At 71.4% G+C, this 57671-nt stretch carries 52 protein-coding genes and 1 pseudogene (1 of these 53 running past the window's edge); 15 read left to right on the forward strand and 38 right to left on the reverse strand.

Annotated elements, in window-relative coordinates; translation table 11 throughout:
* The first annotated feature begins 276 nt into the window (after positions 1–276).
* From ccrA to KBX26_RS22815, 3 genes are all read left to right on the forward strand, one after another.
* The gene (ccrA, locus tag KBX26_RS22805) at positions 277–1632 is read left to right on the forward strand and encodes a crotonyl-CoA carboxylase/reductase (protein ID WP_030333233.1); all 1356 of its coding nucleotides are present in this window, start codon (positions 277–279) and stop codon (positions 1630–1632) included.
* A 277-nt stretch (positions 1633–1909) separates the two neighbouring features.
* Entirely contained in the window at positions 1910–3172 is a 1263-nt protein-coding gene (locus KBX26_RS22810) for a DivIVA domain-containing protein (protein ID WP_210866392.1), read from the forward strand.
* 177 nt (positions 3173–3349) lie between these two features.
* A complete protein-coding gene (locus tag KBX26_RS22815) occupies positions 3350–5455 on the forward strand; it encodes a hypothetical protein (protein WP_210866393.1) in 2106 nt (701 codons plus the stop codon).
* A gap of 67 nt (positions 5456–5522) precedes the next feature.
* Here KBX26_RS22815 and KBX26_RS22820 read toward each other — a convergent pair whose 3' ends face one another.
* Positions 5523–6395, reverse strand: a complete 873-nt coding sequence (locus KBX26_RS22820) for a DUF559 domain-containing protein (protein ID WP_307857885.1) — start codon at positions 6393–6395, stop codon at positions 5523–5525.
* Positions 6338–6511 carry a hypothetical protein gene (locus tag KBX26_RS32500; RefSeq protein ID WP_247680971.1) on the reverse strand — a complete coding sequence of 58 codons (174 nt, stop codon included), beginning with the start codon at positions 6509–6511 and terminating at the stop codon, positions 6338–6340. Before KBX26_RS32500 ends, KBX26_RS22820 begins: the two co-directional genes overlap by 58 nt.
* 185 nt (positions 6512–6696) lie before the next feature.
* Between KBX26_RS32500 and KBX26_RS32820 the strand changes: the two genes are divergently transcribed.
* A complete protein-coding gene (locus tag KBX26_RS32820; protein ID WP_256443421.1) occupies positions 6697–6819 on the forward strand; it encodes a hypothetical protein in 123 nt (40 codons plus the stop codon).
* 290 nt (positions 6820–7109) lie between these two features.
* Positions 7110–8189, forward strand: a complete 1080-nt coding sequence (locus KBX26_RS22830) for an AI-2E family transporter (RefSeq protein ID WP_030333225.1) — start codon at positions 7110–7112, stop codon at positions 8187–8189.
* A 276-nt stretch (positions 8190–8465) separates the two neighbouring features.
* Here the strand turns inward: KBX26_RS22830 and KBX26_RS22835 are convergent, their stop codons facing one another.
* The 7 genes from KBX26_RS22835 to KBX26_RS22865 form a co-directional block, all read right to left on the reverse strand.
* Positions 8466–9275, reverse strand: a complete 810-nt coding sequence (locus tag KBX26_RS22835) for an alpha/beta hydrolase (protein WP_030333223.1) — start codon at positions 9273–9275, stop codon at positions 8466–8468.
* Between the two features lie 102 nt (positions 9276–9377).
* Positions 9378–9701: a hypothetical protein gene (locus KBX26_RS22840; RefSeq protein WP_244236068.1), complete on the reverse strand. Its 324-nt coding sequence runs from the start codon at positions 9699–9701 to the stop codon at positions 9378–9380.
* A gap of 43 nt (positions 9702–9744) precedes the next feature.
* The gene (locus KBX26_RS22845; protein WP_210866394.1) at positions 9745–10794 is read right to left on the reverse strand and encodes a hypothetical protein; all 1050 of its coding nucleotides are present in this window, start codon (positions 10792–10794) and stop codon (positions 9745–9747) included.
* Entirely contained in the window at positions 10791–11285 is a 495-nt protein-coding gene (locus tag KBX26_RS22850; protein WP_030333215.1) for a SigE family RNA polymerase sigma factor, read from the reverse strand. The genes KBX26_RS22845 and KBX26_RS22850 overlap by 4 nt, the downstream gene beginning before the upstream one ends.
* Before the next feature lie 40 nt (positions 11286–11325).
* Positions 11326–13116, reverse strand: a complete 1791-nt coding sequence (locus KBX26_RS22855; RefSeq protein ID WP_210866395.1) for a 3-hydroxyacyl-CoA dehydrogenase family protein — start codon at positions 13114–13116, stop codon at positions 11326–11328.
* A 150-nt stretch (positions 13117–13266) separates the two neighbouring features.
* Positions 13267–14337 carry an alpha/beta hydrolase gene (locus KBX26_RS22860; RefSeq protein ID WP_210866396.1) on the reverse strand — a complete coding sequence of 357 codons (1071 nt, stop codon included), beginning with the start codon at positions 14335–14337 and terminating at the stop codon, positions 13267–13269.
* Between the two features lie 80 nt (positions 14338–14417).
* Complete coding sequence (locus KBX26_RS22865) at positions 14418–14834, reverse strand: FHA domain-containing protein (RefSeq protein ID WP_210861176.1); 417 nt, start codon at positions 14832–14834, stop codon at positions 14418–14420.
* Positions 14835–15091: 257 nt separating this feature from the next.
* Between KBX26_RS22865 and KBX26_RS22870 the strand changes: the two genes are divergently transcribed.
* Together KBX26_RS22870 and KBX26_RS22875 are read left to right on the forward strand one after the other, a co-directional pair.
* Positions 15092–16588 (forward strand): aldehyde dehydrogenase family protein, encoded by a 1497-nt coding sequence (locus tag KBX26_RS22870; protein WP_210861178.1) that lies wholly within the window; start codon positions 15092–15094, stop codon positions 16586–16588.
* An 80-nt stretch (positions 16589–16668) separates the two neighbouring features.
* A complete protein-coding gene (locus KBX26_RS22875; protein ID WP_030333206.1) occupies positions 16669–17325 on the forward strand; it encodes a class I SAM-dependent methyltransferase in 657 nt (218 codons plus the stop codon).
* A 176-nt stretch (positions 17326–17501) separates the two neighbouring features.
* Here the strand turns inward: KBX26_RS22875 and nucS are convergent, their stop codons facing one another.
* Complete coding sequence (gene nucS / locus KBX26_RS22880) at positions 17502–18161, reverse strand: endonuclease NucS (protein WP_030333204.1); 660 nt, start codon at positions 18159–18161, stop codon at positions 17502–17504.
* A 71-nt stretch (positions 18162–18232) separates the two neighbouring features.
* Between nucS and KBX26_RS22885 the strand changes: the two genes are divergently transcribed.
* Both KBX26_RS22885 and KBX26_RS22890 read left to right on the forward strand, forming a co-directional pair.
* Positions 18233–18850, forward strand: coding sequence for a DUF4126 domain-containing protein (locus KBX26_RS22885; protein ID WP_030333202.1), 618 nt, complete (start codon positions 18233–18235; stop codon positions 18848–18850).
* An 80-nt stretch (positions 18851–18930) separates the two neighbouring features.
* A complete protein-coding gene (locus KBX26_RS22890) occupies positions 18931–19227 on the forward strand; it encodes a DUF1540 domain-containing protein (RefSeq protein WP_030333201.1) in 297 nt (98 codons plus the stop codon).
* Between the two features lie 30 nt (positions 19228–19257).
* On the opposite strand, the gene KBX26_RS22895 is transcribed toward KBX26_RS22890, so the two are convergent.
* Complete coding sequence (locus KBX26_RS22895) at positions 19258–21264, reverse strand: protein meaA (protein WP_030333199.1); 2007 nt, start codon at positions 21262–21264, stop codon at positions 19258–19260.
* A gap of 151 nt (positions 21265–21415) precedes the next feature.
* Here KBX26_RS22895 and KBX26_RS22900 point away from each other — a divergent pair, with 151 nt between their 5' ends.
* Both KBX26_RS22900 and KBX26_RS22905 read left to right on the forward strand, forming a co-directional pair.
* Positions 21416–22267 carry an ABC transporter ATP-binding protein gene (locus KBX26_RS22900; protein WP_030333197.1) on the forward strand — a complete coding sequence of 284 codons (852 nt, stop codon included), beginning with the start codon at positions 21416–21418 and terminating at the stop codon, positions 22265–22267.
* Positions 22264–23109: an ABC transporter permease gene (locus KBX26_RS22905; RefSeq protein ID WP_030333195.1), complete on the forward strand. Its 846-nt coding sequence runs from the start codon at positions 22264–22266 to the stop codon at positions 23107–23109. The genes KBX26_RS22900 and KBX26_RS22905 overlap by 4 nt, the downstream gene beginning before the upstream one ends.
* A gap of 40 nt (positions 23110–23149) precedes the next feature.
* Here KBX26_RS22905 and KBX26_RS22910 read toward each other — a convergent pair whose 3' ends face one another.
* Positions 23150–23998: a 3-hydroxyacyl-CoA dehydrogenase family protein gene (locus KBX26_RS22910; protein ID WP_210866397.1), complete on the reverse strand. Its 849-nt coding sequence runs from the start codon at positions 23996–23998 to the stop codon at positions 23150–23152.
* Between the two features lie 100 nt (positions 23999–24098).
* Positions 24099–25541, reverse strand: a complete 1443-nt coding sequence (murA, locus tag KBX26_RS22915; protein WP_030333192.1) for a UDP-N-acetylglucosamine 1-carboxyvinyltransferase — start codon at positions 25539–25541, stop codon at positions 24099–24101.
* On the opposite strand from murA, the gene KBX26_RS22920 reads away from it, so the two are divergent.
* Positions 25540–26112, forward strand: coding sequence for a cob(I)yrinic acid a,c-diamide adenosyltransferase (locus KBX26_RS22920; protein WP_210866398.1), 573 nt, complete (start codon positions 25540–25542; stop codon positions 26110–26112). The genes murA and KBX26_RS22920 overlap by 2 nt on opposite strands.
* 337 nt (positions 26113–26449) lie before the next feature.
* On the opposite strand, the gene KBX26_RS22925 is transcribed toward KBX26_RS22920, so the two are convergent.
* The 13 genes from KBX26_RS22925 to glyA form a co-directional block, all read right to left on the reverse strand.
* Positions 26450–26905: a DUF2550 domain-containing protein gene (locus KBX26_RS22925; protein WP_030333188.1), complete on the reverse strand. Its 456-nt coding sequence runs from the start codon at positions 26903–26905 to the stop codon at positions 26450–26452.
* Between the two features lie 12 nt (positions 26906–26917).
* Positions 26918–27199, reverse strand: a complete 282-nt coding sequence (locus KBX26_RS22930; protein ID WP_030333186.1) for a F0F1 ATP synthase subunit epsilon — start codon at positions 27197–27199, stop codon at positions 26918–26920.
* An 88-nt stretch (positions 27200–27287) separates the two neighbouring features.
* Positions 27288–28430, reverse strand: a complete 1143-nt coding sequence (locus tag KBX26_RS22935) for an LCP family protein (RefSeq protein WP_030333184.1) — start codon at positions 28428–28430, stop codon at positions 27288–27290.
* A 224-nt stretch (positions 28431–28654) separates the two neighbouring features.
* On the reverse strand, positions 28655–30091 hold the full coding sequence (gene atpD / locus KBX26_RS22940) for a F0F1 ATP synthase subunit beta (protein WP_030333183.1): 1437 nt from the start codon (positions 30089–30091) through the stop codon (positions 28655–28657).
* Entirely contained in the window at positions 30091–31020 is a 930-nt protein-coding gene (locus KBX26_RS22945; protein WP_030333181.1) for a F0F1 ATP synthase subunit gamma, read from the reverse strand. Before KBX26_RS22945 ends, atpD begins: the two co-directional genes overlap by 1 nt.
* A 4-nt stretch (positions 31021–31024) precedes the next feature.
* Entirely contained in the window at positions 31025–32677 is a 1653-nt protein-coding gene (gene atpA, locus KBX26_RS22950; RefSeq protein ID WP_030333179.1) for a F0F1 ATP synthase subunit alpha, read from the reverse strand.
* Between the two features lie 141 nt (positions 32678–32818).
* The gene (locus tag KBX26_RS22955) at positions 32819–33640 is read right to left on the reverse strand and encodes a F0F1 ATP synthase subunit delta (protein WP_030333177.1); all 822 of its coding nucleotides are present in this window, start codon (positions 33638–33640) and stop codon (positions 32819–32821) included.
* Positions 33640–34179: a F0F1 ATP synthase subunit B gene (locus KBX26_RS22960; protein ID WP_030333175.1), complete on the reverse strand. Its 540-nt coding sequence runs from the start codon at positions 34177–34179 to the stop codon at positions 33640–33642. The genes KBX26_RS22955 and KBX26_RS22960 overlap by 1 nt, the downstream gene beginning before the upstream one ends.
* 26 nt (positions 34180–34205) lie before the next feature.
* Positions 34206–34448 (reverse strand): ATP synthase subunit C, encoded by a 243-nt coding sequence (locus tag KBX26_RS22965; RefSeq protein ID WP_030333173.1) that lies wholly within the window; start codon positions 34446–34448, stop codon positions 34206–34208.
* 66 nt (positions 34449–34514) lie between these two features.
* Positions 34515–35309, reverse strand: coding sequence for a F0F1 ATP synthase subunit A (gene atpB / locus KBX26_RS22970; RefSeq protein WP_030333171.1), 795 nt, complete (start codon positions 35307–35309; stop codon positions 34515–34517).
* 11 nt (positions 35310–35320) lie between these two features.
* Complete coding sequence (locus KBX26_RS22975) at positions 35321–35557, reverse strand: AtpZ/AtpI family protein (RefSeq protein ID WP_030333169.1); 237 nt, start codon at positions 35555–35557, stop codon at positions 35321–35323.
* A 181-nt stretch (positions 35558–35738) separates the two neighbouring features.
* The gene (locus KBX26_RS22980; RefSeq protein WP_030333167.1) at positions 35739–36164 is read right to left on the reverse strand and encodes a hypothetical protein; all 426 of its coding nucleotides are present in this window, start codon (positions 36162–36164) and stop codon (positions 35739–35741) included.
* Positions 36157–37446, reverse strand: a complete 1290-nt coding sequence (gene glyA / locus KBX26_RS22985; RefSeq protein ID WP_030333165.1) for a serine hydroxymethyltransferase — start codon at positions 37444–37446, stop codon at positions 36157–36159. Before glyA ends, KBX26_RS22980 begins: the two co-directional genes overlap by 8 nt.
* A gap of 35 nt (positions 37447–37481) precedes the next feature.
* Here glyA and KBX26_RS22990 point away from each other — a divergent pair, with 35 nt between their 5' ends.
* Positions 37482–38945 (forward strand): SDR family oxidoreductase, encoded by a 1464-nt coding sequence (locus tag KBX26_RS22990; protein WP_030333163.1) that lies wholly within the window; start codon positions 37482–37484, stop codon positions 38943–38945.
* Between the two features lie 120 nt (positions 38946–39065).
* Here KBX26_RS22990 and KBX26_RS22995 read toward each other — a convergent pair whose 3' ends face one another.
* The 4 genes and pseudogenes from KBX26_RS22995 to prmC form a co-directional block, all read right to left on the reverse strand.
* The gene (locus KBX26_RS22995) at positions 39066–41177 is read right to left on the reverse strand and encodes a transglycosylase domain-containing protein (protein ID WP_210858514.1); all 2112 of its coding nucleotides are present in this window, start codon (positions 41175–41177) and stop codon (positions 39066–39068) included.
* 130 nt (positions 41178–41307) lie between these two features.
* Positions 41308–41919, reverse strand: coding sequence for a phosphotyrosine protein phosphatase (locus tag KBX26_RS23000; RefSeq protein WP_210858512.1), 612 nt, complete (start codon positions 41917–41919; stop codon positions 41308–41310).
* Positions 41920–42580: pseudogene (locus tag KBX26_RS23005) on the reverse strand (L-threonylcarbamoyladenylate synthase).
* A 19-nt stretch (positions 42581–42599) separates the two neighbouring features.
* Positions 42600–43514, reverse strand: coding sequence for a peptide chain release factor N(5)-glutamine methyltransferase (prmC, locus tag KBX26_RS23010; RefSeq protein WP_030333155.1), 915 nt, complete (start codon positions 43512–43514; stop codon positions 42600–42602).
* 73 nt (positions 43515–43587) lie between these two features.
* Here prmC and KBX26_RS23015 point away from each other — a divergent pair, with 73 nt between their 5' ends.
* Entirely contained in the window at positions 43588–45132 is a 1545-nt protein-coding gene (locus tag KBX26_RS23015) for a diguanylate cyclase (protein ID WP_030333154.1), read from the forward strand.
* A gap of 60 nt (positions 45133–45192) precedes the next feature.
* On the opposite strand, the gene prfA is transcribed toward KBX26_RS23015, so the two are convergent.
* Both prfA and rpmE read right to left on the reverse strand, forming a co-directional pair.
* Positions 45193–46281, reverse strand: a complete 1089-nt coding sequence (prfA, locus tag KBX26_RS23020) for a peptide chain release factor 1 (RefSeq protein WP_030333152.1) — start codon at positions 46279–46281, stop codon at positions 45193–45195.
* Positions 46282–46414: 133 nt separating this feature from the next.
* Entirely contained in the window at positions 46415–46639 is a 225-nt protein-coding gene (gene rpmE, locus KBX26_RS23025; RefSeq protein WP_030333150.1) for a 50S ribosomal protein L31, read from the reverse strand.
* Between the two features lie 275 nt (positions 46640–46914).
* Between rpmE and KBX26_RS23030 the strand changes: the two genes are divergently transcribed.
* Positions 46915–47811: an AAA family ATPase gene (locus KBX26_RS23030; protein ID WP_030333148.1), complete on the forward strand. Its 897-nt coding sequence runs from the start codon at positions 46915–46917 to the stop codon at positions 47809–47811.
* 45 nt (positions 47812–47856) lie between these two features.
* On the opposite strand, the gene KBX26_RS23035 is transcribed toward KBX26_RS23030, so the two are convergent.
* From KBX26_RS23035 to KBX26_RS23060, 6 genes are all read right to left on the reverse strand, one after another.
* Positions 47857–51330: a phosphodiester glycosidase family protein gene (locus tag KBX26_RS23035; protein WP_210859543.1), complete on the reverse strand. Its 3474-nt coding sequence runs from the start codon at positions 51328–51330 to the stop codon at positions 47857–47859.
* 158 nt (positions 51331–51488) lie between these two features.
* Positions 51489–53699 (reverse strand): transcription termination factor Rho, encoded by a 2211-nt coding sequence (rho, locus tag KBX26_RS23040; RefSeq protein ID WP_210866399.1) that lies wholly within the window; start codon positions 53697–53699, stop codon positions 51489–51491.
* 296 nt (positions 53700–53995) lie between these two features.
* Entirely contained in the window at positions 53996–54940 is a 945-nt protein-coding gene (gene thrB / locus KBX26_RS23045) for a homoserine kinase (RefSeq protein WP_030333142.1), read from the reverse strand.
* Positions 54941–55004: 64 nt separating this feature from the next.
* A complete protein-coding gene (locus KBX26_RS23050; protein WP_210866400.1) occupies positions 55005–56249 on the reverse strand; it encodes an MFS transporter in 1245 nt (414 codons plus the stop codon).
* A gap of 11 nt (positions 56250–56260) precedes the next feature.
* Positions 56261–57109, reverse strand: a complete 849-nt coding sequence (locus KBX26_RS23055; protein ID WP_247680972.1) for a polysaccharide deacetylase family protein — start codon at positions 57107–57109, stop codon at positions 56261–56263.
* Positions 57110–57235: 126 nt separating this feature from the next.
* Positions 57236–57671 carry the end of an efflux RND transporter permease subunit gene (locus KBX26_RS23060; protein ID WP_210866401.1) on the reverse strand. 2852 nt of this gene lie beyond the right edge of the window, so only the last 436 of its 3288 coding nucleotides appear in the window; the start codon falls outside the window, past its right edge — the gene reads right to left on this strand; its stop codon occupies positions 57236–57238.

The following is a 57671-nucleotide window of genomic DNA, read 5'->3' on the forward strand; positions in this document are numbered from 1 at the left end:
TCGGGGGCGGGCGCGGGTCGGGGGCGGGCTGGGGATCGCGGGGGCTGCGCGCGCACGTCAGTGCGCGGTTGGTGGGGTCGCCGGACACCTTCACGCATCGGTGGATGCAGTTTTTCACAGAGGACTTCCCGGCCTAGCTACCGTTCAGTAACGTCCGGCCCCACAGGAGCGCGACCGGTGCCGGATGTGTCGAATGCCGACATGGCGGTCGTGCCCACCGGCGCCGACGATGGCAGCACCCGGGCCCGTGCGGGTGCGGACGAACCGGAGGTCACCGTGCAGGACATCCTCGAAGCGATCATGGCGGCGGAGGAATCGAACGATCCGGACCGCGAACTCGCCGGCGTCGCCGGACTGCCCGTACCGGAGAGCTACCGGGGCGTGGTCGTCCGCGCCGAGGAAGCCCGGATGTTCGACGGCATGGCCACCCGGGACAAGGACCCGCGCAAGGCACTGCACGTGCAGGAGGTGCCGACACCGCAGCTGGCGCCGGGTGAGGCGCTGATCGCGGTGATGGCCAGCGCGATCAACTACAACACGGTGTGGACAAGCATCTTCGAGCCGGTGTCCACCTTCAGGTTCCTGGAGCGCTACGGCCGGGTCTCCGAGCTGACCCGCCGGCACGACCTGCCGTACCACGTGGTCGGCTCGGACGCGGCCGGCGTGGTGCTGCGCACCGGCCCCGGGGTGACCCGCTGGGCGCCCGGCGACGAGGTGGTCGCGCACTGTCTCTCCGTCGAGCTGGAGGACGCGGCCGGCCACGACGACACCATGCTCGACCCGCAGCAGCGGATCTGGGGCTTCGAGACCAACTTCGGCGGGCTCGCCGAGCTGGCCATCGTCAAGGCCAACCAGCTGATGCCCAAGCCACGGCACCTGAGCTGGGAGGAGGCGGCCAGCCCCGGGCTGGTCAACTCCACCGCGTACCGGCAGCTCGTCTCGCACCACGGCGCCAACATGAAACAGGGCGACGTGGTGCTGATCTGGGGCGCCTCCGGCGGCCTCGGCGGGTACGCCACGCAGATGGCGCTCAACGGCGGCGCGATCCCGGTCTGCGTGGTGTCCTCACCGGAGAAGGCCGAGCTGTGCCGCCGGATGGGCGCGGATCTCGTCATCGACCGGGCCGCTGAGGGCTTCCGCTTCTGGAAGGACGAGGAGACCCAGGACCCGGACGAGTGGCGGCGCTTCGGCGAGCGGATCCGCGAGCTGACCGGCGGCGAGGACCCGGACATCGTGTTCGAGCACCCGGGACGGGAGACGTTCGGCGCCAGCGTCTACGTGGCCCGACGCGGCGGGACCATCGTCACCTGCGCCTCCACGAGCGGCTTCCAGCACCAGTACGACAACCGCTACCTGTGGATGCACCTCAAGCGGATCGTCGGCAGCCACTTCGCCAACTACCACGAGGCGTGGCAGGCCAACCGCCTGGTGGCGCTCGGCAAGGTGCACCCGACGGTGTCCCGCACCTACCCGTTGGAGCAGACCGGCCAGGCCGCGTACGAGGTGCACCGCAACGCCCACCAGGGCAAGGTCGGCGTGCGCTGCCTCGCGCCCGCCGACGGGCTGGGCGTACGCGACGGGGAGCTGCGGGCCCGGCACGAGGACGCGATCAACCGGTTCCGCGGTCACTGACCGGCCGGACGGGGGAACGCGGGATGGCCATTGCGATGATCGCTCATTGTTCTTCCGCCCTCATTAGCGGATAACCCGCCCGGATCGAACAAAGGGCCTCGGGGTAACCCCGGGGCCCTTTTCCGCGTCACGCTGCGTGGCGTCCGACAGGCCGGGACCTGCCAAGATCGCCGATTGGTCCGACCTCGTCGACACCAGGAGTTGACCATGTAAAGAGGGCACGAAAGCTTCCCACCGCTCTTGCGAAGCACCCTGGGGCGTCTGCCAGTATGTCCCAATGCCCCAGCAGCAGTCCTCCCCTCTCGCGTTCTTCGATAACGCGAACTCGCAGCCAGATTTCACCGTTGGCCTGCGCGGATACAACACTCATCAGGTCGACGACTTCCTCGGCCGGATGACCGCCGCGCTGACCCAGTCCGAGCAGGCCCGTGCCGAGGCCGAGCAGCGGATGAACGACGCCCAGCGTCGGCTCCGCCAGGCCGAGCAGCGCATGAGTGCGCTGGAGCAGAAGCTCACCGACACGAACAAGCAGCTCGAAGAGAACAGCCGGCCCACCCTCTCCGGGCTCGGCACCCGCGTCGAGCAGATCCTGCGGCTCGCCGAGGAGCAGGCCAACGACCACCGCAACGAGGCCAAGCGCGAGTCGGAGGGCATCCTCTCCGCCGCCCGCCTCGAGGCCCGCGAGATCACCGACAAGGCCCGCGCCGAGGCCGCTGCCATGAAGGCGAGCGCCGAGCGCGAGGCGGGCAACCTGCGCACGGCCGCCGAGCGTGAGGCCGCCGAGGTCCGGGTGCAGGCCCGCCGGGAGGCTGACACGCTGCGCGCCGACGCCGACCGTGAGACCAAGCAGCTGCGTACCGTCACCGCGCACGAGGTGGCCGAGCTGAAGTCGACTGTCGAGCGGGAGGTCGCGACCCTGCGGGCCACCGCCGAGCGGGAGATCACCCAGCAGCGGGCGAAGGCCGCCCGCGAAGCTGAGGAGAAGCGCGCCGAGGCGACCAAGCTGCTCACCGACGCGCGGGACAAGCGCGACAAGGACCTGCAGGCCCTGGAGCTTCAGCTGGCCGAGCGGCGGGAGAAGGCCGAGCGCGAGGAGTCCGAGCGCCACGCCGCCCAGGTCGCGCAGACCCAGAAGTTGGTCAGCGAGGCCGAGCAGCGGGCCCGGGCCGCGCAGGAGCGGGCCAAGGAGATCGAGCAGCGCGCCGAGGCGCGGCGGATCGAGTCGGAGCGCAACGCCGCCGAGACGATCGACAAGGCCAAGGCCCACTCGGAGAAGACCCTCAACGAGGCGAAGGCCGAGTCGCAGCGCCTGCTCACCGAGGCTCGCACCGAGGCGGAGCTCACCACGCAGGCCGCCCGCCGCGAGGTCGAGGACCTCACCCGCCAGAAGGACGCTGTCACCTCTCAGCTGGGTCAGATGCTCTCCGGGCTCGCCGGCATCGTTCCGGGAATGCCGGCGCAGGCCGCTCCGGCTGCCAAGCCGGACGCCAAGAAGAACGACGGCGGTCAGGAGCGGGTGCCCGCGGAGACCGCCGGCTGACGCGAGGCGTCAGGTCGGGGCATCGACGGCGCGAGGTGACACCGGGTGACCGGTGCCACCTCGCGCCGTATGCGTTTCCCTACCCGTGGTATCCGTCGGCCGCGACGGAGTGAAGTAGCTCCCACAAGGCCCGTCCGTATCGCCCCAGCAGGGCCCGTTGCGTGTGAGGATGGGGGCATGTCGCACGGCGAGGAACTGTTCGCCCTTGGCGGGGACGTGACGACGGAGCCCAGCTTCGAGTCCGCTCTGCGGGGGTACGAGAAGAAACAGGTCGACCGTTATGTCGCGCGTGCTGAGCACGAGATAGCGACCCTCGCCTCCGAACGGGAACAGGCGTACACACAGATCCACAAGCTCGCCGGCCAGGTCGAGGTTCTGCAGCGTGACCTGACCCAGGTGCGCAAGCAGATGAACGTGGTCGACCGGGCGTCGTTCCGCCATCTCGGCCCGCGGGTCGAGTCGATCCTCACTCTCGCCGAGGAGCAGGCCGAGCAGATCCTCGCCGACGCCAACGGGGAGCTCGATGCCCGCCGCGCCGCCGCCGAGCACATCATCGAGGAGGCCCGCGAGCAGGCCGCGCGGGCGCTGAAGGACTTCGAGATCGCTCTCGCCGCCCGGCGCGCGGAGGAGGAGCGGCACAGCGCCGCCCGGCGGGCCGAGGCGGAGGAAACCCTGCGGTCGGCCAAGGACGAGTCGGCGCAGTTGCGCAAGGCGGCGCAGGACGCGCTGGCGAAGGCCCAGCAGGAGGCCACCCAGCTGCGGGATTCCGCCAAGGAGATCCACACCCGGGCCCAGCAGGAAGCCACCAAGCTGCGCGAGACGGCCCGCGAGACGCTGGCCAACGCCCGGCAGGAGGCCAGCGATCTGCGCGATGCGGCCAAGGAGGTGCATGCCAAGGCCCTCCAGGAGGCCAAACGGCTCACCGACACCGCGACCGAGGCCGGGCGGGCCACCCACGCCAAGGCGCAGCAGGAGGCCAAGCAGATCATCGACGACGCGTCGATGGCCGGGCGGGCCACCCGCGCCAAGGCGCAGCAGGAGGCCGAGCGGCTGACGACGCAGGCCACCGAGTCGGCGAAGCGCAGCCGCGCCGAGACCGAGGCGTACGTGCAGCGGATGCGCACCGAGACCGAGGCGTACGTGCAGCAGACCCGGGCGCAGACCCAGCAGGAACTGGGCGCGTGGCGGGCCGGGGTGGAACAGGAGGTCAACTCCCGTCGGGAGGCGGCCGACCGGGAGCTGGCGCAGCGACGGTCCGCGGCCGAGCAGGAGTTCGCCAAGCGCCGCGACGAGTTGGACAAGCAGCACGCGGCACGCCAGCAGGAGCTGGAAGCCGCGTTCACCAGCCGTCAGCAGGAGCTGGAGAGCGGCCTCACCACCCGCCGCGACGAGTTGGAGACGGAGTACTCCACCCGCAAGAACGAGCTGGAGACCGCGTACACCGCCCGCAAGAACGAGATCGAACAGGGTGCGGCCGGCATCCGTCAGGCGGCCGAGCAGGACGCGGCGGCGCTGCGCCAGCGGTCCGAGGCGGAGGCCACCGAGCTGCTGAGCCGGGCCGAGACCGAGGCCGGCGACAAGCGCCGCAAGGCCGACGAGCATGTCGCGGCGTCCCGGCGGCAGTTCGAGGAGTACGCGGCCACCACGCAGCAGCACCTGGCCACCACCCAGCAGCACCTGGCGGCGACGCAGCAGGAGGCGGCGGCGGGCCGGCAGCAGTTGGCCCAGGTGATGCTGGAGATCGCCCAGGCCCAGCAGCAGCTCGCGGATCTGCGGCAGGAGACCTGGAAGGCCCGGCAGGAGTCCGACGAGCTCCAGCGTCAGATGTCCGAGCTGCGGTTGCAGAGTGTCGCCGGCCCGATCGACGGCCCGACCGCACCGGACGCGGCGTCCGACGCGAGCGCGGACCTGTCCGGTGGTGGGGACGACGGCGTGAGCGTTTCCGCCGGCACCGGCGCCCGGTCGGGTCCGGGCGAGTCGGGTACGGGCACCGGGCTGAAGGCGGAGCCCGCCGACACCCGGCAGCCGGTGAACGCGAGTGCGGACGAGTCGGGGCAGCCCACGACGCGGCCGGTGGCCGAGCCGGTGACCACCGTGGACGGTGGGACGGCGAGCGCCGGGGTGGACGGGGAGCCGACAGTGGCCGCCGTTCCGGGCGAGGGTGGCCGGGGCGCCAAGCCCACCAAGATCACTAGCACCGGCGAGAACGGCAAGCGACCCAGTAAGCCGACCACCGACGAGCGCAGCGCCAAGCCCAGCAAGGTCACCCTCGACAAGGACTGACCGCCCCATCCAGGCTTCGAGATCTTGGACACTTTCCGTCAGGTGTTGGACGGAAAGTGTCCAAGATTCACTTTGCCGTTGGGTGGCGCAGCGGTGGGGTGGTGGTCCAGCCGGCCGCTACGAGAGCGCGGCGGACGGTGTCGGCGACCTCGTCCGGGCGGGCACGGACCAGCCAGGCCGGGAAGCGCAGGATCCGGTCGCCGCTGGTCCAGACGTCGTTCTGCCGACGCATGTCCGCCGCCCACTGCCTGGCGTCCATGTGGTGCGCCCCGTCGACCTCCACCTGCACCCGCCACTTCCGCCAGTACGCGTCCAGCCAGCGGTTGCGGCCGGCCGCGTCAACCCGGTGTTCCTGGAGATCGGGTGCGGGCAGCCGGTGCCGGCGGCACAGCCGCAGAAAATCGATCTCGGAGAGCGCCTGTGCGCCGCCCGCGATGTCGCCGACCGTCTGCCCGATCAGGTGCCGGCGCGGCGCCCGGGGCAGCACGTCGAGCACCGCCCGCAACTCCTCGGGCATCACCCGGCGTTGCTGGCAACCGGCGGCCAGCACCGCCTGCGCCTCGTCCACGCCGGCCGCCCAGCCTGCCGCGTCCACCAGGGCCCGCGCCGTCGTGGTACGCGGCGGGCGGGCGAGTTGACGGTGTGATTCGGGCAGCACCGTCGTGCGATGCACCAGCACCGCTGGCATGTCGATCGGCAGGCGACGCAGTGTGGTCCGCGCCGCACGGCGAGCGGCCGGCACCAGCACGTGCAGTGGTTCGCGGCGCAGCCCCCGTACCCCGGCCTCGGCGGCTGCGGTCACCCCGGCCAGCATCGCGCCCGGTCCGGCGGCCAGCACCGCAACCCACAGTTGCTGGTCGCGGGTCAGGCGGCCGTTGCCGGTCAGCAGGATCCCCCGGCAGATCGACCGCCACCGGCCGGTGCGGATCCGGCCCCGCACCGCCCCTCGCTGAGCAGCCCGGCGACCTGCGCGGTGGTCAGCACGCCCGCCTGCTCGAAGGCGAGCCAGTCGAGGGCGTCGGCGTCGTCGGCGGGCAGCATCTGAACAGCCTTCACCGCCGGGACGCCGCCTCACCACCAGATCTTGGACAGTTTCCGTCAGGACGTGACGGAAACTGTCCAAGATCTACGAGCCTGGTCGACGTCCGGGGTGTCGTCGGCCTTTCCGGACCGTTCAATCCGGCCGGGGGCGCTGACGGTGGTTGGGTGGGGCACATGGGGCACACCGGATTGACGGTCGCGTGGTCGATGGCGACCATGAGGTGGCTACGCTGCTGGCGCGTGGCGAGATGATCAGAAACGGTGCGTTGTCCCGCCGCCAGTCGATCGAACTGATGAAGGAAGTCGTGACCTCATGGACCTGACCGGCCCGGTGCTGGTGTTCGCGCCTGCCGCGTGGCGGGCGTTCGTGGTCGTCGCCCGTCGTCCGACGGCCTGAGCCGGGAGGTCCCTGGTGCCACAGCACGACCCGGCTGGCGACGACCCGGACGTGACCGCCGGTCCCCCGCCAGCGCAAACACCGCAGCCGGCGCAAACACCCGAGCCGGCGGAAACACCGCACCCAGCGGAAACTCCGCAGGCAGCGCAAGCACAGCGGACAGCAGGTCCCCAGCCGGTGCAGACGCCACCGCCGGTGCCGGTTCCCGCCCCGGGGATCGACCCGGACGAGCCGCCCGCGGTCCCGTCCGGAAAGTTCGGCACGCCGGGGCGGCCACTGCGCCGCAGCAGTTTCCTGATCGGTTTCACCGGCGCGCTGGGCGTGCTGCTGGCGTACACCCTCTATCTGGGGATTCGCAATGCCGGCGGCATCCTGGTGCTGGTGGTGATCGCGCTCTTCCTCGCTGTCGGTCTCAACCCGGCGGTGGTCCGGCTGGGCCGCTGGGGTGTGCCGCACGGCCTGGCGGTGGCCGCGGTGGCGTTGACAGTGGTGTTGCTGCTCTGCGGCGGCGTGGTGGCGCTGGTCCCGCCGATCGTCACCCAGTCGGGGCAGTTCATCGATCAGATCCCGAGCCTGCTCGACGAGCTGCGCCGCAACCCGACGGTCAATGACCTGGTGGAGCGGTACGACGTGGTGGAGCGGGTGCAGAACGCCGCCAACGCCCAGACGGTCGGGCGGGCGCTCGGCGGGGTGCTGGGCGGCGCGCAACTGATCTTCGGCACGGTGTTCCGGACGCTGACCGTGCTGGTGCTGACGATCTACTTCCTGGCCTATTTCGACCGGCTGCGCTCGCTGGGCTACTCGTTGGTGCCCCGGTCGCGCCGGGAACGGGTGCAGCTGATCGGTGACGAAATTTTGGCAAAGGTCGGCTCCTACATGGTCGGCGCGCTGAGCATCGCGGTGCTGGCCGGCGCGACCACCTTCGTCTTCGCGCTGATCGTCGACCTGCCGTACCCGTTCGCGCTGGCCGTGGTCGTCGCGGTGACCGACCTGATCCCGCAGATCGGCGCCACCCTCGGCGCGGTGATCGTGAGCCTGGTCGGCTTCGCCGCCGACCTGCCCACCGGCATCGCCTGCGCGGTCTTCTTCCTCATCTACCAGCAGGTGGAGAACTACCTCATCTACCCGAAGGTGATGCGGCGCTCGGTGGAGGTCAACGAGGTGGCCGCCCTGCTGGCCGCGCTGCTCGGGGTGTCACTGCTGGGCGTGGTGGGCGCGCTGATCGCCATCCCCACGGTGGCCGCCCTGCAACTGATCCTGCGCGAGGTGGTGCTGCCCCGCCAGCAACGCCGCTGAGGTCGCACCCCGCGCCAGCCCGCCGCGCCCCGCGCTGCCCGCACCGCCCCGTCCCGCGCCGCACAGGTCCCACGCCGCCAGGTCCCGCGCCGGCCCGCGCCGCCCCGCCAAGATCGTGCTCGATCCCGGAAGTAGTGGCCTCGCCATCTTCTGATGCCACTACTTCCGGGATCGAGCACGATCTTGGTGCGGGCACGCGAGGATGCGCGGGACCGGGACCGGGACCGGGGCTGAGACCGGGACCGGGACCGGGAGCGGGAGCGGGAGACGTCCGGGTCAGTCGGCCTGACCGGCGGCCGGGCCGGGGACGGGCGTGTCGGCGAAGGCAGCCACCGTACGGTCGGCGTACGCGCTGACGTCGCCGGCCTCCATCGGGCCGTCCCAGGTGGTCGGCAGCGGCACCTCGACGGCCGGGTTGACCCGCCGGACGATCTCATCGAGGACCGTCTCCGCGTCGCCCACCCAGAGGTGCTTGGCACCCGGCACCCCGACCACCTCGGCCTGCGGCACGGCGGCGAACCGCTCCCCCGCCTCGGTGGGGCGCAGGTAGTCGTCGAACTCCGGCACCAACGCCACCAGCGGCCGACCCGAACTGGCCCAGGTGGCCAGGTCCTCCGGGGCGGAGAAGCGCAGCGGCGGGGAGAGCAGGATCGCCCCGGCGATCGCCGGGTCGCAGCCGTACTTCAGCGCCAGGTCGGTGCCGAACGACCAGCCGACGAGCCAGATGTTTGGCAGTTCGGCGAACTCCGCGTACTCGATGGCGGCGGCCACGTCGTACCGCTCGCCCACCGCGCCGTCGAAGGCTCCCTCGCTGGTGCCGCGCACGCTGCTGGTGCCCCGGGTGTTGAACCGCAGCACCGCCAGGTCGGCCAGCGCGGGCAGCCGCCAGGCCGCCTTGCGGAACACATGGCTGTCCATCATTCCGCCGTGGGTGGGCAGCGGGTGCAGGCAGACCAGGGTGGCCACCGGCGGCCGGTCGGCCGGCAGGGCCAGCTCACCGACCAGCCGCAGACCGTCGGCGGTGTGCAGCTCGATGTCCTCCCGGCGGCCGGGCAGGATCGACGACGCGCGGATCGCTGTGCTCACCGCCCAAGTCTGTCGCGAAGTCGCCGCCGCCGCCCGCCCAGGCGGGAAGAGGGTGACCCAGGTCGCTCGGGCCGCACGCGCGAGGCGTCCCGGTGGGCCAGCTCAGTAGCGCGGGGTGCCCCGGCCGCGCTGCACCGCCGGGCCGCGCCGGTCCCGGGCCCGCCAGCAGCCGCTGTGCCAGTGCCGCCGGTCGGTCAGGTCACCCAGGCCGTCCGCCGGCCAGGCCACCAGGTGCGCCACCCCGGGTCGGATCTCCTGGTCACAACCGGGGCAACGGTACGTCTTGACCGACGCGCCGGCGCCGATGCCGCGTACCTGCCAGGCGCCGTCGGTCCATTGCTGCACCGAGGCGACGCCCTGCCGGACCCGGTCGGCGTCCAGGTTGGCGTTCTCGTCCCGGCGAGGGCGATTGCGACGGGGGCTCACAGTCACCAAGCGTACGTCCGGCGGGTGCGGCCGCCCGGGGCGGTCACCAGGTCGTGGGTCGGTCCAGGTGCTCGGCGACCTGCACCCCGCCCAGCACCGTCGCCGCGTCCTCCTCGGTGAAACCCTCGTTCGGCCGGCCCCAACCGGCGGTGACTTGGGCCTTCGGGATGTCGAGCAACTCCATCGTCTCGCCCTGCGGGTCGACGTAGACCGGCCGCCCGGCCGCCGTCGCGTTGGGTTCCGGGCGGTCACCGACGATGCTGTGCGGGGATCGGAGCCGCACCTCCATCGAGCGGAACCCGCTCCCGTTGACGACCAGCGAGACGTCCAGCGCGGCCGGGAGGTTGGCCACGGTGACCTCGCATCCGGCACTCCACGCCCCGGCCGGCATCGCGGCGAGCCGCATCGGGGCGCTGCACCGGTGCGCCACATCCAGCCGCAGCGCGCTCCTGGCCGCCTGCAGCGCCGCGTCGGTGGGCGCCACCGTGCGCAGGCGGGCGAAGAGGCCGGGCACCGGCTGCCACCGCAGCACCCAGATCGGGTCACTGTCGGCCACGTCCAGGGAGAACCGATTCAACTGACCGTCGTAGGGCGGGTCCGCCGGTTGCGGGACGTACCTGTCGCCCTCCAGGTGGACCTCCTCGGCGACGGCGGCGCTGCGGGCGAGGGAGAAACTGACCGGCGCCGCACCGCCGAGATCCAGTTGGGCGCTCTCCAGGCCGGCCGCCGACCGCCAGCTCAGGTAGCGGGCGTGAGCCGGGTCGACGCCGAAGTGCAGCAGACCGGGGTCCTTTCCGACCAGATCAGGCCGGGTGAGTGCCCCCGGCACCCCGGGGGCCGCCGCCGGCGTGGCCGCCTGGTCTGCCGGTTTCGCCCCCGTCCACGGCACCCGCACGGGCAGCCCACCGCCGCCCGCCACGCCGAGGCCGAGCACGGTCACCACGCCGAGCGCCGTCCCGCCCACCGCGGCCCGTCGCCGCATCCGCCGGGCCCGGCCCCGGGCAACCGCCCCGCTGGTCAACCGGCTGATGTCCACCTGACCCTCGGCGTGCTTCCGCAGGGTGGAGATGATCCGCTCGTCGAGGTCTGTCACGGTCGGCTCCCGTTGCTGGCCGGGGCACCGCAGCGCTCCCGGAGGTTGGCGAGCGCCCGCATCGCGTGGGTACGGACGGTGACCGGCGAGCAGTTCAGGATCTGCGCGATCGTCGCGTCGTCGAGGTCCTCGTAGTAGCGCAGCACCAGGACCGCCCGCTGACGGTCGGGCAGGCCCAGGATCAGCCGCCACATCTCGTCCCGGTCGGCCGCTTCGCCGCCCAGGTCGCCCCGGTGCGCCCGCTCGGCGAAGGTGTCGACGACCAGTTCCCGGCTGGACCGTCGCCTCCACCAGGAGATGTTGGCGTTGACCAGCATCCGGCGCACGTACACGTCCGGACGGTCGGCACGGGCGATCCGGCGCCACTGCACGTACGCCTGGGACAGCACGTCCTGGGCAAGGTCCTCGGCCCGGTGCTCGTCACCGGTCAGCAGCCGGGCGAGCCGGACCAGCGCCGGACCCCGGCTGCTGACGTACTCCTCGAAGGTCACACCCTGCAGACGCGCCCAGCGCCCACGGGCGTTGACCCGGTCAGCGGTGTGAGTGGTCGCGGAAGCCGCGGCGGGTCTTGCGGCCCAGATAGCCGGCGGTGACCAGGTGCTCCAGCAGCGGCGCGGGCGCGAAGCCCGGCTCGCGCAGCTCCAGGTACAGCTCGCGTTGGATGGCCAGGGAGACGTCCAGCCCCACCACGTCCAGCAGCTCGAACGGGCCCATCGGGTAGCCGCAGCCCAGCTTCATGGCGTGGTCGATGTCGTCGGCCGTGGAGTAGCTGGCCTCCAGCATCTTCACCGCGTCGTTCAGGTACGGGAAGAGCAGCGCGTTGACGATGAACCCGGACCGGTCGCCGCAGACCACGCCGGTCTTGCCGAGGGCGGCGCAGACGGCGCGGGCGGTGGCGGTGGCCTCCGGGGAGGTGCGGATGGTGCGGACGACCTCGACCAGCGGCATGACCGGCGCCGGGTTGAAGAAGTGCAGCCCCACCACGTCGGCCGGCCGCTGGGTGGCCATCGCCACGTCGATCACCGGCAGCGACGAGGTGGTGGTGGCCAGCACGACGCCCGGCTTGCAGATCTCGTCGAGGCTGGCGAAGAGGGCCTTCTTGACGCTCAACTCCTCGACGACCGCCTCGACCACCAGGTCGACGTCGGCGAGGTGGTCGAGCGTGGCGGACCAGCTGATCCGGCCCAGCGCGGCGTCCCGGTCGGCCTCGGCGAGCTTGCCGCGCACCACGCCCTTGTTCAGCGAGGTCTTCACCGCCTCGCAGACCTTCGCGGACTTCTCCGCGCCGCGGGTGACCGAGACGACCTCGTAGCCGGCCTTCGCGAACACCTCGATGATCCCGGTGGCCATCGTCCCGGAACCCACCACGCCCACCTTCGCGATGGCGCGAGCCCCGTCGGCGAGCGCCGACTCCGTGGCCAGCGGCGTCGCCTCATCCGGTACGACCACCGGGGAGCCGGGCCGCTCGTAGGTGTAGAAGCCCCGGCCGGACTTCCGGCCGAGCAGTCCCGCCGTCACCATCTGCTTGAGCAGCGGCACCGGGGCGTGCCGGCGGTCCCGCCCGCCGCGCCGGTACATGGTGTCGAGGATCTCGTACGCGGTGTCCAGACCGATGAGGTCCATCAGCGCCAGCGGGCCCATCGGCAGGCCGCAGCCGAGCTTCATCGCGGCGTCGATGTCCTCCCGGGTCGCGTAGTGCGACTCGAACATGCCGACGGCGTGGTTGAGGTAGCCGAAGAGCAGCGCGTTGGCGATGAAGCCGGCCCGGTCGTTGATGGTGACGTCGACCTTGCCGAGCCGGGCGCAGAGCGCCTCCACGTCGGCGACCACCTCGGGCGCGGTGACGACGGTGCGGACCACCTCGACCAGCTTCATCACCGGGGCCGGGTTGAAGAAGTGGATGCCGATGACCTGGTTGGGTCGGCTGGTGGCCACCGAGATCTCGGTGACGCTCAGCGACGAGGTGTTGGTGGCGAGGATCGTGTCGGGGCGGCAGACCCGGTCCAGCTCCGCGAAGATCCGCTGCTTGAGGTCCAGGTGCTCGGGCACCGCCTCGATGACCAGGTCGACGGAGTGCAGCGCGTCCAGCCCGACCGCGAAGTGCACCCGCTCGTGCAGGGCGTCGCGGTCCGCCTCGGCGAGCTTGCCCTTGGCGACCGCCCGGTCGGTGGAGCCCTTCAGGGTGGCCCGGCCGCGTTCCAGGGCGGGTGCGGAGATCTCCACGGCCACCACGTCGATGCCGTTGCGGGCGAAGACCTCGACGATGCCGGCACCCATGGTGCCCAGCCCGACCACGCCTACGGTGCTGAACTCGCGCGCCACGACCGGCCTCCCCAGAGACTCCGCACGACCACTGAACGGCCGCTAAGGTTATGCGCGCGAGTCTGCCACGTGACGGTGAGTTGTCGAGACGCCGTGGCATATTTCACCCACGGCACGGCGCTGCTTTCCGGCCGACCGTCGGGCCGTCGGTCAGGCGGTCGACCCGCTGGTCAGGGCCAACAACTCGGCGACGAACTCCGCCGGGCGCTCCAGGTGCGGGCTGTGTCCGCAGGCGGGCAGCACCACCTCGTGGTACGCCCCGCCGGCCGCCGCGTACCGGTCGAGCACCGCCCGGGTCTGGCCGACCATCGGCTGCGGCGGGCAGGCGTCCGCGCCGGGCCAGCCGGGCACCAGGTCCAGCGACCCGAGGTACGCCAGGTCGAACAGCGAGGTGTCCGAGACGATGACGTCGGCGTCGCCGCGTACCCAGGTGACCGGCGGTTTCTCGGCGACGGCCACCAGGTCGTCGGCGAGCCGGAACCAGGTCGGCGCGAGCGCGTTGAGCACGCCGCGCTCCCCCGGCGCGGTGCCCGGCCAGTTCTCCGACGACACTGCCGTGCCCGGGTAGTTGTCGTCCCCGGTCGCTGTGGAGAGCACGGTGTCCAGCAGCAGTTCCTCGTCCGCGCCGAGCGAGGCGGGATCGGCCACATAGGTGCTTCGCAGGACGGCGCGCGGGCTGGCCGGCGCGTCGGCGCTCCGGTCACCGGCGGCGAGTCGGGCCACGAAGTCCCGGTTCGCGGTGCCCGCGCCGGTGCCGGCGAAGTCGGGGGTGGTCGGCGTGCCGGTCAGGTCGCGGGTGCCGCCGAAGCCGTACGGGGAGACCGGCGCGGCGAGCAGCAACGCCCCCACCCGGTGCGGGTGGTCGACCAGCAGGCTCATCGCCACCCCGCCGCCGAGGGAGTGCCCGACCACCACCGGGCGCGCGTCGGCGGCGAAGAGCGTGGGGTCGGCCAGCAGGGCGGCGACGTCGTCGGCGAAGTCCCGCAGGCCCCGGGTGGCGTCCACCGGAGCGGTCGCGGAGTCGCCGTACCCCCGCAGGTCGGGGGCGACCACCCGTAGCGTCGATGGCAGCCGGCGGACCAGCGGCTCCCAGAACAGCGCGGACGAGCAGTTGCCGTGGATCAGCAGCACCGGCGCGCCGTCCGGTGGACCGGCCACCTGTACCGCCTGGGTGATGCCGTTCGCCGTCACGATCCGCTGCTCGGTTTCCATCCGCGGCATGCTGCCACGGGTGTTCCCGCCGGTCCAGGTGTCGGACCGCCATCCAGCGCGGCAGCCCGGTGTGGCTGACCGCCAGGCGGTCAGCGGCGGGTGCCCGGCGGTGTGGCCAGGGGCAGCGGCACTGTCGGCCGGACGTCGCGCCGGGACGGGCCGAAGCTGAGCCCCACCGGGTCGGTGAGCGCCACCCCGGGGTCGAACAGGCGCAGTTCGGTACGGCCCAGCCGGATCACGTCACCGTCGGAGAGTCGTTCCACCTCGGTGATCCGCCGGTCGTTGAGCCAGGTGCCGTTTGTCGAGCCGAGGTCCCGCAGGGACGGCCCTTCCGGCGCCAGCCACACCTCGGCGTGGCGACGGCTCAGGTGCGGGTCGTTGATGACCACCTGGCCGGTCGGCGCTCGGCCGATCACCTGTATCTCGGCTCGCATACGAAAACTCGCGCCGCGCATCGGCCCACCCGCGACCGTCAACAGCGGCATCAGTTCCGGATGTTCCTCCATGGACAGTCAGCCCTCCACCCCACACCGTCACTCCGCGCGTCAGCTTGCCATCAGACGGTAGTCGTCAATACCGACCGGCCGGTCAGCCTCTCGTCACCTCCCGGCCACCTGCCGTTCGACGATTCGGGCGGGCCGCGTTCGCCACCACCACGCTGACCTGCACTGATCAACGATCGGCCGGGTTGGTGCGACGCCGGCCCCCCGGCCCCGAATCGGCGACCCTACCGGTGAGTAATCCTCGGGTCTAGACTTCCGCCATGACGGCAGTGCATATCCCGGGCGTTCCGGTCATCGAAGCGGGTCAGTTGGTCTCCACCAGCCCGGCGACCGGCGTCGAGGCCGGTCGCTTCCCGGTCGCCACCGACGCCGACGTACGGCAGGCCGTCGCCCGCACCCGCGCCGCCGGCGAGTGGTGGGCCAGCCTGGGTTTCACCGGCCGCCGTCAGCGGATGCTGCGCTGGCGCGCCCTGCTCGCCACGCGCATCGAGCAGTTGGCCGAGTTGGTGCACGTCGAGGGCGGAAAGCCGGTCGCCGACGCCATCGTCGAGATCGTCACCGCGATCGAGCACATCGACTGGGCCGCCCGTAACGCCGGGCGCGTGCTCGGCCCACGCCGGGTGCGGTCCCGGCTCATCCTCGCCGAGTTCTCCGGGCACCTCGAATACCAGCCGTACGGGGTGGTCGGCGTCATCGGGCCGTGGAACTATCCGGTCTTCACGCCCATCGGCTCCGCCGCGTACGCCCTCGCCGCCGGTAACGGCGTGGTGCTCAAGCCGAGCGAGTACACCCCGGCCGTCGGCCAGTGGCTGGTGGACAGCTTCGCCGAGGTGGTGCCCGAGCAGCCGGTGTTCACCGCCGTGCACGGGCAGGGCGACGTGGGCGCCGCGTTGTGCCGCTCCGGCGTCGACAAGCTGGCCTTCACCGGCTCCACCGCCACCGCCCGCAAGGTGATGGCCGCCTGCGCCGAGTCGCTGACCCCGGTGCTCATCGAGGGCGGCGGCAAGGACGCCATGATCGTCGACAGCGACGCCGACCTGGACGCCGCCGCCGAGGCGTGCGTCTGGGGCGGCATGACCAACGCGGGGCAGACCTGCATCGGCATCGAGCGGGTGTACGCGGTCGACGCCGTCTTCGACACCTTCGTCGACAAGGTGGTGGCCCGCGCCGGTCGGCTGACGGTCGGGCCGCAGGGCACCGACATCGGCCCGATCACCATGCCCCAGCAGATCGACGTGATCCGTCGGCACATCGACGCCGCGATCACGTCCGGTGGGCGCGCCGTGCTCGGCGGCCCGAGCGCCGTGCAGCCGCCGTACGTCCACCCCACAGTGCTGGTGGACGTCCCGGAGGACTCGGCCGCGGTCCGCGAGGAGACCTTCGGCCCCACGCTGACCATCAGCCGGGTCCGCGACGCCGACGAGGCCGTCACCCGCGCCAACGCCCTGTCGTACGGCCTCGGTGGTTCGGTCTTCGGCCGGCGGCGCGCGGTGTCCATCGCCCGGCGGCTGCGCTCCGGGATGGCGTCGATCAACTCCACGCTGACCTTCGCCGGCATGTCCACCCTGCCGTTCGGCGGTGTCGGTGACTCCGGTTTCGGCCGGATCCACGGGGAGGACGGCCTGCGTGAGTTCGGTCGGACCAAGGCGATCACCCGACGCCGCGCCCGGTCGCTGCTGCCGTCGATGACCTTCGACCGCACCCCCACCGACGTGGCCCGGCTCGTCAAGGCCATCAAGGTCATGTACGGGAGGTAAGTGTCGGATAACCGATCATCAAGAAGGATCGGCGTATCCACATGTTTATACGCCGTGGTCGCGGCGGTACATTGCGTTAAATGGGCCCCAATCGATTGCGCTACCGCCTTGTCGACAGTGACCAGTCGTGGAGCGCCCGACGGCGTCGGCACCGCTCGGACTGGCTGGCGCGCACCTTCCCGGACATCGGCGACATGCACGTCGTCGATCTCGGTGGCCGGCTCGGCACCTGGCACCGTGCCACCGTCCGGCCGGCCCGCGTGACAGTCGTCAACCTGGAGTCGCCGCCCACCGTCGTCCCGGACTGGGCCCACGTCGAGCAGGCCGACGCCTGCGACCTGCCCCCGCACCTCGTCAAGGGCAGCTACGACCTGGTCTTCTCGAACTCCGTGCTGGAGCACGTGGGCGGGCACGAACGCCGGATCCGCTTCGCCGCCGCCGCCCGCTCCCTTGCCGACCGGCACTGGGTGCAGACGCCCTACCGCTACTTCCCCATCGAGCCACACTGGATCGCGCCGGGCATGCAGTTCCTGCCGGTCCGGCTGCGCACCGCGTTCGCCCGCCGCTGGCCGTTGGGGCACAAGCCCACCCGCAGCCACGACGCCGCCATCCACCAGGTGCTCTGGACCGAGTTGTTGGACCGCTCGCAGATGCGGCACTACTTCCCCGACTCCACCATGCTGGTGGAGCGGGTGTTCGGCCTGCCAAAGTCGCTGATCGCGGTGCGCAACGGGTAGGGCCTGTTTCGTAGGGGCGGTCGAGCCGAGGCGGAGTCCGGGCGGCGATCCGGCAAGGCGGGGTTTCGTCCGGATACCGGTGTTGTACCCGGACGAAACCGCAACGCCGCCGGTCGTCGTCCGGGCCCGCCGCAGGCCGGCCAGTTCCTACGAAACAGGCCCTAAGGCGCCGAGGGTCAGAAGAGGGTCAGCTCGTCCTTCACGATGCCGCGCAGCTTGTCGTAGTCCACCACCACACAGCGGATGCCCCGGTCGGTGGCGAGCACCCGGGCCTGCGGCTTGATCTCCTGAGCGGCGAAGACCCCGACGACCGGGCTGAGCAGCGGGTCGCGGTTCATCAACTCCAGATAGCGGGTCAGCTGCTCCACCCCGTCGATGTCGCCACGCCGCTTGACCTCGACGGCCACCGAACCGGAGTTGGCGTCCCGGCAGAGCAGGTCCACCGGGCCGATCGCCGTCATGTACTCGCGGCGGACCAGGGTGAACCCCTCACCCAGGGCACTCGGGTTGGCGGCCAGCAACTCCTGCAGGTGCGCCTCCACCCCGTCCTTGCGCAGACCCGGATCCACCCCCAACTCGTACGAGGTGTCCTGGAAGATCTCCTCCAGGGTGATCCGCAGCTCCTCGCCGGCCTTGTTGACGACCCGCCACACCCCGGGGGCCTCCTCCAGCCGGCAGGGTGGGCTCATCCAGTTCAACGGCTTGTACGCCCGGTCGTCGGCGTGAATGGACACCGACCCGTCCGCCTTCACCATCAGCAACCGGGTGGCCAGCGGCAGGTGAGCCGAGAGCCGTCCGACGTAGTCCACCGAGCACTTCGCAATGACCAACCGCACCCGACGAGGGTAGCCGAGCACCCACCGGTCGCCAGCGAGCGGCACTGGCGCGTCGATGCGATGCTGAGATCGTGTTCGAAGTCCTCACCGGCACCGGTCTCGCCGCCTCGGCGGGGCTGAACGCCTACATACCCCTGCTCATCCTCGGTCTGCTCGGCCGCTACACCGACCTGATCGACCTGCCCAGCGGCTGGACCTGGCTCGGCAACGGCTGGGTCATCGTCATCATGGCCGTACTGCTCGCCGTGGAGGTGGTGGCGGACAAGGTGCCAGTGGTCGACCACATCAACGACGTGGTGCAGACAGTGGTCCGACCCACCGCCGGTGGCCTGGCCTTCGGTGCCGGCTCCTCGTCGGAGACGGTGACGGTCAGCGACCCGGGCAGCTTCTTCTCGTCCCACCAGTGGGTGCCGGTCGTCACGGGCGTACTGCTGGCGCTGGGCGTGCACCTGCTCAAGTCGGCGGCCCGGCCCGTCGTCAACGCGGCCACCGCCGGTTTCGGCGCCCCGGTGGCCAGCACCGCCGAGGACGCCACCAGCGTGGTGGTCTCCCTGGTGGCGATCATCCTGCCGGTGCTGGTGCTCGTCTTCCTGGTCGGCCTGGCCTTCTTCATCTTCTGGTTCATCCGCCGACGTGGCGAACGACGTCGTGAACGGGAGGCTGCCCGCGCCGCCGGCTTCCGCGTCTGACGGCGGGCGGGCTCGCCGTACCGGGGTTCGTCAGGCCGACAAAAGCCTAGTATCGGGGCAGGAGCCTAGAGGAGGTCGGCATGACCGCAGCGTTGGAGATGCCCCGAGTCCAGGAATGCGTGGTCGCCGCCTGCGCGTACAACAGGTCAGGTGACTGCCACGCCTTCGCGATCACGATCGGCAGCATGGATCACGCGCACTGCCACACCTTCGTCGAGTCGCCGGTGCAGGGCGGTGTGGAGAGCCTGATCGCGCAGGTCGGCGCCTGCCAGCGCGCCGACTGCCGGCACAACGAGCAGTTGGAGTGCCACGCGTCGTCGATCAGGGTCGGCCCGGACAACGACATGGCCGACTGCATGACGTACGCCGGCCGCTGACCCGCGCCGGCCCGCCGGGGTGACGAGTGATCAGGGCAGGTCGTTGGCGCGACGGATGACCGTCACCAGGTCGTCGATGATGCCGGTGAGGGCGAAGTCCTTCGGCGTGAAGACCCGGGCGACCCCGGCCGCCCGCAGGGTGTCCGCGTCACCGGCCGGGATGATGCCGCCCACCACCACCGGCAGGTCCGCCCGTCCGGCGGCGCGCAGCCCGTCGAGCACCGCGGGCACGGCGGCCAGGTGCGACCCGGAGAGCACGGAGAGCCCGACCAGGTCGACGTCCTCCTCCACCGCGGCGGCCACGATCTGCCCCGCGGTCAACCGGATGCCCTGGTAGACCACCTCGAAGCCGGCGTCGCGTGCACGTACCGCGATCTGTTCCGCACCGTTGGAGTGCCCGTCCAGGCCGGGCTTGCCGACCAGCAGCCGCAGCCGGCCGCTGCCCAGCTCCCGAGCGGTGGCGGTGACCCGCTCACGGACCGCCGCGAGACCCGGCTCCCCGCCGCCACCGGTCGCACCGGCCAGGCCGGTCGGTGCCCGGTACTCGCCGAAGACCTGGCGCAGCGCGCCGGCCCACTCGCCGGTGGTCACCCCGGCCCGCACGCACTCCACTGTCGCCGGCATCAGGTTGGCGGTGGTCGCGGCGTCCGCGCGGAGCCGGGTCAGCGCCGCGTCGACCACTGCCGCCTCCCGGTCGGCCCGCCACCGGCGTACGCCATCCACGGCGGCCGCCTCGACGGCGGGATCGACCTGTTCGACGGCGCCCGCACCGGCGGCGGTCAGCGGCGAGGGTTCGGTCTCGGTGTACCTGTTGACCCCGACCACCACATCGGCACCGGACTCCATCCGGCGACGACGGTCGGCCAGCGAGGCGACCAGCGCGCTCTTGAGGTAGCCGGTCTCCACGGCGGCGACGACACCGCCCAGTTCCAGCACCTTGTCCAGCTCGGTCCGCGCCCCGGTGACGATGTCGTCGACCAGCGCGGTCATCACGTGCGAGCCGGCGAAGAGGTCGGGATATTCGAGCAGATCCGACTCGTACGCCAGGACCTGCTGCATCCGCAGCGACCACTGCTGGTCCCAGGGGCGGGGCAGGCCGAGCGCCTCGTTCCAGGCGGGCAGTTGGACCGCCCGGGCCCGGGCGTCACGGGACATCGTCACGCCGAGCATCTCCAGCACGATGCGCTGGATGTTGTTCTCCGGCTGCGCCTCGGTGAGGCCGAGCGAGTTGACCTGCACGCCGTAGCGGAACCGCCGCTGTCGGGCGTCGGTGACCCCGTACCGGTCCCGGGTGATCTCGTCCCAGAGCACGCCGAACGCGCGCATCTTGGCGATCTCCTCGACGAAGCGCACCCCGGCGTTGACGAAGAACGAGATCCGCTGGACCACGTCGCCCATCCGTTCGGCGGGCACCTGGCCGGAGTCGCGAACCGCGTCGAGCACGGCGACCGCGGTGGCCAGCGCGAAGCCGACCTCCTGCACGGGCGTGGCGCCGGCCTCCTGCAGGTGGTACGAGCAGATGTTGACCGGGTTCCACCGGGGCATCTCGCGCAGCGTGTACGCCACCACGTCGGCGGTGAGCCGCAGCGACGCCGCCGGCGGAAAGATGTAGGTGCCCCGGGACAGGTACTCCTTGATGATGTCGTTCTGGGTGGTGCCGGCGCAGCGGGTCAGGTCGGCGCCCTGCTCCAGCCCGACGGTGCCGTACAGGGCGAGCAGCCACATCGCCGGGGCGTTGATGGTCATCGAGGTGTTCGTGTCGGCGAGCGGGAGACCGTCGAAGAGCGCCCGCATGTCGCCGAGGTGGGCCACCGGCACACCGACCCGTCCGACCTCACCGGCGGCGAGTTCGTGGTCCGGGTCGTACCCGGTCTGGGTGGGCAGGTCGAAGGCGACCGAGAGCCCGGTCTGCCCCTTCGCCAGGTTGCGGCGGAAGAGGGCGTTGGTCGCCGCTGCCGACGAGTGGCCGGCGTAGGTGCGCATCACCCACGGGCGGTCCCGCTCGGGCAGCCGCCCCGGGAATGCCGTCTCATCCATGGCCGGAGTCTAAGTTACCGTTCAGTAAAAAGGGCTGTGCAAAACCACACAGGTCCATGTCGGGGACGTCCGGGTGTCAAGTTCCCGCAGTGGCGCGGACCGCCACACCCCGGGCACCATGCGGGCCGGGTCAGGACGCACACTGGACGGCATGGATGACGAGCTGGCCATCTCCGTACGTGGGCTGCGCAAGGCGTACGGCGACAACGTAGCGGTGGCGGGCGTGGATCTCGACGTGCACCGCGGCGAGGTGTTCGCGTTGCTCGGCCCGAACGGCGCCGGCAAGACCACCACCGTGGAGATCCTGGAGGGTTACCGGCACCGGGATGCCGGCGAGGTCTCCGTGCTCGGCGCGGACCCGGCCCACCCGGACATCGACTGGCGCTCCCGGGTCGGCATCGTGCTCCAGGGCACCGGCGAGTTCGACGAGCTGACAGTGGCCGAGGTGATTCGGCACTTCTCCGGCTTCTATGCCGACGCCGACGACCCGGCGAAGGTGATCGAGCGGGTCGGGTTGGCCGGCAAGGCGAAGGCCCGGACGCACACCCTCTCCGGCGGGCAGAAGCGCCGCCTGGACGTGGCGCTGGGCATCATCGGCCGACCGGAGCTGCTCTTCCTCGACGAGCCGACCACCGGCTTCGACCCGGAGGCCCGCCGCGAGTTCTGGGAGCTGATCCGCGACCTCGCCGCCGCCGGCACCACCATCGTGCTCACCACCCACTACCTGGACGAGGCCGAGGCCCTCGCCGACCGGGTCGGCGTGATCGCCGGCGGTCGACTGGTGGAGGTGGCCGCTCCCAACCGGCTGGGCAATCGACAGGAGGCCCTCGCCACGGTCTCCTGGCGTACCCCAGAAGGGACAGTGGAGAGCGCGCAGACCGCGACGCCGACGGCCTTCGTGGCCGACCTCGCCGCGCGCCACGGCGGTGAGGTCCCCGGTCTCACGGTGACCCGGCCGACCCTGGAGGACGTCTACCTCACGATGATCGGACACTCGCGATGACGACCACGACGAAGCCGGCGACGCCGGTCACCGCGACCCGCGGCCGGCGGCCGGGCGCCGGCGCGCTCGCCCTGCGCCAGGGCCGACTGGAGATCACCCAGTTCCTGCGCAGCCGGGAGTCCGTCGTCTTCACGATGGGGTTCCCGGTCATCATGATCCTGATCTTCGCGTCGATCTTCGACGGGACGATCGGCGGCGGAGTGAAGTTCACCCAGTACTTCATCACCGGCATGATCGCGACCGGCCTGATGACGGTGAGCTTCCAGAACCTCGGTATCTGGATCCCCGTCGAACGGGATCGGGGCGTGCTCAAGCGCTACCGGGGCACGCCGATGCCGAAGTGGGTCTGGTTCGCCGGCAAGGTGATCATGGTGATCGTGATCGGCATCGCCGAGACGGCGCTGCTGCTGGCCTTCGCGGTGGCGCTGTTCGACCTCGACCTGCCGGGCACCGCCGGGAAGTGGCTTACCTTCGGCTGGGTCGCCGTGCTCGGGGTGACCGCGTGCACCCTGTCCGGCATCGCCATCTCGTCGCTGGCCCGCACCGCCCGCAGCGGCTCGGCGGTGGTCACCCCGGTCTCGCTGATCCTTCAGTTCATCTCCGGGGTGTTCTTCGTCTTCACCGACCTGCCCACCTGGATGCAGCAGGTGGCGGCGCTCTTCCCGCTCAAGTGGATGTGCCAGGGGCTGCGGGCGGTCTTCCTGCCGGAAAGCTTCGGCGCCCAGGAGCCGGGCGGGTCGTTCGAGCTGGGCCGGGTGGCGCTGGTGCTCGCCCTGTGGTGCGTGATCGGCCTGGTGGTCTGCCTGACCACCTTCCGCTGGACCACCAAGCGCGACGGCTGAGCGGCCGGCCGGGGCGGTTGACCGCCCCGGCCGCCACACCTCAGTACGTGTAGAAGCCCTTGCCGGTCTTGCGGCCCAGGTCACCGGCGGTGACCATCCGCTGGAGCAGCTCCGGCGGGAAGAACTTCTCGTCGGCCGTGTCGGTGTAGATGTTCTTCGAGGCGTGCAGCAGCACGTCCACGCCGGTCAGGTCGGTGGTGGCCAGCGGACCCATGGCGTGCCCGAAGCCCAGCCGGCAGGCGGTGTCCAGGTCCTCCGCCGACACCACGCCGGACTCGACCAGCTTGACCGCCTCCATCACCAGGGCGGAGATCAGCCGGGTGGTGACGAAACCGGCGATGTCCCGGTTGACCACCACGACCGTCTTGCCGATCTCCTCGGCGAAGGCCCGCGCGGTGTCCAGGGTGGCGTCGGTGGTCTTGTAGCCGCGAACCAGCTCGCAGAGCTGCATCATCGGCACCGGGGAGAAGAAGTGGGTGCCGACGACCGCCTCGGGCCGCTCGGTCACCGCGGCGATCTGGGTGACCGGAATGGCCGACGTGTTGGTGGCGAGCACCGCGTCCGACTTGCAGATCTTGTCCAGGGCGCGGAACACCTCATGCTTGATCTCCAGGCGCTCGAAGACCGCCTCGACCACGATGTCCGCGTCCGCCGCCGCCTCCAGGTCGGTGGTCGGGGTGATCCGCGCCAGCGTCGCCTCGACCTCGGACGCCTCGATCTTGCCCTTCTCGGCGAACTTCTCCAGTGACTTCCGAATGCCGCCCAGACCCCGGGTGGTGGCCGCGGCGTCCAGGTCGCGCAGCGTCACCTGCCAGCCCGCCTGCGCCGCCACCTGGGCGATGCCGGAACCCATCAACCCGGCCCCGACGACCGCGAGTCGACCCGCCATCTGTTTCTCCCTCGCTGCGATTGAGTGCCTGCCTGCACCCTAGTCGGCGAGCCTGAACGATGGCTAAGTGGCGGTCGGGACGGGTCGCTGAGAGCCGACCTCAAATCTCCAGCGCCGGCTCCTCCGGCGTGGTGCCCCGCTCGACAGCCACCCCGAGCGCCCGCAGGTCGGCCACGAAGTCCGGGTAGCCCCGGTCGACGTGATGCACGTGGGAGACCTCGGTGACCCCGTCCGCGCAGAGCCCGGCGATGATCAGCCCCGCGCCGGCACGGATGTCGGTGGCCCGCACCGGGGCGCCGGAGAGCCGGTCCCGTCCCCGGACCACGGCGTGATGCCCGTCGGTCTTGATGTCCGCGCCGAGCCGCATCATCTCGTTGGCGAACATGAAACGGCCGTCGAAGATGTTCTCGGTGATCAGCGACGCGCCGTCACTGACCGCCGCCAGCCCGATCGCCATCGGCAGCAGGTCGGTGGCGAAGCCGGGGTACGGCAGCGTCACCACGTCCACCGCCCGGGGCCGCTCGTCCATCCGCACCCGGAAGCCGTCCCCCCGCGTCTCCACCAGCCCCCCGGCGGCGACCACCTTGTCCAGCGCGACCTCCAGGAAGGCCGGGTCCAGCCCGGTCACCGTCACGTCGCCCCGGGTCATCGCCGCGCCGAACGCCCAGGTGCCGGCAACGATCCGGTCCCCCACCGTGGCGTGGCGCACCGGGCGCAGACCGGGCACACCGGTGATCCGCAACGTGGACGTGCCCGCGCCGGCGATGCGCGCGCCCATCTGGTTGAGCATCGTGCAGATGTCGACGATCTCCGGCTCCCGCGCCGCGTTGTCGATCATCGTGGTGCCCTGGGCCAGCACCGCCGCCATCACCAGGTTCTCGGTGGCGCCGACGCTGGGAAAGTCCAGCATGATGTCCGCGCCACGCAGCCCGTGCGGGGCGGACGCGATGACGAACCCGTGCTCACCGGAGATCTCGGCGCCCATCCGGGTCAGCCCGGAGATGTGCATGTCCAACCCCCGCGACCCGATCGCGTCGCCGCCGGGATGGGCCACCCGCACGTACCCCCGGCGCGCCAGCAGCGGGCCGAGCACGCAGATCGACGCGCGCAACCGGCGGACCAGGTCGTAGTCGGCCTCCGCGCCCGGCTGCTCGGGTACGTCGATCGTCACCGACCGGGACCGGGCCACGCCACCACGAGCGACCATCGGGTCGACCGGGTCGTCCGCGTCGAACTGGACGTCGCAGCCCAGTCGGCGCAGCACCTCCCCCATGATCGCGATGTCGGTGATCCGGGGCACGTTGGTGATCACGCTGCGGCCGGGGGCGAGCAGCGCCGCCGCCATCAGCTTCAACGCCGAGTTCTTGGCACCGACCACGTGCACGGTGCCGGCCAGTCGGGCGTCACCGCGGACCCGGATGACGTCGACGTCGTTGACCGCCGGATCGCCGGCGTCGCCGGGGCCCACCACCACCGGCCAGCCGGCGGTGCTGTCCGGCCGCGCCGGGATCGTCAGGTCGGGTATCCGTAGGCTGTGCGTCATGGCCGTCCACCTCACGCGCATCTACACCAAGGCCGGCGATGCCGGCATGACCAGGCTGAGCAACAACGAGCAGGTGCCGAAGACCGATCCGCGGATCGCCGCGTACGCGGATGTCGACGAGTGCAACGCGGCGATCGGCGTCGCGCTCGCGCTGGGAAACCTCGACGATGAGCTTCGCGGCGTGCTGGGGTCGGTGCAGAACGACCTGTTCGACGTCGGCGCCGACCTGTCCACCCCGGTCGAGCCGGAGCCGAAGTACCCGCCGCTGCGGGTGACCGAGGAGTACGTCGAGCGCCTGGAGGGCTGGTGCGACGAGTACAACGCGCGCCTGAGCAAGCTCGACTCCTTCATCCTCCCCGGCGGCACCGCAGGCGCGGCGCTGCTGCACGTGGCGCGGACCGTCGCCCGGCGTGCCGAACGGGCGGCGTGGGCGCTGGTCGCCCACGATCCGGACCGAACCAGCACGCTCCCGGCAAAGTATCTCAACCGGCTCTCCGATCTGCTCTTTATCCTGTCAAGAACGGCAAATCCGGCAGGAGATGTGCTATGGGTGCCGGGCGGCAAGCGCTGAACGTCGGCACTCCGCACCACGTCAAGAGGGGGATTCCCGATCTGACCGCTGCCACGCGTCGCCAAGGCCGACTCGTCCTCCGGCGCCCCGCCACGCCAGGGCTGACCTCCTGACGGTTCAGTGTCTAGATCGACTCGGGTTCCATGAAGTCGGGCCATCCTGGCCACCAGGACACCACGGTTTCAAGAAACCCGAGTCGATCACCGCGCCCGGCCACTGAACAGGCGAGACTCAGCCGCACCGGTAACGGCAGGTGATCAATAACCGCGCCGGAACGACGCACGGCGCGGCGGACGGATTTCCGGGGCACCCGAAAGAGCAACCATCGAAGAGCAGATCAGGCAGCAGGCCAGTCCTGGGAGGCCATACGCGGCGAGACCGCCCCCGGAGGGGCGGCCTCGAGCCAAGAGAGAAAACCGGTAACTGTCGATCGCGCCATGGCAATCTCCACCGGTGCGTGGTGACTGGTACAGCGGAGAATCACCCAGTCGGCCGGCATGGAGAACCGTTCCTGACCTTCGGGCAACCGGCGGCGCTCCACGGCCAGCCCTTTACGGGAGAGCACCCGCTTGGGCCGGATGGCGAAGCTGAACATGCGGTACCAGCGCAGCTCGTCACCGACGAACCGACCGAAGCCGGGCGACCATCCACGGCCGTCGAGCATGGTGGAGACCCGGACGCTGAGCCGGATGATGCCACCGCTGCGGGTGACCAGAGCTCGCCGGACGAAGAGGATCAGAAGCGCGCCGAGGATGACGACAACGCCGATTCCGAAACCTTCGACGATCTCCATCCCCGGTGTGGCTCAGCGGCTCTGCGCGGAGACCGGGGTTGCGCTCTCGGCCAGCACGGTGACACCGTCGGCGCTCACCGAGAGGAAGCCACCGGCCACCTCGTAGGCGACCTGCTCACCGCCGGCGAGCTTGATGCGCACCTGGCCGGGCTCGGCGAGCTGGCCGAGAAGCGGCGCGTGCCCCGGCAGGACACCGAGCTCGCCCTCGGTCGTCCGGGCGACGACCATCTCGGCGTCACCGGACCAGACCTTCTCCTCGACGGCGACGAGCTCGACGTGAAGCTGCTGTGCCACGCTGTCTCCTTGCTGCGGCTACGGATTGCCGAAAGTCTAGCCTGACGGCGCGGCGCGCCCAACGCGGGTGGGGACAACGACGCCGGGACTACTTGGCCTTGTTGACGAATTCCGGGTGCTCGAGCAGGAACGGGTCGAGTTGCTCGTTGTGCAGGGCGGTGAAGAAGTCCGGGACCCCTTCCTTGAACTGCTCACCCAGGTACTTCTTACCGTCGAAGACGCCACCACCGGGCAGCTTGATCATCTCGATGGTGTTCGGGCGGATGTCCTTCAGGGCGATCCCGAAGTCGACCACGCTGTTTCCCCGACCGTTGAAGATCAGCGACTGCCCGGCGGCGCGGAGCACCTTGTCCAGCTTGATGGGATTGGACACCACGTCGGCGCTGAACGCCTGGCCGACCATGGCCTTGACGAACTGCTGCTGGTGGCGCTGCCGCCCGTAGTCGGAGTCCGGAACGCCGTTCTTCGGGTAGCGCTGCCGGACGTAGTCCAACGCCTGCCACCCACTCAGGTGCTGGTTGCCCTTCTTGTAGACCGCCTGCGGGCCGACGTAGCCCTCACCACGGGTGTTGCCCGGACGCGGCGTGCCGTCCGGCTTCTTGTGCTCGGACCTCACGTCGCGCTCGATGTACATGTCGACGCCACCCATGGCGTCGACGATCTTTTGGAAGCCGGTGAAGTTGATGATCGCGCCAGCGTCGAAGCGCTTGATGCCGGTCACCTTCTGCACTGTGGTGGCCAGCAGCTCGAAACCCCGTGCCGCGTCGGGGTTGGCCCCCGGCACCCTGCTGCCGAACGACATGGCAGCGTTGATCTTCGTGGTCTCGCCCGGGAACTCGGCCTTCTTGAACGCTGGGATCTGCACGTAGAGGTCGCGCGGCAGCGAGAACAGGTAGGCCCGGTCCATCGACGCCGGCACGTGCAGCACCATGATCGAGTCGGCCAGTGGCGCGGCCGTCGGCGTACGCGGGTCGATGCCGACGAGCAGGATGTTGAGCGGACCCTTGATCTCGCTCTTCTTCGCCTGGGCACCCGCCGCCTGGTCGCCGAACAGGTCAGCCTTGCCGACGGCCCCCTCGTAGCGGGCCATGAGCACCTCGGTGCCAACCAGCACCGCACCGCTGAGCACTGTCAGCACGGCGCCGAACACCGTGCAGATCCTGGCCCACCGTGGCACACCTCGCCAGATGGACGGCTTGCGGCCACGCTTGCCGGCCTTACCCACGAGCATCTCCGTTCGTTACGCCCACGACGAGAAAGACGGGCGCACGTCCTCGAAAGGTTGCAAAGATCAACGCTCGTTCAGGTGAGCGCGCGGAACGAACCGTAGCTCGGCAGTCGCGGAAGTGCCGACCACGAGTAACGGACCGCGACGATGGTAGGACGCGAACATGAACAAAAGACTGCCCCGGCATTGCCGGGGCAGTCTTTTTGTTGCGGATCAGATGGGGCTGGTCAGCCCTTCATCAGCTCCTCAGCCTTCTTCTCCAGGTCGTCGAGACCGCCGCACATGAAGAACGCCTGCTCGGGGAAGTGATCGTACTCACCCTCGCTGATCTTGCGGAACGCCTCGATGGTCTCCTTGATCGGGACCGTCGAGCCCGGCACGCCGGTGAACTGCTCCGCCGCGTACGTGTTCTGCGACAGGAAGCGCTCGATCCGCCGGGCCCGGGCCACGGTGATCTTGTCTTCCTCGGAGAGCTCCTCGATACCGAGGATGGCGATGATGTCCTGCAGGTCCTTGTAGCGCTGCAGGATCCGCTTCACCTCGGTGGCGACCTGGAAGTGCTCCTGGCCGACGAACTCCGGGGCGAGGATCCGGGACGAGGACGCCAGCGGGTCCACTGCCGGGTAGATGCCCTTGTCGGAGATCGACCGCTCCAGGTTGGTGGTCGCGTCCAGGTGGGCGAACGTGGTGGCCGGGGCGGGGTCGGTGTAGTCGTCCGCCGGCACGTAGATCGCCTGCATCGAGGTGATGGCCTGGCCCCGGACGGAGGTGATCCGCTCCTGGAGCTCGCCCATCTCGTCGGCCAGGGTCGGCTGGTAACCGACGGCGCTCGGCATCCGGCCGAGCAGGGTGGACACCTCCGAACCGGCCTGGGTGAAGCGGAAGATGTTGTCGATGAAGAGCAGCACCTCCTGCTTCTTCACGTCCCGGAAGTACTCCGCCATGGTCAGCGCGGAGAGCGCCACCCGCAGACGGGTGCCCGGCGGCTCGTCCATCTGGCCGTAGACCAGCGCGGTCTTGTCGATGACGCCGGACTCGGTCATCTCGGCGATGAGGTCGTTGCCCTCACGGGTGCGCTCACCCACGCCGGCGAAGACCGAGGTACCACCGAAGTTACGGGCAACACGGGTGATCATCTCCTGGATGAGCACCGTCTTGCCCACGCCCGCGCCGCCGAACAGGCCGATCTTGCCGCCCTTGACGTACGGGGCGAGCAGGTCGATGACCTTGATGCCGGTCTCCAGCATCTCGGTCTTCGGCTCCAGGTCCGCGAAGGCCGGGGCCTTGCGGTGGATACCCCAGCGGTCGTCCGGGGTGAGGGTCTCGCCCTCCTTGAGGTTGAGCACCTCGCCGATCGCGTTGAACACGTGGCCCTTGACCGCGTCGCCCACCGGAACGGTGATCGGCTCGCCGCGGTCACGAACCTCCGCGCCGCGGACCAGGCCGTCCGTCGGCTGCATCGAGATGGCGCGGACCAGGTTGTCACCCAGGTGCTGGGCGACCTCCAGGGTCAGCGTCTTCTCACCGCCGGACAGGTCCACGGTGACGTTCAGGGCGTTGAACAGGGCAGGCATGGCGTCGCGCGGGAACTCGGCGTCGACGACCGGGCCGATGACCCGGACCACGCGACCCGTGGCCGTCTTGGTCTCTACTGGGGCAGTCATCACACTTCACTTCCCGACGCGGCCAGCGCGTTGGCGCCGCCGACGATCTCGCTGATCTCCTGGGTGATCCCGGCCTGGCGAGCCGAGTTCATCTCACGCGTGTACTTCTCGATCATGTCTTCGGCGTTGTCGGTGGCGCTCTTCATCGCCCGCCGCCGTGCCGCCGACTCACTCGCCGCCGACTCGATCAACGCCGCGTAGATCCGCGTGTTGATGTACCTCGGCAGGAGCGCGTCGAGCAGCGCCTCCGCCTCCGGCTCGAACTCGTACGCCGGCAGCAGCCCCTCGGAGCGCGGCCGGTCCTCCACCTGCATCGGACCAATGATCTTGGTAACCGGGTTCTGCGTCATGAGCGAGTGGAACTCGGTGTAGACGATGTGCAACTCGTCGACGCCGAGCACCCCGTCCGCACCGGCACCGCCGTCGACGTCGTCCGCACCGGCGGTGAACGCCTTGATCAGCGTCTCACCCACGGCGCGGGCGTCCTCGAACGACGGCTGCTCGCTGAACCCGGTCCAGTTCGCCTCGATCGGCCGGTCGCGGAACCGGTAGAACCCGACACCCTTACGCCCGATGACGTAGAGCACGGGCTCCTTGCCGTCCGCCTTGAGGCGTGCGATCAGCGACTCGGCCATCCTGATCGCGTTGGAGCTGTAACCACCGGCCAGGCCACGGTCGCTGGTGACCAACAGGACGCCGGCCCGCCGCACCCGCTCGCGCGGGGTGAGCAGCGGGTGGTCGATCCGCGCGTTGGACGCCAGCGCCGTGAGCACACCGGTGATGGCCTGGGCGTACGGCAGGGACGCCTGCACCCGGGCCTGAGCCTTGGCGATCCGGCTCGTCGCCACGAGCTCCATCGCCTTGGTGATCTTCTTCATCGACTTCGCCGAGCGGATCCGTTGACGAAGAACGCGTACCTGGGCCGCCATCAGATCAGCTCTCGGCCGGGCGGTCGGTCGCGCCGTCGCGGAAGCGGGTCACCGTCTCGCGGTTCTCGTCGCCCTCAAGCGGGGCGGCCGGCGCGTCGTTGACCCGACGCTCCTCGTCCTTGTTGAGGAAGACCTGCTTGAACTCGGTGATCGCCGTGTCCAGCGAGCTGACGATGTCGTCGCCCCACTGGTTGTCGGCGATCCCGGCCAGCACACCCTCGTGCTTGTGCCGCAGGTACTGGAGGAACTCGGCCTCGAAGCGCCGGATGTCACCCACCGGGATGTCGTCCAGCTTGCCCTCGGTGCCGGCCCAGACCGAGACGACCTCTTCCTGCACCGGGTACGGCGAGTAGTTCGGCTGCTTGAGCAGCTCGACCAGCCGGACACCGCGGTCCAGCTGGGCCCGGGAGGCCCGGTCCAGGTCGGAGGCGAAGGCGGCGAACGCCTCCAGCTCGCGGTACTGGGCCAGGTTGAGCCGCAGCGAGCCGGCGACCTTGCGCATCGGCTTCACCTGGGCGGCGCCGCCGACCCGGGAGACCGAGGTGCCGACGTTGATCGCCGGACGAACGCCCTGGTTGAACAGGTCGGTCTCCAGGAAGATCTGGCCGTCGGTGATCGAGATGACGTTGGTCGGGATGAAGGCCGAGATGTCGTTGGCCTTCGTCTCGATGATCGGCAGACCGGTCATCGAGCCGCCACCCAGCTCGTCGGAGAGCTTCGCGCAGCGCTCCAGCAGGCGGGAGTGCAGGTAGAAGACGTCACCCGGGTACGCCTCACGGCCCGGCGGGCGACGCAGCAGCAGCGACACGGCCCGGTACGCCTCGGCCTGCTTGCTCAGGTCGTCGAAGACGATCAGGACGTGCTTGCCGCCGTACATCCAGTGCTGTCCGATGGACGAGCCGGTGTACGGGGCGAGGTACTTGAAGCCGGCCGGGTCGGACGCCGGCGAGGCGACGATGGTGGTGTATTCCAGCGCGCCCGCCTCCTCCAGCTGCCCCTTGATCGAGGCGATGGTGGAGGCCTTCTGGCCGATGGCGACGTAGATGCAGCGAACCTGCTTCTTCGGGTCGCCGGTGCGCCAGTTGTCGCGCTGGTTGAGGATGGCGTCCAGGGCGACGGTGGTCTTGCCCGTCTTCCGGTCACCGATGATCAGCTGCCGCTGGCCCCGACCGATCGGGGTCATCGCGTCGATCGCCTTGATGCCGGTCTGCAGCGGCTCGAACACCGACTGCCGGGACATCACGTTCGGAGCCTGCAGCTCCAGCTCGCGGTAGCCCTCGTCGGCGATGTCGCCGAGCCCGTCGATCGGCTGGCCGAGCGCGTTGACCACGCGGCCGAGGAAGGCGTCACCGACCGGAACCGAGAGCACCCGGTTGGTGCGCTTGACCCGCTGCCCCTCCTCCAGCTTGGCGGAGTCACCGAGGACGACGACGCCGATCTCCCGCACGTCGAGGTTCAACGCCACGCCGAGCGTGCCGTCCTCGAACTCCAGGAGCTCGTTGGTCTTGGTCGAGGGCAGGCCCTCGACGTGGGCGATGCCGTCACCGGTGTCGGCGACGGTGCCGACCTCCTCGCGGGAGACGTCGGACGTGTAGGAGGAGACGTAGCGCTCCAGGGCGCCGCGGATCTCCTCCGTCGAGATGGTCAGCTCGGCCATCCTCTGCTTCCTTAAAATTCAGGGGCCCGGGATACCTAGTACCAACCGGTCCGAATGGCGTCTGTCAATCCGGGCGCTGGGCGGCGAAGCCGCTCAGTCGCTGGGCGGCTGAGCCGCTCAGCCGCGGGGCGGCGAAGCCGTTCAGCGCTTCGCGAGCGCGTTGCGGGTCTCGTTGAGGCGGCGCAGGATGGTGCCGTCGTACAGGTCGGAGCCGACCCGGACGCTCACGCCACCGAGGACGGCGGGGTCGACCGTCTGCTTGACGGACACCTCTCGACCGTATATCGCGGTGAGGCTCGCACCCAGCCGACGCTCGTCCTCGTCACTCAACGGGGCCGCGACGGTCACGTACGCCACCTGCCGGTCACGCCGGTCGGCGGCCAGCTCGACCAGCCGGGTGAGCGCTCCGCTGAAGGAGCGTCCCCCGAACCCGCCGAGCGCCGCCTCGACGAGGCGGACGGTGACCGGACGGGCCTTGTCGGCGAGCAGCTCGCGGGCCAGGGTGGCCCGCTGCTCGATCGGGGCGACCGGGTCGGCGAGCGCGTTGCTCAGCGCCGGCTGACCGGCCACGACCTGGCCGAAGCGGAACAGCTCGTCCTCGACCTCGCCCAGCTCGCCGGCCTTGTCGGCGCTGGCGAGCAGCGCCTCCACGCCGAGGCGCTCGGTGCCGTCGAGCAACTCCGACGGTGCCGACCAACGGCCGGAGACCAGCGAGACGAGCAGGTCGAGCGCGTCGGCGCCGATCCGCCCACCCAGCATGTCGCCGAGCAGCGCGCCGCGGTCCGCACCGGAACGGGCCGGCTCGGACAGCGCCCGACGCAGCCGCGGCTCCCGCCGCAGCAGGGACGCCACGGAGAGGATGGCGTCGGCGGTGGAGGCCACCGCCGACGGCTCCGCGCCGCGGACGTACTCGTCGAGGCGCTCGGCCGCGATCTTGTACGACTCCCGGCTGGCGGCCTGCATCAGCGGGCCCCCGTGCTCTCGAGACCGCTCAGGAACCGGTCGACGGTGCCCTTGCGCCGTGCCTCGTCAGCGAGCGACTCGCCGACGATCTTGCTGGCCAGGTCCACCGCGATGGTGCCGACCTCCGCGCGCAGCTCGCGCACGATGGTGGCCCGCTCGGCGGCGAGCGCGTCCTTGCCGGCCTGGATGACCCGGTCGGACTCCTCCCGCGCCTTGGCGAGGATGTCCTGCCGGATGCCCTCGGCGTCGGCCCGCGCGTCGTCACGGATCTTGGCGGCGTCGGTCCGGGCCTCAGCGAGCTGGGCACGGTACTGCTCGAGCAGCTGGTTCGCCTCGGCCTGGGCGGCCTCGGCGCGCTTGATGCCGCCCTCGATCGCGTCGACCCGAGCCTGGAACGTCTGCTCCATGCGCGGGAAGACGAACTTCATCAACACGAAGCAGAGCACGGCGAAGGCCACCGAACCGACCACGACCTCCTGCCAGAGCGGGATGATCGGGTTGTGGGCGGACTCACCACCCTCAGCGGCGAGGAAGTACATGATTGCCTCCCGGTCTAGGGGCGGGATCAGGAAGCCGAACCGGCCCAGATGAAGCCGAAGGCGATGCCCAGCAGCGCCAGCGCCTCGATGACGGCGAAGCCGATCCAGACGTACGGCAGGGTCATCCGGGACGACTCCGGCTGGCGGGCGGTCGACTGGATGTAGGCGGCGAAGACCAGGCCGACGCCGATGCCGGGGCCGATGGCGGCGAGGCCGTAGCCGATGGCAGCGGTGCTACCGGTGACCTCGGCGAGAACGCTAGCGTCCATTGGTGTGGTTCCTCCTGGTTATCACGCGTGACTCTCACGCGGGACGACAACGGTTGGTGCGGTGGATCAGTGCTCGTCGGCGAGCGCGCCCTGCACGTAGCTGGCGGTGAGGACGGTGAAGACGTATGCCTGCAGGCAGATCACCAGGAACTCGAGGAAGGTGAGCGCGATGGTCATCACCCAGGAGAGCACCGAGACCGGAGCCAGCCAGGCGTTGGCGCTCAGCATCGCGAAACCGCCGAGCGTGAAGACCAGCAGGAGCATGTGACCGGCGAACATGTTCGCGAAGAGACGAACCGCGAGCGAGAACGGCCGGACGATGAAGGTCGAGAAGAGCTCGATCGGGATCAGCAGCGGCAGGATGTACCACGGTGCCGGCGGGATCAGCGAGTTCTTGAAGTATTTGACGAAGCCGTGCTTCTTGATGCCGATGTAGTTGAACAGCACGTAGCTGATGATCGCGAGGATCGCCGGGAAGGCGATGTGCGAGTTCGGCGAGATCTGGAAGAACGGGATGATCGCGAACGCGTTCGTCAGCAGCACGAAGCAGAACAGGGTCGTGAAGTACGGGGCGAACCGCACCCCCTGGTGACCGATCATGTCGACGGCGATGTTGTTGCGCACGAAGCCGTAGATCGACTCGGCGAACCACTGCTTCTTCGTCGGTACCAGTTGCGGGTTCCGGTAGGTCGCCAGGAAGAAGATGATCAGGACGCCGACCGCGATCCAGACCATCGCCGTGATCTTGGTGAACCAGATTGAGTCCTGACCCCAGGGCAGGATGCTGGGCAGGTAGAAGTCGTCCACCGTGGGTGGGAATCCCGCCTGGCCCGCTGCCAGAACGTTCGCCTGTCCGAACACCGCGTCCCTTCCTAAGTTGGCGTGCCGAGCCGGCGAACGACCAGGATGATCCCCCCGGCCATACCGAGCACGACTCCGATGCCGGTGGCGACGCCACCGGTGTCGAGCCACTGGTCAACCAACCAGCCGATGAAACCCCACACGAGCATGCCTCCGACGAGGTAGCTGAGCGCGGTCCAACCCTGACCGGCGCCGGACGGATAATCGTCCGGTTCACCGGCGGGACGGGGGGTTTGGTCACCAGCCATGACGGGGCGAACGATATCAGCCGGGAAGACGAGGCTGTGCCTCACCCCCCGCACAACCGTCGTTGTGTGGGCTTCTCGTGGGCGCCGTCGTCTGTGGGCACGCTACTCCCCTCCCGCCCGTCGGAAAATGACCGGAGGCCGACACATTGCGGCGCGTCCGAAAAGTGGGACGACCGTCAGGTCAGCTGTGCGCCCGACGAGCGTGCACCGTGGTCAGCCACCAGATGTGTACCGCCGTCCACACTGCCACCCCGGCGACGATGCCGAGGCAAAGCGGGATCAACCCGGACCAGCCGGTCGACGCCACCGCCACCAGCACCCCACCCAGCAGGCTGAACTTCAGCACGTACAGCCCCACGCCGAGCGGCAGCAGCAACTGCGGGTTGATCTGGTCGGCCCGGGCCAGCACCACAGTGGTCAGGGTGTAGCTGAACACCGTGACACCCACGCCGGCCGCCGCGCCGAGCGCCCCGGTCAGACCGCCGGTCACCCCGCCCACCAGCGCGGCGACCGCGGCCAGCACCGCCGACGCGGCCAGCAGCACCGGCAGGTGCCGCAGCCGCCACCGCCGGTCGGTGTCCGGCTCGACCACCCCGGGCTCAGCCACGGGGGTACGCCGGGAACGTCGCGACCAGCTCGGCCACCTCGGCGCCGAGCCGGGTCAGCTGGTCAGCCCCGCCCGGAGTGCCGGGATCGGTGCGCACCGCGCGGGCGATCATCGTCGCCACCTGGCGCAGCTCCCCCTCGCGCATCCCCTGCGTGGTCACGCTCGGTGTGCCGACCCGGATGCCGGAGGCCACCATCGGCGGCTGCGGGTCGTACGGGATCGCGTTCTTGTTCAGGGTGATCGAGGCGGCGTCGCAGCGACGCTCGGCCTCGGTGCCGGTCACCCCCAGCTCCCGCAGGTCGATCAGGGCGAGGTGGGTGTCGGTGCCACCGGACACCGGGCGCATCCCCTCGTCGGCCAGCCCGGCGGCGAGCGCCTGGGCGTTGCTGACCACCTGCCGGGCGTACGTCTGGAACTCGGGCTGGGCGGCCTCGCGCAGCGCGACCGCCTTGGCCGCGACCGCGTGCATCAGCGGGCCGCCCTGGGTGAACGGGAAGACCGCCTTGTCGATCCGCTGCGCCAACGACTCGCGGCACAGGATCATGCCGCCGCGCGGGCCACGCAGCACCTTGTGGGTGGTGGCGCAGACGACGTCGGCGTACGGCACCGGCGACGGGATCGCCCGGCCGGCGACCAGGCCGATGAAGTGCGCCGCGTCCACCATCAGGTACGCGCCGACCTCGTCGGCGATCTCCCGGAACCGGGCGAAGTCGATCAGGCGCGGGTAGGCGGTGGCCCCACAGATGATCAACTTCGGTCGGTGCGCCCGTGCCAGGTCCCGTACCTCGTCGTAGTCGATCAGCTCGGTGTCCGGCCGGACCGGATAGCCGACCGGGTGGAACCACTTGCCGGAGAAGTTCACCCGGCTGCCGTGGGTGAGGTGCCCGCCGTGCGGCAGGTCCATCGCCAGCACCGTGTCCCCCGGCTGCACCAGCGCGGCGTACGCGGCCAGGTTGGCGCTCGCCCCGGAGTGCGGCTGGAGGTTGGCGTGCTCGGCCCCGAAGAGCTCCTTGGCCCGGGCGATGCCGATCTCCTCCGCCCGGTCCACCTCGGCGCAGCCGCCGTAGTAGCGCCGGCCCGGGTAGCCCTCGGCGTACTTGTTGGTCAGCGTCGAACCGAGCGCCGCCAGCACCGCGGGCGAGGTCAGATTCTCGCTGGCGATCAGCTGCAGGCCGCCCCGCAACCGGTCCAACTCGCCGAGGACCACCCCGGCGATCTCCGGATCGGTGGCCCTGAGCTGGGCGAAATCCGGCCCCCAGAAGGTGCTCGTCTCGGTCTCCACAGCAAACGAGTCTAGGGGGCAGCAGACTGGGACCCGTGAGATGCCTCGTCACCGGAGCGACCGGCTACATCGGCGGGCGGCTGACGCCGCTGCTGCTCGCCAACGGGCACACCGTGCGCTGCCTCGCCCGTAAGGCGGTGCGGCTGCGCGACGTCCCCTGGGCCTCGGCGGCCGAGATCGTCGAGGGCGACCTGAGCCGACCGGAGACGCTGGCCGCCGCGTTCGCCGACGTGGACGTCGCGTACTTCCTGGTGCACTCGCTGGGCCGGTCCGACTTCGAGGCGGCCGACCGGGCGGCGGCGACCAACTTCGCGGCGGCGGCGCGGGCGGCCGGCGTCCGGCGGATCGTCTACCTGGGCGGCCCGGAACCGGCCTCCGATGCTGAGGTGCCGTCCCCGCACCTGCGTTCCCGCGCCGAGGTGGGCCGGATCCTGCTGGCCAGCGGAGTGCCCACGGCGGTGCTCCGGGCCGCGGTGATCATCGGGTCCGGCTCGGCGTCGTTCGAGATGCTGCGCTACCTGACCGAGCGACTGCCCGTCATGGTCACTCCGCGTTGGGTGCACAACCGGATCCAACCGATAGCGGTCCGCGACGTGCTGCGCTACCTGGCCGGCTGCGCCGATCTGCCGGCCGAGGTCAACCGGGGCTTCGACGTCGGCGGGCCGGACGTGCTGACCTTCCGCGAGATGATGCAGCGCTACGCGCGGGTGGCCGAGCTGCGCCGACGCGTCATCGTGCCGGTCCGTCCGCTCACCCCGTCGCTCTCGTCGCACTGGGTCGGTCTGGTCACCCCGGTGCCGAACAAGATCGCCCGCCCGCTGGTGGAGAGCCTGATCCACGAGGCGGTCGCCCACGAACACGACATCGCCCGCTACGTCCCGGACCCGCCCGACGGCCTGACCGGGTTCGACCAGGCGGTGGCGCTTGCGCTGGCCAAGGTACGCGACGCCCAGGTGGAGACCCGCTGGTCCACCGCGAGCGGCCCGGACGCGCCCGCCGAGCCGCTGCCCAGCGACCCGGACTGGTCCGGCGGCACCGCCTACACCGACGTCCGGGAGCGGGTGGTGGACGCCCCACCGGCGGCGCTCTGGCGGGTCGTCGAGGGCGTCGGCGGCGAACACGGCTGGTACTCCTTCCCCCTCGCCTGGTCGATCCGGGGCTGGCTGGACCGGCTGGTCGGTGGGGTCGGGCTGCGGCGGGGTCGACGCGACCCGCACCGCCTCCAGGTCGGTGAGGCGCTGGACTTCTGGCGGGTCGAGGAGATCGTCCCGGGCGAGTTGCTGCGACTGCGTGCCGAGATGCGGCTGCCCGGCCGGGCCTGGCTGGAGATGCGCGTGCTACCCACCGACGACGGCCGCAGCCGCTACCAGCAACGCGCTGTCTTCCTGCCACGCGGCCTCGCCGGGCACGCCTACTGGGGGTCGGTGGCCCCGTTCCACGCTGTGGTCTTCGGCGGGATGGCCCGCAACATCGCCCGCAACGCCGAACAACCCCGCTGACGTCGCCCGCCCCGCCCCCCTACCCGGCGATCTTGCACTTCCTGTCGTCGAATCACGAACTTTCGCGCCTTTTGTCTGGGCAGAAAGTGCAAGATCGCGGGGGTGACAGGTGCGGGGGGGTTAGTTGCCGGCTTGGGGTTGGGTTTGGAAGGCCGTTCGCTCGCTCGGCGGGACGAAGTCGCGGACCGGTTCGTCGCGCAGGGCGTAGGACAGCACCGCACCGACCGCGTTCACCATCTGGGCCTGCACCGCCTGACCGACCGCGTCGCGGGGATCGTCCGGGTTGGCGGCCATCGAGGCGACCGCGAGCTGCGGCGTGAACGCCACCACCGTCTCCGTCTCGTACCGTTCCGAGCTGCCGGTCTTGCCGGCCACCGGGCGGCCGAGCTTCGCCCGCAGCCCCGGTGCGGTGGCACCGTCGCAGCGCCCGTACATCGACTGGTCCCCGACCGGGCAGCGAGCCGCGTCGGTGGCCGCCCGCGCCACATCGGCGTCGAGCACCTGCCGGCAGTCCGGCTTGGCGGCGTCGACCGGCCGGCCGTTCGAGTCGGCGATCGAGACCACCGGCAGCGGCGCACACGAGGTCCCCTCGGCCGCCACCGTGGCGTACGCGCTGGCCAGGTCCAGCGGGGTGGTCGCGGCCACGCCCAGGGTGAACGGACCCCAGTCCTTCGCGCCGTAGCGGGCCAGCTCGGCGTCAGACTTGGCCCGCAGCACGATGCCGAGCCGCTCGGCCATCTCCACCACCCGGTCGGCACCAACCTTCTCGGTGAGCCAGGCGAAGTACGTGTTCACCGAGCGGCCGAACGCGCTCCACATGGTGCGGGGGCCGTCCATCGACGACGGGCTGGCGTTCGCCGGGCACCAGTGGCCGTCGCAACTCGCCGCCCCGGTCACCGGGAAGCGGGTGAGCAGCTGGGTCGGCGCCACGAACTCGGTCGACAGCGGCAGGCCGGACTCCAACGCCGCCAGCAGGGTGAAGAGCTTGAACGTCGAACCGCCCTGGTATCCCTCGATCGCGCCACCGCCGGCGATCAACTGGTTGACGGTGTTCGGGTGGTTCTTCTGCCCGACCGGGTTGTCCGCCACGCTGTACGCGCGGTTCACCGACATCGCCAGCACCCGCCCGGTGCCCGGTTGCACGACGGCGGTGGGCACCGCCTCGGCCCGGCTCATGGGATAGATCTTCAACACCTGCTCGGTGGTGGCCCGCTGCACTCCCGGGTCCAGCGACGACACGATGGAGAACCCGCCCCGGCGCAGCGCGCGCTGCCGCTCGTCGGCGGTCGCCCCGAACGCGGACTGGCTGCTCCACCAGCGGGTGAACCAGTCGCAGAAGAAGCCCCAGTCGTTGTGCGCGTCGGGCACCCCGGTGCAGTCGTTCGGGGTCTCGCTGGGTCGCAGCTGCAGGGGTTCGGCGCGCGCTGCCGCTGCCGCGTCCGCCGGCACCTGCCCCGACTCCACCAGCCGTTCCAGGACGTACGACCGCCGGGCCACCGCGCTGTCGGCGTCGCCGTTGATCGGGTCGTCGCTGTCCGGCGAGCGCACCAGGCCGGCGAGCAGCGCCGCCTGGGCCAGGGTCAACTCGGCCGGGGACCGGGAGAAGTACCGCTTGCTGGCCGCCGCGATGCCGTACGCCCCGGCGCCGAAGTAGGCGATGTTGAGGTAGCGGGTCAGGATCTCGTCCTTGTCGAGCTCCCGTTCCAGGGCGAGCGCGTACCGCATCTCCTGGAGCTTGCGGACGGTGGTGAGTTCGGTGGCGGCTTCCCGTTGGGCCTCGGTGAGTCGGGGGTCGTTGCTGAGCACGTTGCGCACGTACTGCATGGTCAGCGTGGAGGCGCCCTGCCGGGTCTGGCCGTCGCGTTTGTTGACTGTGAACGCGCGCACCACGCCCCGCAGGTCGACCCCGCTGTGCTGGTAGAACCGGACGTCCTCGGCGGCCACTATCGCCTGGCGCATCACCGGGGCCACCTCGTGCAGTGGCACGTCCACCCGGTCCTCCTGGTAGAAGGAGGTGATCAGGGTGGTGCCGTCGTTGGCGTAGAGGTTGGACCGCTGCGCGGTGGGCGGCGTACGGAGTGTGTTCGGCAGCTCCGAGTACGGCGTCGACAGGGCGCTGAAGCCGATCCCGAAGACCAGGGCGACGGGCAGGGCGGCGGCGGCCAGCACCAGCCCGGCCAGCACGCCGGCGATCACCACGGTCAGCAGTTTGTCGAGTTGGGCCCGGATCATCAGCTCTCCCCGCAGGAGCCGGTCACGCTAGGACCCGTTCAGAATGACCCGGAACGCCCCTTTAGCCCCGGGTTTTCCCCAAACCCGGAGGAAACTCGCACCACGCCCGGGGCGGCAGCGCGCACCACGCTCAGGGCAGCAGTACGCCGGCCAGCGGGTGGACCGTCTCCTCGATCTCGTCGGCGACCCGGCTGAAGCACTGGTCGCCACGACCCCACGGGTCGTCCAGGTCATCGGTGGGCAGCGCCGAAGTGCCCAGCCGCGCGTCGTGGGCCGCCGCCACCACTGCCACGCCCCGGGCGTAGACGGCCTCCGGGGTGGCGTCGCCCGGCGGCAGCGCGGCGGCGTCCACCGCCGCCAGCAGCCGACCGAACTCGCCGAGCACGAACGTGCGGGCCGCCGCGTCCGGGCGGAGCGCCACCACGTACTCCTGCTGGTCGGCGGTGGCGGTCAGGACCAGGTCGGCGGCGTCGATGTGGTCCGAGCGCAGCTTGCGCGCCGCGAACCCGGCCACGTCCCCGCCACGGCCGGTGACCTGCCGTGCCGCCGGCGGGTTCATCTCCTCGCCCGCGTGCCAGCCACCCGTGCCGGCGCTGTGGCTGTGCACCAGTTCCTCGGCCTGGGCCGGGTCCTGCGCACGCCGGGTCAGGCGCTCCCGCACCGCCAGCGCGAGCAGCCGCTCCGCCATCGGCGAGCGGCAGATGTTGCCCATGCACACGTGCAGAACCGTGAACGGGGGCACTCAGACCGCCCGACCGTCGACGAGATCCGGAACCACGTCGCGCAGCTTCTCCAGAGGGATCGCCCCGGCCCGCAACAGCTGCGGCACCTCACCGGTCAGATCCACGATCGTGGAGGGCACCGGGTCCGGGCACGGCCCGGCCTCCAGATAGGCCCGCACCGAGTAGCTGAGCTGATCACGCGCCTCGTTGGCGGTGACAGCGGCCGGCTGGCCGGTCTTGTTCGCCGACGACACCGCCATCGGGCCGGTCTCGCGCAGCACCTCCAACGCCACCGGGTGCAGCGGCATCCGCACCGCCACCGTGCCGGTCTTGTCGCCCAGGTCCCACTGCAGGCTCGGCGAGTGCTCGACCACGATCGTCAACGCACCGGGCCAGAACGCCTCCACCAGGTCCCGGGCGGCGGTGGGCAGCGAGAAGACCAACCCGTCGAGGGTGTGCCGCGAGCCGATCAGCACCGGCGGCGGCATCTGCCGACCCCGGCCCTTGGCATCCAGCAGCGCCTTCACCGCGTACGGGGTGAACGCGTCCGCGCCGATCCCGTACACCGTGTCGGTCGGAAGAACAACCAGCTCGCCGTTCTTGACCGCCTCGATCGCCGCAGCGATGCCGCGGTCCCGATCGGCGGGCGACCGGCAGTCGTAGAGCATCACGAGGAGTCAGTCTGCCACGCCGCCCCGATCTAGGCCCGCTGGCCGTCCGCCCGTCGGGACGCGGTCGCGAAGCGGGGACGCCCGGTGAGGTCCGGATGCTCCGCCACGGCGGTGAAGCCGCCGTCCTCGGCGAGCAGCCCGGGCACCGCCACCCCGTGGGTGTCGTCGTGCTCGACGCCGAGCACGCCTCCAGGGCGCAACAGCACCGCCGCCCGGGCGACGACCGGCCGGATCACCACCAGACCGTCCGCGCCACCGAAGACCGCCTCCGCCGGGTCGTGCCCGGCCACCTCGGGCGGGACCACCACGTCGTCCGGCACGTACGGCGGGTTGCACAGCAGCACGTCCACCCGGCCCACCAGCTCGGCCAGCAGGTCCGGCGCGGTCACGTCGGCCTCGACCACCTCGATCGGCCGGTCCCCCGCCGCCGCCCGCTCCGCCGCGTTGCGCCGCAGCCAGGTCAGCGCCGCCGGGGACCGTTCCACAGCGATCACCCGCGCCGCCGGCAACTCCTGGGCCACCGCCAGGGCGATCGCGCCCGAGCCGCTGCACAGGTCCACCACCAGCGGCTCCGGCCGACCCTGGGCCTGCTCGATGCCCCAGCCGGCCAGCAGCTCGGTCTCCGGCCGGGGCACGAAGACACCCGGGCCGACCGACAGCTCCAGGTGCCGGAACCCGGCCCGACCGGTCAGGTGCTGCAACGGCTCACGCGCCGCGCGGCGGCGGGTCAGCTCGTCGAGCCGCACCAACTGGTCGCCGCTGAGGTCGTCGGCGAGCGCCAGCCGGCCCCGGGGAACCCCCAGCACGTACGCCGCCAACAACTCGGCCTCCACCCGGGCGGAGCCGACCCCGGCGGCGGCGAGCGAGCGGGCCGCCCGGGCCACCGCGGCGGACGGCCGGACCGGGCCTGTCCCTTCGGGGGGGTGTTGCGGCAAAGTACTCACGACATAATCATGAAGCGTCGCGGGCGACGTGACGAACAGGTGCGCCCTGGCGCGCACGACAGGAGGTTGGCGGGTGGGCTGGCTCGACCGGGTCGAGGACCAGGTTGACGCCCTCACGCACGCCCGGGCGTTGCAGGAGGCCAGCCGCTCCGCGGAGTCGTACGTCCTGCTGGAGCGGGTGATCCGCACCACCAACGACCCGGCGGCGCGAGCGGACGCCATGGTGCAGCGCCTCTCCGCGCTGATCAATCTCGGTCGAACCGCGGAGTTCACCAGGGCCATCGAGGAGGCGTCGGCGGCCGTCCGCGACCTCGCCGAGCCGTACCTGCACGGTCACCTCAACGCGCTGGCCGCGCTCGCCGCGCACCACCAGGGAGCGCTGGACCGCTGCGTCATGCACCTCGTCCGAGCGGCCCGCGCGCTGGGCGCCGTCGCCGACCCGGACCGGGACACCGCCTGGGGCTGGCACGACCTGGCCATGGCCTACAGCTACCTGAGCTTCCACGGGTACGCGCTGGGCGCCATCGAGCGGGCCCGGCAGCTCGGGCTGACCGCCGGGATCCCGGAGGAGACGTTCGCCGCACCGGGCATCCGGCTGCGCAACGCCGTGGCCCTGGACCACAACGGCGACAGCGACGGTTGTCTGCGGGTGCTGCGGGACGTGGCGGCCGACCTGGCCCGCTTCGTTCGCGCCGGGCGTGCCGGGCAGCTGCGCCCGAGCAGCCTCGCCGCGTACGGCTACGCGGCCGCCCGACAGGCCGCGCTCGGCGACCAGGTGGCGACCGAGGGCACCGAGCCAGCCCGGTTGATCAGCCACGGTGGGGACAGCGCCCGGGCCCGCGACCTGCGTCAACTGGGGCAGGTGTGCCTCGCGGTCGCCGACGGTCGACCGATCGAAGCGGTCACCCGACTGGACACCGTCCAGGTGTCCAACGAGACGCTCGGGGCGGCCGAGCCGGCCCGACTGCGCAGCATCGCGCTGACCCGCGCCGGGGACCACCTGGCCGCGCACCGGGCCGACCGGCTGGCGTTCCGGCTCGCCGCGCAGCGCAACGACCGGCTGCGCGACGTGTACATCGACGGCATCGCCGCCCGCATCGACCACGAGGAGATGCGCCGCGAGGCGGCGCGCTTCGAGGGCGAGGCGTTGACCGACCCGCTCACCGGGCTGCCCAACCGCCGCCGGCTGGAGCGCTACATCACCGCTGTGGTCACCCGCGGCGACCGGGTGGTGATCGGCGTCTGCGACCTGGACGGCTTCAAGGCGGTCAACACCCGGCACGGGCACCACTCCGGCGACCTGGTGCTCCAACGCATCGCCGGCGTGATCAACCGGGTGATGCGCCGGGGCGATTTCGTGGCCCGCTACGGCGGTGACGAATTCGTGGTGGTGCTGCCGGACACCGGCATGGCCGAGGCCGCCGAGGTGGCCCGCCGGATCGAGGCAGCGGTCCGACTGGAGGACTGGGAATCGTTGGTGCCGGGCACCCCGGTCGGGGTGAGCATCGGCTTCGCCGAGGTCTCCGGTGGCAGCGGGCTGCGCGACGCGCTCAGCGTCGCGTTCGAGCAGGCCGACCGCGAGATGCTCCGCGCCAAGACCCGCCCCCGCGCGAGCTGACCGCCCGGCCCGCCCCGATCAGCGGCGGGTCGAGCGCCGCGACCAGGTCGAGCGCCGTGGTCAGCGGCGGGTCAGCTCGGTGTCGCCGGCGAGCCGGGCGGCACGGTCGGCCTCGGTGAGGGCGTCCAGCACCCCGTCCAGCTCGCCGCCGAGCGCCAGGTCCAGGTTGTACGCGGTGTAGCCGATCCGGTGATCGGTGATCCGGTTCTGCGGGAAGTTGTAGGTGCGGATCCGCTCCGAGCGGTCCACAGTGCGTACCTGCGCCTTGCGCGCGTCCGAGGCGGCGGCGTCGGCCTGCTCCTGCGCGGCGGCGAGCAGCCGGGCCCGCAGGATCCGCATCGCCTGTTCCCGGTTCTGCAACTGGGACTTCTCGTTCTGGCAGGAGACGACGATGCCGGTCGGCAGGTGGGTGATCCGCACCGCCGAGTCGGTGGTGTTGACCGACTGGCCGCCCGGGCCGGACGAGCGGAACACGTCGATGCGCAGGTCGTTCTGGTCGATGGTGACGTCGACGTCCTCGGCCTCCGGCAGCACCAGCACCCCGGCGGCGCTGGTGTGGATCCGGCCCTGCGACTCGGTCACCGGGACGCGCTGCACCCGGTGTACGCCGCCCTCCCACTTGAGCCGCGACCAGACGCCGTTGCCGCCCTCCGGCACACCCTTGGTCTTGATCGACAGGGAGACGTCCTTGACCCCGCCCAGGTCGGAATCCTGCGCGTCGATCACCTCGGTGACCCAACCGTGCCGCTCGGCGTAGCGGGTGTACATCCGCAGCAGATCACCGGCGAACAGCGCCGACTCCTCGCCACCCTCACCGGCCTTGATCTCGACGATCACGTCCTTGGCGTCGTGCGGGTCGCGCGGAATGAGCAGCTCGGCGAGGCGCTCCTCCAGCACCGGCAGGGACTCGGCGATGGACTCCGCCTCACCCGCGAAGGACGGGTCCTCGGCGGCCAGCTCGCGAGCCGCGGCCAGATCGGCGCGGGCCTGCTCCAACTCGTCGGCGGCCTTGTGCAGCGGCACCAGCTCGGCGTACCGGCGGCCGACCCTGCGCGCGGTGGCCTGGTCGGCGTGGATGGCCGGGTCGGCCAACCGCTTCTCCAGCTGCGCGTACTCGTCGAGAAGGCCGGCCAGACGCTCGCTGCTCATGCTGCGGATGCTCCTTCGACGGTGCGCGACGACCGGGCCGGGCCGGGGGGCCAGCGGCCGGGCGGAAAACTGAGGGAAATGCGGACGGCGCCCGCGTCCGGCGGAAAACCGGACGCGGGCGCCGAACGAGGAGCTACTTGGCCTTCTTGGCCTGAACCTTGGCGTACTTCTGCTGGAACTTCGCGACCCGGCCGGCGGTGTCGAGAACGCGCTGCTTACCGGTGTAGAACGGGTGGCAGGCGCTGCAGGTCTCGGCGTGGATCGCCCCGCCCTTGGCGGTGCTGCGGGTCGTGAACGTGTTGCCACAGGAGCAGCTGACCTCGGTGGTCACGTACTCCGGGTGGATGTTTGCCTTCATCTCGCCTCGGTCCTCTCGTTGGTGGTCGCCGGGTCGCCGTCATCGCTCGTCGCGCCGTACGCGACGGGCTCGGGCGTGAACCGGAACCGGTGGCCGATTGACCAGTGTGCCATGGGCCTGAGCCGACCCGGTAATCGGGCCGCACACCTCGTCCGGCATCGTCAACACGTGCCTACCCGTCCGCATTCCCACCGCCCGACGGGGCATTCGCGCACCCGGCGGACCGCCGCCAGGTACCCCGGCCGGGGTACGCCCGTCGAGCCGGAGGTGCGTCGATGACCCGCCTGATCGCCACCCGGGGACTGCCCGCCTCGGGCAAGACGACCTTCGCCCGCACGCTCCAGCCGTCCGTCGCGCGGGTCAACCGGGACGATCTGCGCCGGATGCTGCACGGCGAACGGTTGTTCACCCAGTGGGCCGAGGCGCAGGTGACCGCCGTGCAGCAGGCTCAGGTCGAGGCGCTGCTGCGGGCCCGCGCGGACGTCTGCGTGGACGACACCAACCTGCGCTCGCGGACCCTGCGGGGCTGGGCCGACCTGGCCGCCCGGCACGGCGCGCAGTTCGAGGTGCACGACTTCACCGACGTCCCGCTGGACGAGTGCCTGCGCCGCGACGCCGCCCGTCCGGCCGCCGACCAGGTGGGTGCGGACGCGATCCGCCGGCTGCACGAGCGGTACCTGCGGGGGCGCACCCTGCCGTTGCCGGTGCCACAGGCACGTACCGGACGCCCCGGCACCGTGCACCCGTCGTCGACCGAGCCACCGGAGATCGTTCTGGTGGACATCGACGGCACCGTCGCGCTGGCCGTCTCCCGCAGCCCGTACGACATGACCCGGGTGGGCGAGGACCAGCCGAACCCGGCGGTGATCGCGGCGGTCCGGGCGATGCACGCCGCCGGGTACGGCGTGGTCTTCTGCTCGGGGCGCGACGCCTCCGCCCGCGCGGCCACCGAGGCCTGGCTGGCCCGGCACGTACGAGTGCCCTACCTGGGTCTGCACCTGCGGGCGGTCGGTGACTCCCGCAAGGACTCGATCGTCAAGCGGGAGATCTACGACCGGGAGATCCGGGACCGTTACCGGGTGGCCGGCGTCTTCGACGACCGCGTCCAGGTGGTCCAGATGTGGCGGGCCCTCGGCCTCACCGTCTTCCAGGTGGCCGAGGGGGACTTCTGAGCCCCGGGCGGGGGCCCTCCGCGCCGGAAGGGCCCCGCCCGCTGCTCACCGGGTGAGGGCGATGGTGGCCTCGGCGCTGAGGCCGTTGACAGTGACAGTCAGGCGTATCGGCACGCCGGACCGCAGTGCCGTCAGGGTGCCGGTGGCCGGGTCGAAGCGGGCGGTGTGCCACTGGCGCACCCCCGCCGCCGAGCCGATGTGCACCTGCGGCGACCCGGACCAGTCGGCGCTGACCGGCGCGGCCACCGGGACCGTACGCCCGCCGGGCTGGGTCAGCGTGGCGCTGACCGACACCGGGGTGCCCACCGCGACGCTGGCCGGGGCGGTCACCGTGAGCCGGTCGGCGTGCGCGTGGAACTCCGCGTCCACCCAGGCCGGCCCCTCGGCGAGCGGGTTCCGGCGGGCGCGCTCGGCCTCGGCCGGGGTGACCGGGTCCACGCCGAACTCCGTCCAGCCGGTGAAGCCGCCCTGGTCGGCGGGGGTGGATGGCGTCTTGCCGGCGTTGCCGTTGATGACGAAGGGCACCCCGTCCACCCGGTCGGCGTGGAACGTGCCGACGTGCCCGCCCACGAACAGCGCGCCCTTTCCGGTGCGGTGCTGGAAGTCGGCCATCCACTGCTCCAGCAGCGCCGCCTCCTTGCGGTCACCGAGCTGGCTGGCCTGCGCCGGGCTGGGGTCGCGCGCCGGGTGGTGGTGCAGCACGACGACCGAACCCACGCGTCGGTCGGTGGCCGCCGCGTCCAGCGTCTCGCGCAGCATCCGCACCTGGTCGAAGCCTCCGCCGCGCAAGGTCCCGGTGGACGAGTTCAGCGTGACGAACCGGGTGCCGTTGTGGTCGAACACCCGTGAGGTGGCACCGAAGGCGGCCTCGAAGTTGCTGATCGGCGCGCCCATGATCTCGTGGTTGCCGGGCACGTAGTACCAGGGCAGGGCGTCTCCCAGTTCCTCGGCGAGGATGCGCTTGGCCAGCGCGAAGTCGGCCGGGTAGGCAGTGTCCACGAAGTCACCGTTGATCAGCAGGAAGTCCGGCCTGGCGGCCTTGACCTCGCGCAGCGTCCGGCGGGCCTGGGCGACCAGGTCACTGTCCGGGTCGGCGGCGACGAACTGGGCGTCGGAGAGCACCGCGAACCGCCACGGCGCGCCGTCCACGGTGCCGTCGCGGACCACCACCCGATCGGTACGCGGCGGCACCGCCGGCACGTCGACGGTCGGGGGCACCTTCGCCACCAGGTCGTCGATGATCACCTCGCTGGTGTACTGCGCCGCGGCGTTCGTCTCGGCCACGTAGAACCGGCGCACCCGCACCGGGTACTGCACCCCGGCCGGCACCGCGAACTCCACGTACCGCCAGCCTGTCCAGGTGATCAGTGGTCCGCGCAGCACGTGCTGGGTGTCCTGGGCGTCGTGCAGGTGCAGGCTCGGCCACTCCCCGGTGCCGTTGCCGTGGATCCACATGCCGAACGCCTGCGGCTGGCCGGGCACCTCGATCCAGGCCGGCGGGTCGGCGTACGCGGCCCGCGTGCCGGTGGACTGGCTGAAGTCGTACGTCATCCGCAGGCCCGTGCCGGTGTGCCCCGGTGTCGGCGCTACCGACCCGCTGGCGCGGGCCTGGCTGAACCGCCAGGATCCGGCGTCGTCGAAGCCGGCCACCGGCACGTCGGTCAGCCCGACGGTGACCGGCAGGACGGTGCTGCTCCGTCCGACGTGCACGGTGACCAGGGCGGAGCCGGTGTCCCGCAGCGCGCTGACCGCGAGGTTGCCGTCCGCGGTCGGAGTGATCCGTAGCAGGTCCCTGTCGTAGTCGAGGGTCAGGTCGGCCGGCTCGATCGGCGCGGTGTTGCCGTCGCCGTCGTACCCGACCACGCCGACCACCGCGTTGCCATCCCGCCCGGTCAGCCCGACGCGCGGCACGGTGGCGCCGATCCGGGTCAGCGGGCCGAGCACGGTGAGACCCAGCGAGCCGGTGGCGCGGCCACGTGCCGCGGTGACCGTGCTGGCCCCCGGTGTGCCGGCGTGGAACACCCCGTCACCGCCGACCCGGCCGCGTACCGCCGGGGTCACCCGCCAGCTGGGGGCGCCGGCCGCCGGGCCGTACGTCTCGTCGTAGCCGGCGGCCGTGAGGACGCGGGTCAGACCGGGAAAAACCCGGTCGGGCCGGCCGCCGCGCACCGGCGAGATGCCCGGGGCGGCGGTGGGGTCGCTGGCCGTCTCGACCCAGTAGCCGGTGAGCCGGCCGCTGCCCTTCGGCGCGTAGATGGCCAGGCCGTTGGGCACGGCCCGCTCGGTCCCGTCCGACGGGCCGTTCTCCACCTGCACAGCCGGTGCGCCCGGCTCCCGGGCCAGCAGCGTGGACGAGCCGCCTCCGTCGAGGTTGAGCGCGTGGTGGGCACCGAGTTCGGCCATCATCCGGCCCATCTCGGTCTGCGTCACGCCGCGGCTGTCGACCTGCCGGCCGTCCACCGTCAACATGATCATCTTTCGCCCGTCGGCGCTGAAGCCGACGGAGGTGCGCGGAGCCAGCGTCGGGTCGGCGATGCTCTGGACGACGCCGTCGCGGACCAGCACGTTGCCGCCTCCGACGGCAGCGTGCAGGCTGCTGCCGTCGGACGGCTTCGGACGCCAGGCCACCGTCACCGGGTCACCGGGGCGAAGACCGGCGAGGGCGTCCGCACCGGCGTCCCGGCCGAGCAGCACGGTGCTGCCGGCGGCGATCGGTCCGCTGCCGGCCACAGCGCTCACCCCGGTCACCCGACCGCCGGAGACGGTGACCTCGACCACCCGGGCCGCGCCCTCCACCGCCCGCTGCCGGGAGTACGTCCCCCAGAGTTCGGTGAACGCGCCGATGCCGTCGGCCTGCACCATGTTGTTGAACTGGGTCAGCGGCACCGGCCCGGTGGGCAGGGTGGCGCTGCCGTCGAAGTTCACCTCGATCACCCGGCCGAGCCCGCTCGTGGTGACCGCCACCGCGTTGTGGTGGCCGCCGACCGCCGACTGGATCAGCTCGCCGTCGCGGATGCCGACGCCCTGGGCGGCACCGGAGTTGTTGATGTCGAAGAAGTCACCGTTGACGGCGGCGACAGCCCGCGTGGCGTCCGCCGCCGTGCGCAGGGGCTCGGCCCGGCTGACCGCCCCGGAGTTGACGTAGTCGACGGTGGACCCACCGGCGAGGTCGGTGGTGAGGGCGTCGGCGCGCAGCCAGCCGTCGGCGTCGTACCGGTCGAAGGAGGTGAGCTGCACGCCCGGGGCGACCGGTCGGGTGGTCTTCGTGGTCTCCAGTCCGCCGGCCGGCTCCAGACCGTCGGTGGCCGAGGTCGAGGCGGTCGCGGCGGGGTCGGTGACCAGCCCGACGGAACCGAACGGCCACGACGACGCGGACGGCGCGTCCTCGGCGAGGGTGGACGGGGCGACGGTGGACGGGGCCGGCGGGGCGGCGGTGGCCGGCAGCGGCGCGGCCAGCGAGAGCAGTGGCGTCAGCAGCAGGACGCCGGTGCGGCGGGCGGATCGTCTGCGGGTACGCATGGACGACAGTCAACCCGGTCCTGAATAGAAGTTTCAAGACCCCTGGACTGAAGCGAAGGAAAACTCCACAATGACATCATCGGGGGGATCGGGCTGGGGACATGACGAAGGGGCACGACCACAACGGCCGTGCCCCTTCGTCGGTCAGCGCAGGAGGGTCACTCCCCCGGCGTCGACTTCGCGATCTGCATCAGGAACTCGATGTTCGTGCGGGACTGCTTGAGCCGGTCCAGCAGGAGATCCATCGCCGCCTGCGAATCCAGCGAGTGCAGCACCTTCCGGAGCTTGTGGATGATGGCCAGCTCTTCCGGTGCGAGCAGGACCTCTTCCTTACGCGTACCGGACGGGTTGATGTCGATGGCCGGGAAGGTCCGCTTGTCGGCGATCTTCCGGTCCAGCTTCAACTCGGCGTTGCCCGTGCCCTTGAACTCCTCGAAGATGACCGTGTCCGCCATGGAACCGGTCTCCACCAGCGCCGTGGCGATGATGGTCAGCGACCCGCCGTTCTCGATGTTGCGGGCCGCGCCGAGGAAGCGCTTCGGCGGGTACAGCGCGGTGGAGTCGATACCACCCGACATGATCCGGCCGCTGGCCGGTGCCGCCAGGTTGTACGACCGACCGAGCCGGGTCACCGAGTCGAGCAGCACGACGACGTCGTGCCCCAGCTCGACGAGGCGCTTGGCCCGCTCGATGGCCAGCTCCGCCACCGTGGTGTGGTCCTGCGGCGGACGGTCGAACGTGGCCGCGATGACCTCGCCCTTGATCGACCGCTGCATGTCGGTGACCTCTTCGGGCCGCTCGTCGACCAGCACCACCATCAGGTGGCACTCCGGGTTGTTGCGGGTGATCGCGTTCGCGATCGCCTGCAGCACCATCGTCTTACCCGCCTTGGGCGGAGACTGGATGAGTGCCCGCTGGCCCTTGCCGATCGGCATGACCAGGTCGATGACCCGGGTGGTCAGGATGTGCGGCTCGGTCTCCAACCGCAGGCGCTCCTGCGGGTAGAGCGGAGTGAGCTTGTAGAACTCCGGACGACGCCGCGCCTCCTCCGGCTCCATCCCGTTGATCGTGTCCAGCCGCATCAGCGGGTTGTACTTGTCGCGCCGCTGGTCACCGCTGTTGCCACCCTCACGGGCCGCCCGCACCGCACCGGTGATCGCGTCACCACGGCGCAGGCCGTACTTCTTGATCTGGGACATCGAGACGTACACGTCGTTCGGGCCGGCCAGGTAACCGGTCGTCCGCACGAAGGCGTAGTTGTCGAGCACGTCGATGATGCCGGCCACCGGGACGAGCACGTCGTCCTCGCTGACCTGCGGCTCACGCCCGCCGGTGTCGGCACCGGTCTCGGCGCGCTCGCCGCGCCCGCGGCGACGGTCCCGGAAACGGCTGCGCCGGCCGCGCCGGCCGCCGCCCTCGCCGTCGTCGTCGTCGCTGTCCCGCTCGGCCCGCTGACCACGGTCGTTGCGGTCGTTGCGGTCACCGCGGTCTTGGCGGTCGTTGCGCTCGGCCCGCTCACCCCGGTCGGCACGCTCACCACGATCGTTGCGCTCGCCCCGGTCGGTACGCTCGGCCCGCTCGCTCCGGTCGTTGCGCTCGCCCCGGTCGGCTCGCTCGCCCCGGTCGACACGCTCGCCCCGGTCGACACGCTCACCGCGCTCGGCACGCTCACCGCGCTCGGCACGCTCGCCCCGGTCGGCACGCTCGCCCCGGTCGGCACGCTCACCCCGGTCGGCACGCTCACCCCGGTCGGCACGCTCACCGCGCTCGGCACGCTCACCGCGCTCCGGACGCTCGGCCCGGTCGCGACGGGTCTCGCCGCGGTCGGCACGCTCGCCGGCTTCCGCCTCGTCGCCACGGGTTTCGGTCGCCCGCGCCTCGGTCGCCCGCGCCTCAGCGGGACGTGCCTCGGTCGCCCGCGCCTCGGCGGGGCGCGCCTCGGTGGCACGGGCCTCCGCCGCCGCGGTCCGGCTGCGCCGGGTGCGACTACGGCCCTCGGTCTCGGCGGCCGGCTCGGCCGGCGCCTCTTCGGCACCGCGTCGACCCTCGGCTGCCGGCCGGTCGGCGGTCTCCCGCACCTCGGCCCGCACCCCCTCACGGGTCGGCGCGGCTGCGGCCGCGACCTCGGCCCGTGGTCGAGGGGTCCCGGCGGCGTTGCCGCCCTGCCGCTCGGAAATCGCGGCGATCAGCTCGCCCTTGCGCATGCGAGCCGTGCCGGAGATGCCGAGCGACGCAGCCAGGCTCTGCAGCTCTGGCAGCAGCATCGCCGACAGACCGGTGCCGCTACGCCGACGACGGGCGGGAGCGGCGGCGGTGGCATCGCCAGCGACGTTGGAAACATCCGACGTCACGTCGGTGGTGTCGCTCAATGGATTCCTTCCCTCGATAGGCCGGGACTGCCCGGAGTCGGAACTCAGGTGGCCGGGCGGCCTCGGTGCACCCGCCTCGCAAGGACGCGTCGCGGGAGTCTGTGACACAGCAGCCGGTCGGTATCCCGACTCACCAACGTCGGTGAGCAGGTCTCGCCGTCTGCGGCGACCTGTGGAAACTGCGGCGCGGCGTGGGCCTTGGGCAGGGGTAGACGGGCTGACCGCCGAGAGCTTCGGGGGTGCGCCGCCCCGCAGGAGATCGCGTGCTTCGCGGCTGTGCTAGGTCTAGAGCGTAATCAACTCTTCCGACCTGCGGCAACAGGGTCCCGCTCGGCGTGTCCAAGTGTACCCCGGGCGACCCGCGCGCCGCTGACGTCTATCGGTAACTGCCAGATCTCCCAGTCTGTTCCCAGCGGGAAGTCCGCTGGCGGCTCGCTGAGCGCCAGGACAGTCGGCCCCGCCCCACTGACCACAGCTGCCACACCCGCCGCGCGCAACGCGTTGACCAGCGAAGACGTGCCCTGCATCCCGGCTGCGCGATAGTCCTGGTGGAGCCGGTCGACGGTGGCCGGCAGCAGCAGGGCCGGGTCCGTGGTGAGCGCGTGCACCAGCAGGGCCGCCCGCCCTGCCGTCAACGCGGCGTCACCATGCGGCACGGTGGCCGGCAGGGCCGCCCGCGCGGTCGCTGTCAGTCCGCGTTCCGCCGGGACGAAAACAGTGGGCCGCACCGCGTCGGCGACCGGCAGGGACACCGCCCGGGCACCGCCCGGCTCGGACCAGGCCACCGTGAAACCGCCGAGCAGGCACGGTGCCACGTTGTCGGGGTGACCCTCGATCTCGGCGGCCAGCCGCAGCGTGCCGGCGTCGTCGAGGCGGTGCTCCCCGTCGACGACGAGGGCCCGGGCCAGCAGCACCCCGGCGACGATCGCGGCGGACGAGGAGCCCAGCCCACGCGCCTGCGGGATCCGGTTGACGCACTGCACGCTCAGCCCGCCGGGTTGGGCCCCCAGCACGTCGAACGCGGCGCGCATGGCCCGCACCACCAGGTGTCTGTCGTCGTCGGGCAGCTCACCGGCGCCCTGCCCGGTCACTGTCACCCGGACACCGCTCGGCGCGACCTCGGCGGCCAGGTCGTCGTAGAGCCCGAGGGCGAGGCCCAGCGCGTCGAATCCCGGGCCCAGGTTGGCGCTGGTCGCCGGGACGCGGACCCGGACCGACTCGGCGGTGAAGTTCGTCGGCACGCGCTCATGCTAGGGCCCGGGACCGACGAACCGGGCCCGCGCCCGCTGCCTGGGATCGCCGAGCTCAGCCGGCCGGGTCCGGGACCGGCTCGGCGGCCGGATCGGTGAGCGAGAGCCGGCGGGTGGCGATCCGCCAACCGACCGCGTACACGAGGGTGATCAGACCGCAGCCAGCGAGCACCACCCGTTCGTCGACCACGTCCACCACCAGGGCCACCGCCAGTTGGCTCACCGAGATCGCCAACGTCGCCAGCATCATGTCGGTGGCGAAGACGCGGCCCCGCAGCCGGTCCGGGACCTCGCCCTGCAGGGCGAAGTTCGACATCACCCAGTTACTGCCACCCGCGAAGTGCGCCACGAAGACCAGCAACAGCACCAACGGAAACCAGCGCACGACGGAGGTGCCCAGGTAGGACAGGCCGTACAGCGACATGGACAACGCCAGCCCGGGCAGCAGCCAGGCCCGGTTGGTCAGCACCCGGCGCATCAGGATCGGCCCCACCAACGCTCCCGCGCCGCGTACCGCGAAGAGCAGGCCGGCGCCGAGCGGGCCGACACCGTAGACACCGGCCAACAGCGGGAACACGGTCAGCACGCCGTTGCCCAGGCCCACCGCCGACTTCACGGTGACCAGCGCCAGCACCCGGGGGCGGTGACCGATGTAGCCGAGTGCCTCGCGGACGGCGGACCAGGTCCGCTGGGGCGGTTGGTCGGCGTCCCGGGGCACCTGCAGCGGCCGGCGGATCCGGGTGGCGAGGGCCGCGGCGACCGCCAGGCCCGCCGCCGCCACCCAGAAGCAGACGTACGGGCCGGCAGCGGTGCTCAGCACGCCGCCGAGCGAGGCACCGACCACGGTCATGGTGCCCCAGGCCGAGCCGGCGACGGCGTTGCCGGCGGCGAGTTCGTGCGGCTCCAGCACGTTGGGCAGCGCGGCCTGGGCCGCCGGCGAGTAGAACGCCTTGGCCACCGCCACCGCGCCGATCGCCACCAGCGCCAGCCACGCCGTTGCCGCGTTGCGCACGCCGAGCAGCAGCAGCACGCCCGCCAGCGCCGCCACGTTCGCGGCGATCATGATCTTCCGGCGGTCGAAGCGGTCGGCGATCGTGCCGGTGTACGGCAGCAGCAGCGCCACGATGCCGGTGTCCACCGCCAACACCAGCGCGCCCCAGACGCCGCTGCCGGTCAGCTGCGGCAGCAGCACCAACAGCGGCACCATGACGAACCAGTCGGCGCCGAAGACCACCAACTCGGCGAGGAAGAGGTTGCGGAAGCTCCGATTGCCGGTCAGAACCGAGAGGGTGGACGCCACGGAGCGCGACCCTACCTGGTCGGTGGCGGCGCGACACCCGCTCCCAGCAGCGCCGAGACCGTGACGAAGGTGTAGCCGCGCGACCGTAACCCGTTGATCATGTCGGTCAGGCCCCGCAGTGCGACAAGCCGCCGCCGCGCCCCCACGTCGTGGCCGAGCACGATCGTTCCCGGCCGGACGCCCGCCACGATCCGCCGGGCGTGGCCGGCCGGATCGTCGGGGAACTCACGCTCCACCATCTGCAGCGACCAGAGCACCAGTCGGTAGTCCAGTCGGGCCGCCGCGTGCAGCACCGCACCGCCCAGGTGGCCGTACGGCGGACGGAGCAGCACCGGCGGCGACCCGGTCAGCTCGGCGATCACGTCGTGGCTGCGGCGCAGGTCGTCGTACGCCTCGTCGGCGTCCAGTTCGGCCAGGTCCCGGTGCTGCCAGCTGTGGTTGCCCACCTCGTGCCCGCCGAGCCGGTCGCGGACGACGTCGGCGTGCCGATGGACCTGCGCCCCGACCATGAAGAAGGTGGCCGGAACCCGGTGCTCGGCCAGGGTGTCGAGCACCATCGGAGTCCACTGTGGTGCCGGGCCGTCGTCGAAGGTGAGCGCCACCAGGCGCTGGTTGGTCGGTGCCGACCAGATGACCTCCAGCGCGCCGGAGCCGACATCCTGCTGACCGTTGCCGAGGGTGGCGCTGGCGGGGCCACCGGCGATCGGCAGTTTGCGATGGCCGCTCCACCACGCCTCGGACGTCCCCGCGCCGACGGCCACACCGCTCACCACCAGCAGGCCACGGCGCAGCAGGTCGCGTCGCCCCCACCCGCGCGCGTCCTCGGCCATCCGCCCGCCCCGCTCCACCCACACCCCCATCCATCTACGAGGAGTATGCAAGAAGTTACACAAAGTGCGGAGCGGTCGGGTCGGAGTGTTTCGGCTCAAACAACTGGAACGCCCCCGGCAGAAATCCACCGGGGGCGTTCCGAACCTCGCTGCGACCTACTCGGTCGGCTCCGCCGGGGGCAGCGGCGAGGTGCGGCTACGGGGCAGCCGCAGCACCTCGAACTGGTCCGTGCCCTCCACCAGCGCGGCCGACGGCGCCGGTCGCCCGGCCGGCTGCGCACCTTCGGCGGTGGCCGGGGCCGGGGCCGGCGCGGGCGCGCCGCTCGGCACCGCGACCTGGTTCGGGGCTGGCGACTCGTCCGCCTCCACGGTGGTCACCGCCGACCCCCCGGAGCGCCGCCGTGCGCGCCGAGCGCGCAGCGACTCCTTGGTGTGCTCCACCATCGTGTACAGCGTCGGCACCAGGATCAGCGTGAGCAACGTCGAGCTGAGCAGACCACCGATCACCACGACCGCCAGCGGCTGGGAGATGAAGCCGCCCTCACCGGTCAACCCGAGCGCCATCGGCAGCAGCGCGAAGATGGTCGCCACC

It is taken from the genome of Micromonospora sp. C97, from assembly GCF_018070385.1.
In the GTDB taxonomy this organism is placed as follows: domain Bacteria; phylum Actinomycetota; class Actinomycetes; order Mycobacteriales; family Micromonosporaceae; genus Micromonospora; species Micromonospora parva.

Excerpts from the sequence above, each read along its gene's own strand:
- KBX26_RS22810 (WP_210866392.1), top strand. The coding sequence starts at position 1,910 with ATGCCCCAGCAGCAGTCCTCCCCTCTCGCGTTCTTCGATAACGCGAAC.
- KBX26_RS22815 (WP_210866393.1), top strand. The coding sequence starts at position 3,350 with ATGTCGCACGGCGAGGAACTGTTCGCCCTTGGCGGGGACGTGACGACG.
- KBX26_RS22860 (WP_210866396.1), bottom strand. The coding sequence starts at position 14,337 with ATGCCGCGGATGGAAACCGAGCAGCGGATCGTGACGGCGAACGGCATC.
- KBX26_RS22865 (WP_210861176.1), bottom strand. The coding sequence starts at position 14,834 with ATGGAGGAACATCCGGAACTGATGCCGCTGTTGACGGTCGCGGGTGGG.
- KBX26_RS22870 (WP_210861178.1), top strand. The coding sequence starts at position 15,092 with ATGACGGCAGTGCATATCCCGGGCGTTCCGGTCATCGAAGCGGGTCAG.
- KBX26_RS22875 (WP_030333206.1), top strand. The coding sequence starts at position 16,669 with ATGGGCCCCAATCGATTGCGCTACCGCCTTGTCGACAGTGACCAGTCG.
- KBX26_RS22890 (WP_030333201.1), top strand. The coding sequence starts at position 18,931 with ATGACCGCAGCGTTGGAGATGCCCCGAGTCCAGGAATGCGTGGTCGCC.
- KBX26_RS22895 (WP_030333199.1), bottom strand. The coding sequence starts at position 21,264 with ATGGATGAGACGGCATTCCCGGGGCGGCTGCCCGAGCGGGACCGCCCG.
- KBX26_RS22900 (WP_030333197.1), top strand. The coding sequence starts at position 21,416 with ATGGATGACGAGCTGGCCATCTCCGTACGTGGGCTGCGCAAGGCGTAC.
- KBX26_RS22905 (WP_030333195.1), top strand. The coding sequence starts at position 22,264 with ATGACGACCACGACGAAGCCGGCGACGCCGGTCACCGCGACCCGCGGC.
- KBX26_RS22910 (WP_210866397.1), bottom strand. The coding sequence starts at position 23,998 with ATGGCGGGTCGACTCGCGGTCGTCGGGGCCGGGTTGATGGGTTCCGGC.
- KBX26_RS22920 (WP_210866398.1), top strand. The coding sequence starts at position 25,540 with ATGGCCGTCCACCTCACGCGCATCTACACCAAGGCCGGCGATGCCGGC.
- murA (WP_030333192.1), bottom strand. The coding sequence starts at position 25,541 with ATGACGCACAGCCTACGGATACCCGACCTGACGATCCCGGCGCGGCCG.
- KBX26_RS22925 (WP_030333188.1), bottom strand. The coding sequence starts at position 26,905 with ATGGAGATCGTCGAAGGTTTCGGAATCGGCGTTGTCGTCATCCTCGGC.
- KBX26_RS22935 (WP_030333184.1), bottom strand. The coding sequence starts at position 28,430 with ATGCTCGTGGGTAAGGCCGGCAAGCGTGGCCGCAAGCCGTCCATCTGG.
- atpD (WP_030333183.1), bottom strand. The coding sequence starts at position 30,091 with ATGACTGCCCCAGTAGAGACCAAGACGGCCACGGGTCGCGTGGTCCGG.
- KBX26_RS22945 (WP_030333181.1), bottom strand. The coding sequence starts at position 31,020 with ATGGCGGCCCAGGTACGCGTTCTTCGTCAACGGATCCGCTCGGCGAAG.
- atpA (WP_030333179.1), bottom strand. The coding sequence starts at position 32,677 with ATGGCCGAGCTGACCATCTCGACGGAGGAGATCCGCGGCGCCCTGGAG.
- KBX26_RS22955 (WP_030333177.1), bottom strand. The coding sequence starts at position 33,640 with ATGCAGGCCGCCAGCCGGGAGTCGTACAAGATCGCGGCCGAGCGCCTC.
- KBX26_RS22960 (WP_030333175.1), bottom strand. The coding sequence starts at position 34,179 with ATGTACTTCCTCGCCGCTGAGGGTGGTGAGTCCGCCCACAACCCGATC.
- KBX26_RS22965 (WP_030333173.1), bottom strand. The coding sequence starts at position 34,448 with ATGGACGCTAGCGTTCTCGCCGAGGTCACCGGTAGCACCGCTGCCATC.
- KBX26_RS22975 (WP_030333169.1), bottom strand. The coding sequence starts at position 35,557 with ATGGCTGGTGACCAAACCCCCCGTCCCGCCGGTGAACCGGACGATTAT.
- KBX26_RS22995 (WP_210858514.1), bottom strand. The coding sequence starts at position 41,177 with ATGATCCGGGCCCAACTCGACAAACTGCTGACCGTGGTGATCGCCGGC.
- prfA (WP_030333152.1), bottom strand. The coding sequence starts at position 46,281 with ATGAGCAGCGAGCGTCTGGCCGGCCTTCTCGACGAGTACGCGCAGCTG.
- rpmE (WP_030333150.1), bottom strand. The coding sequence starts at position 46,639 with ATGAAGGCAAACATCCACCCGGAGTACGTGACCACCGAGGTCAGCTGC.
- KBX26_RS23030 (WP_030333148.1), top strand. The coding sequence starts at position 46,915 with ATGACCCGCCTGATCGCCACCCGGGGACTGCCCGCCTCGGGCAAGACG.
- KBX26_RS23035 (WP_210859543.1), bottom strand. The coding sequence starts at position 51,330 with ATGCGTACCCGCAGACGATCCGCCCGCCGCACCGGCGTCCTGCTGCTG.
- KBX26_RS23055 (WP_247680972.1), bottom strand. The coding sequence starts at position 57,109 with ATGGGGGTGTGGGTGGAGCGGGGCGGGCGGATGGCCGAGGACGCGCGC.